This window comes from Pseudomonas sp. HMSC076A11, assembly GCF_001810205.1.
Classification (GTDB): domain Bacteria; phylum Pseudomonadota; class Gammaproteobacteria; order Pseudomonadales; family Pseudomonadaceae; genus Pseudomonas; species Pseudomonas aeruginosa.
The window spans coordinates 187002-240884 of sequence record NZ_KV800316.1; the positions used below are offsets into that span (position 1 = coordinate 187002).

The window sequence follows — 53883 nt, forward strand, 5'->3', positions numbered from 1 at the left end:
GCTTGGCCAGGTAGTCGTCGGCGCCCAGTTCCAGACCGAGGATGCGGTCCAGCGGCTCGCCGCGGGCGGACAGCATCAGCACCGGCAGGTCGGGATGGTCGCCGCGCAGTTGCTTGAGCAGTTCCAGGCCGCTGCCGTCCGGCAGCATCACGTCGAGCACCACGGCATCCGGCGTCTGCTCGGCGAGGGCGCGACGGGCCTGGGCGCCGTCGTGGCTGGCACGCACGGAGAAACCTTCCTGGACCAGCCAGGTACCGAGCAGCTCGCAGAGCTCCCGGTCATCGTCGATCAACAGCAGTTCGCTCATCGGGTGTCGCTCAATTGATCCATTCGCGTCGCTGTCGCCGGCGGCCGCGGCTCAGGGCGCCGAGGACGAACGCGAGCAGGGCGGTGGCGGCGCCGGCGACATACCAGGTCTGCTCTTCTGTGAGCAGCGGCGGTTGCCGCTGCGCCTGGGCCGCCTGCAACTGCTCGCGCAACTGGCGGTTCTCCTGGCGCATACGACTGACCAGTTCGTCGCGCTGGCGTTCCGTTTCCACCAGGCGGCGCTCCAGTTCGGCGGTAGCCTGCGTAATGGAAGGTTGCGCGGCTGGAATCGGTGCTGGCGCGGGTTCCTCGGCCAGGGCTAGGGAAGCTCCCAGGCTCAGCAGCAGGCAATGGGCAGCGGATGGACGCATCATGACTCCTTGTACCGATGAAGCGACGGATTGCACTGTCTTCCGGTTCGCCCTTCCGGCTTGGCGAAAGCGCCGGGCCGGCCTGGTTGCGCTGCGGCGGGCACCGGAAAGCGGCGTCCGGTGCGAAAACGTTTGCCGGGAGGGCGACCGGGCCGGCCGCCGGTACCCGGCGACTGCCTCAGGGCAGGACTTTCTTGAACGGCTTGACCACCACCTCGGCGTACACCCCGGCGGCCCGGTAGGGATCGGCCTCGGCCCAGCTCTGCGCCGCGGCCAGCGAATCGAATTCGGCGACGATCAGGCTGCCGGTGAAGCCGGCGGCGCCCGGGTCGTTGCTGTCGATCGCCGGGTGCGGGCCGGCGAGTACCAGGCGGCCTTCTTCCTTCAGCTGTTCGAGACGGGCCAGGTGGGCCGGGCGGCTGGCCAGGCGGCGTTCCTGGGAAGCGGGGATGTCACGGGCGATGATCGCGTAGAGCATGTCAGTCCTTGGGCTTTTCGCCGGTATCGGCGTCGTGCAGGTGGCGAGCCAGGAACAGGCCCTGGCCGATCAGGAACAGCAAGGTCATGCCGAGGCTGCCGAACACCTTGAAGTCCACCCAGAAGTTCGGATAGGTGAAGACCACGTACAGGTTGGCGAAGCCGCACACCAGGAAGAACACCACCCAGGCGATGTTCAGGCGCACCCAGAGGCCCTGCGGCAACTGGATGGCATGGCCCATGATGCGCTGGATCATCGGCTTGTCGCCGATGAAGTGACTGCCGGCGAAGGCCAGGGCGAACAGCCAGTTGACCAGCGGCGCCTTCCACTTGAGGAAGGTGTCCTCGTGGAAGGCCAGGGTTAGGCCGCCGAGGACCAGGCAGGCGCCGAGGGTGAACCACTGGCTCTTTTCCAGGTGGCGGTGCTTGAGCCAGAGGGCGCCGTAGACGATCACCGAGGCGAGGATCAGGGTCGCGGTCGCGCCGTAGATGCCACTCAGATTGAACCCGGCGAACTCGACGTTCTGAGGGTCTATCTTGTAGACGATGAAGAACAGGATCAGTGGGATGAAATCGATGAATTGCTTCATGGTGGCAGTCAGGACACGGTTGAAACGGCATAATAGCAACCTCTGGATGTTCTGAAACAGTCATCCTGTCTTTCCGAATGCGTCAGGCCTGTGCCGCAGGCGCATTCGCCAGGTGGAGCAGGCTCCCCGGACCCATGAACGGTACGTCTCGATACCGCGAGGCAGCGAATCGGCGTTGCTTCATCACCATTCTTCACTGGAATCAGGATTCAGCCATGCGTGTCGATCTGCATTGCCACAGTACCGCCTCCGATGGTGTGCTCGCGCCCGCCGCCCTGGTGCAGCGGGCCCACGAGAAAGGCGTCGGGCTGCTGGCGCTGACCGATCACGACACTCTGGAAGGCCTGCCGGAAGCCCACCAGGCGGCCGCTCGACTCGGTATCGAACTGGTCAACGGTATCGAGCTGTCCTGCACCTGGGGCGGTGCCACCATTCATGTGCTGGGCTACGGTTTCGACCTCGACGCCGCTCCCCTGCGCCAGGCGACCGAAGCCCTGCACCGGGGCCGCTGGGCGCGCGCCGAGGAAATCGACCGGCGGCTTGCGGCCAAGGGTATGCCCGGTGCGCTGGAGGGCGCGCGGGCGATCCAGCGGGCCCTGGGCGACAGCGGCAACGCGCCGGCGCGGCCGCATTTCGCCGAGTTCCTGGTCCAGGGCGGCTGGGTCAAGGATCGCGCCGACGCGTTCCGCAAGTGGCTGGGGGCCGGCAAGCTGGGAGACGTCAAGCAGCACTGGCCGACCCTGGAGGAAGTGGTCGGCTGCCTGCGCGAGGCGCGCGCCTGGATCAGCCTGGCGCACCCGTATCATTATGATTTCACCCGGACCAAGCGCCGGCGCCTGGTCGCCGACTTTCTCCAGGCCGGCGGACACGCCATCGAGGTGGTCAATGGCGTGCAGCCGGCCGAACAGGTCGGTACCCTGTCGATCCTGGCCCGCGAGTTCGGCCTGATGGTCACCGCCGGCAGCGATTTCCACGCGCCGGGCGACTGGTCCGAACTGGGCATGTACCGTGCGGTTCCAGAGGACCTTCCGGCCATGTGGCCGCGTTTCGCCAGGCATTTTCGCGATACCGAACGTCATTCCGAAGCCAAGGGGGCCGAATGAGCCAGTTCTTCCAGATCCATCCGGAAAATCCCCAGCCGCGGCTGGTCAAGCAGGCGGTGGAAATTGTCCGCCAGGGTGGGGTGATCGTCTATCCCACCGACTCGTCCTATGCCCTGGGCTGCCGCATCGGCGAAAAGACCGCGGTGGATCGCATCCGCCGCATCCGCCAACTGGACGACAAGCACAACTTCACCCTGGTCTGCCGCGACCTTTCCGAGCTGGGCGTCTATGCCAAGGTCGACACCGGCCTGTTCCGCCTGCTCAAGGCGCACACCCCCGGTCCCTACACCTTCATCCTCAGCGCCACCCGCGAGGTGCCGCGCATGCTCCTGCACCCCAAGCGCCGCACCATCGGCTTGCGCGTGCCGAACTGCCCGATCGCCCGTGCGCTGCTGGAAGAGCTGGGCGAGCCGCTGATGAGCGTGAGCCTGATCATGCCCGGCAGAGGCGAGCCACTGAACGATCCCTATGAAATGCGCCAGGTACTGGAACACCAGGTCGACCTGATCGTGGACGGGGGCTATGGCGGCGGCGAGGCCTCCACCGTGATCAGCCTGACCGACACCGATCCCGAAGTGATCCGCGTGGGTTGCGGCGATCCGGCGCCGTTCATGCAGCCGGCCTGAGCGCCGCCCGAATCCGCCCACCACGAGCCTAGCGATGCAGGACGATAACCCGGCCAACGCCGACACCCCTCCAGCCGAACCCGCCGCCGAGCGGGTGCCGCTGCAACTGGCGCTGGTCTACGGCGAGGCGGTCACCGAGCTGCCGCAGGACCTCTATATCCCGCCGGACGCGCTGGAGGTCTTCCTCGAGGCCTTCGAGGGCCCGCTCGACCTGCTGCTGTACCTGATCCGCAAGCAGAACATCGACATCCTGGATATCCCGGTGGCGGAAATCACCCGCCAGTACATGGGCTATGTCGAGCTGATGAAGGCGGTGCGCCTGGAGCTGGCCGCCGAGTACCTGGTGATGGCGGCGATGCTGGCGGAGATCAAGTCGCGCATGTTGCTGCCGCGCTCGGCGGAAGCCGAGGAGGAAGAGGAAGATCCACGGGCCGAGCTGATCCGCCGCCTGCAGGAGTACGAACGGTTCAAGAAGGCCGCCGAAGACCTCGACGAACTGCCCCGGGTCGGCCGCGACGTGCTGCTGCCGGCGGTGGCTGCTCCCGAGGCGCGGGCGCGCAAGCTGCTGCCGGAGCTGGCGCTGCAGGAGCTGATGCTGGTGATGGGCGAGATGCTGCGCCGCGCCGACCTGTTCGAGAGCCACCAGGTGACCCGCGAGGTACTGTCCACCCGCGAACGCATGAGCGAAGGGCTGGAGCGCCTGAAAGGCGGCGCCTTCGTGCCCTTCATCCAGTTGTTCACCCTGGAGGAGGGCAAGCTCGGCGTGGTGGTCACCTTCATGGCGATCCTCGAACTGGTCAAGGAGCAGATGGTGGAACTGGTGCAGAACGAGGCTTTCGGCGCCATCCATGTGCGCCTGCGGATAGCCCGCGAAGCGGAGGAAGGCGAAACCCTGGAGGAAGCCCTGGAAGACGATTTCGAGTGAGCGCGCCGCTGGCCGTTCGTCCTCCTGCGGACGGTCGCCTTTTCCGAGCTTCCGGCTTCGCTCCCTGCCGTGGCCTGTTAAGCTGCATGCCCGATTCCGCTATCTTTCCCTCTTCCTGGCTCCGGTATCCGTTGCGACGATGAACCTGTCCGATCCCCACGAACTCGCCACCCTGCTCGAAGGCATCCTCCTCGCGGCCGGCAAGCCGCTGTCGCTGGAACGCCTGGCCGAGCTGTTCGACGAGGCAGAGCGGCCGGAGCCGGGGCAGTTCCGCGACGCCCTGGCGATCCTGGCACTGTCCTGCGCGGGGCGCTCCTTCGAGCTGAAGGAAGTCGCGTCCGGGTATCGCCTGCAGATTCGCGAGCGTTTCTCGCCGTGGGTCGGCCGCCTCTGGGAGGAGCGTCCGCAGCGCTATTCGCGCGCGCTGCTGGAAACCCTGGTGCTGATCGCCTACCGCCAGCCGATCACCCGTGGCGAGATCGAGGAGATCCGCGGCGTGGCGGTGAACACCCAGATCGTCAAGACGCTGATGGAGCGGGAGTGGATCCGCATCGTTGGCTACCGCGAGGTGCCGGGGCGCCCGGCGATGCTGGCGACTACCAAGGCGTTCCTCGATTATTTCAACCTGAAGAGCCTCGACGAGCTGCCGCCGCTGTCGGCGCTGCGCGAGATGGAGCCCGAGCCGGAACCGCCGGTCGAAGTGGCGCCCGCGGCGCAGCCGCCGCGCGACGATCTCGACGAGGATGCGATTCCTGCCTCGATCCAGGCCCTGGCCGATCGCGCCATCGCCGAGGCCGGGGAAAGCCTCGAGGAGATCGAGGGGGAGGCCGGCGAGCCGGAGAAGCCGCGCGAGGAAACCAGCTTCCGCAGCCTGCTGCTGGAACTGGACGAGATGGAGCAGGGCCTGAAGACCGACTTCGACGACCTGCTCGACCCTCCGGAGCCCTCGGAGCAGGGCGACGAGTCCGCCGAGCCAGCGGCTGGGCCGATTCCCGTGGTCGCGGAGCAAGCCGTCGAGCCTGCCGTCGCGGAGGCTGTCGCGGGCGCCGATCCCGATGACGAAGAGCGCGCCCTGGCGGAGGCCATGCGCGAGGAGCGCGAGGCACTGGACGCCGACGACGACTGGCCGCGCCGCTGACCGTCGTTCCACCCTGTAGAATTCATCCGGCCGCGCCGGCGAGGCCGGCCCGCTCCGTTTCATCGACCCTGGAACTCCCCATGAAAGAGACCCTGAACGAACTGATCACCCTCATCAGCACCGGCTGCATGGGCGCCGAGGAGATCCGGCGGATCGCCGACGAGGCGGCCCAGGCCTATGCCGATCCGGCAGGGTTCCTCGCCGCCAACCCGGATATCAACTACGACGACAGCTTCCCGATCCCGCTCGGCGAGTGGGTGGTGGTCGGTAGCCTGCCGGATATCGTGCTGTTCCAGGCCGACACCTATGCCGAGCTGTTCGCCCGGATCGTCGCCTCCTTCGGCAAGGACGTGGCGTTCAACATCAAGCCGAAGCAGTTGCTCAAGACCGAGCCGCTGGTCGCCCTCAACCGTATCCAGGTGCAACTGAGCAGCATGTATCCGGAAAAGGGCGGCTACGTGCTGGTGGATTTCAGCGAGCCGCTGGACGACGAGTTGCAGGCGGTGCTGGTCTATACCCAGGACCTGCCGCGGGTCATGATGCTCTGCGTCGAGGCCGGCATCTATGCCGCGCCTGCCTACGAAAGCCTGCGCGACGCCGAGGCCGAGTGACCGCGGGCCGCTCGATCGGCCCGATAGTCATTCCCTCCTGGACGCCGGCCCGCCGCCTGTCGTGAAGTGACGGGCGAGGATCGGTTGCGGTCCGCGCCGAAAAAGGGGGAACGCTTGAAAAGTCCTTGCATCAATATCTGTGAGTTCGATGCCGACGTGTGCCGTGGCTGCGGGCGTACGCGCCAGGAAATCCGTGCCTGGAAGCGCGCGGACAAGGCCGAGCAGCGACTGATCCTCGCCGAGGCCGACCTGCGCCTGCTGGCGTTGCAGGCGCGCGGTCGGCGCAAGTTCCGCTGAGGCGCGTCAGTCGCGGGCGGCGGCCAGCGCCAGGGCGCTGTCCAGCATGCGGTTGGAGAAGCCCCACTCGTTGTCGTACCAGGCCATCGCCTTGACCAGCCGGCCGCTGACCTTGGTGTGGTTGGCGTCGAAGATCGACGAGCGCGGGTCGTGATTGAAATCCACCGACACCAGCGGCTGGGTGTTGTAGCCGAGCACCGGAGAGCCCTCGCTGGCTTCGCGCAGCAGGCGGTTGACCTCGTCTACGCTGGTATCCCGGGCCACCTGCACGGTGAGATCGACCAGCGACACGTTGATCACCGGCACCCGCACCGCCAGCCCGGTAAGCTTGCCGGCGAGTTCCGGCAGGACCAGGCCGACCGCCTCGGCGGCGCCGGTCTTGGTGGGGATCATCGACTGGGTCGCCGAACGTGCGCGGTACAGGTCCGGGTGGTACACGTCGGAGAGGTTCTGGTCGTTGGTGTAGGCATGGATGGTGGTCATCAGGCCGTGCTCGATGCCCAGCTCGCGATGCAGCACCTGGGCCACCGGTGCCAGGCAGTTGGTGGTGCAGGAGGCGTTCGAGACGATCCGATGGGAGGCGCGCAGCACCTCGTGGTTGACGCCGTAGACCACGGTGGCGTCGACGTCCTTGCCGGGCGCCGAGATCAGCACCTTGCCGGCGCCGGCCTGCAGGTGGGCAGCGGCTTTGTCGCGGCTGGTGAAGAGCCCCGTGCACTCGAGCACGATGTCCACGCCGAGGCTCTTCCAGGGCAGTTCCGCCGGGTTGCGGATGGCGCTGACGGCGATGCGGTCGCCCATCACCCGCAGGCTTTCGGCATCGTGCTCGACCTCGCCGGGAAAGCGTCCATGGACGCTGTCGTACTGGAACAGGTGGGCGTTGACCGCGGCGTCGCCGAGGTCATTGATCGCCACTACCTGCAACTGTTCGCGGTAGTGGCCGGTATACAGGGCGCGAAGAACGTTTCGGCCGATGCGACCGAAGCCGTTGATGGCCAGGCGGATAGTCATAATGAGGTCGTCTCTTTTCTATTGTTGTGGTAAAAACCATTACATTTCGTCCAGAAAGAAAAGTAAACATCCTTCAACCGATGATTATGTTGTAAAAACAACAATTGATAGTCTGTAGGAGAATCTGCCATGCACCCTCGTGTGCTCGAAGTCACCCGCCGCATCCAGGCTCGTAGCGCGGCCACTCGCCAGCGCTACCTCGAGATGGTCCGGGCTGCGGCCAGCAAGGGGCCGCACCGCGGCACCCTGCCGTGCGGCAACCTCGCCCACGGGGTCGCGGCCTGTGGCGAAAGCGACAAGCAGACCCTGCGGCTGATGAACCAGGCCAACGTGGCCATCGTTTCCGCCTACAACGACATGCTCTCGGCGCACCAGCCGTTCGAGCGCTTTCCGGGGCTGATCAAGCAGGCGCTGCACGAGATCGGTTCGGTCGGCCAGTTCGCCGGCGGCGTGCCGGCCATGTGCGACGGGGTGACCCAGGGCGAGCCGGGCATGGAACTGTCGCTGGCCAGCCGCGACGTGATCGCCATGTCCACCGCCATCGCGCTGTCTCACAACATGTTCGATGCAGCGCTGTGCCTGGGTGTTTGCGACAAGATCGTGCCGGGCCTGCTGATCGGCTCGCTGCGCTTCGGCCACCTGCCCACCGTGTTCGTCCCGGCCGGGCCGATGCCGACCGGCATCTCCAACAAGGAAAAGGCCGCGGTGCGCCAACTGTTCGCCGAAGGCAAGGCCACTCGCGAAGAGCTGCTGGCCTCGGAAATGGCCTCCTACCATGCACCCGGCACCTGCACCTTCTATGGCACCGCCAATACCAACCAGTTGCTGGTGGAGGTGATGGGCCTGCACTTGCCCGGTGCCTCCTTCGTCAACCCGAACACCCCGCTGCGCGACGAACTCACCCGCGAAGCGGCACGCCAGGCCAGCCGGCTGACCCCCGAGAACGGCAACTACGTGCCGATGGCGGAGATCGTCGACGAGAAGGCCATCGTCAACTCGGTGGTGGCGCTGCTCGCCACCGGCGGCTCGACCAACCACACCCTGCACCTGCTGGCGATCGCCCAGGCGGCGGGCATCCAGTTGACCTGGCAGGACATGTCCGAGCTGTCCCATGTGGTGCCGACCCTGGCGCGCATCTATCCGAACGGCCAGGCCGACATCAACCACTTCCAGGCGGCCGGCGGCATGTCCTTCCTGATCCGCCAACTGCTCGACGGCGGGCTGCTTCACGAGGACGTACAGACCGTCGCCGGCCCCGGCCTGCGCCGCTACACCCGCGAGCCGTTCCTCGAGGATGGCCGGCTGGTCTGGCGCGAAGGGCCGGAACGGAGTCTCGACGAAGCCATCCTGCGTCCGCTGGACAAGCCGTTCTCCGCCGAAGGCGGCTTGCGCCTGATGGAGGGCAACCTCGGTCGCGGCGTGATGAAGGTCTCGGCGGTGGCGCCGGAACACCAGGTGGTCGAGGCGCCGGTACGGATCTTCCACGACCAGGCCAGCCTGGCCGCGGCCTTCAAGGCCGGCGAGCTGGAGCGCGACCTGGTCGCCGTGGTGCGTTTCCAGGGCCCGCGGGCGAACGGCATGCCGGAGCTGCACAAGCTCACGCCGTTCCTCGGGGTCCTGCAGGATCGTGGCTTCAAGGTGGCGCTGGTCACCGACGGGCGCATGTCCGGGGCGTCGGGCAAGGTGCCCGCGGCCATCCATGTGAGTCCGGAAGCCATCGCCGGCGGTCCGCTGGCGCGCCTGCGCGACGGCGACCGGGTGCGGGTGGATGGGGTGAACGGCGAGTTGCGGGTGCTGGTCGACGACGCCGAATGGCAGGCGCGCAGCCTGGAGCCGGCGCCGCAGGACGGCAATCTCGGTTGCGGCCGCGAGCTGTTCGCCTTCATGCGCAACGCCATGAGCAGCGCGGAAGAGGGCGCCTGCAGCTTTACCGAGAGCCTCAACGGCTGGCGCTGATTCTGATAGGTCGATATCCGCCGGCGCTTGGCTGGCGGCTGTCTCTCCGGCAACATCTGCCGACCGTCCCGCCCTGGCGCGGGGCATTGCGGTTCAACGACGATGAATAACGACAACAAGAGAAGCGCCGGCGGCCTCGGCCTGGTCGGCGATATCGGCGGCACCAATGCGCGTTTCGCGCTCTGGCGCGGGCAGCGCCTGGAATCCATCGAGGTGCTCGCCTGCGCCGACTACCCGCGGCCTGAACTGGCCGTGCGCGACTACCTGGCGCGGATCGGCGAATCGGTGGCGAACATCGACTCGGTCTGCCTGGCCTGCGCCGGTCCGGTCGGGGCGGCCGATTTCCGTTTCACCAACAACCACTGGGTGATCAATCGTGCCGCGTTCCGCGAGGAGCTGGGGCTGGATCACCTGCTGCTGGTCAACGACTTCAGCACCATGGCCTGGGCCGCCTCGCGGCTAGGTGCGGACGAGCTGGTGCAGGTCCGCGCCGGCAGTGCCCAGGCGGATCGCGCCCGGCTGATCATCGGTCCCGGCACCGGCCTTGGCGTCGGCAGCCTGCTGCCGCTGGGCGGGGGACGTTGGGAAGTGCTGCCCTGCGAGGGCGGGCACGTCGACCTGCCGGTCACTTCGCCGCGCGACTTCGCGCTCTGGCAGGGCCTGCAGGCGCGCTACGGACATGTCTCCGCCGAGCGCGCACTGTCCGGCAACGGCCTGCTCGCCCTCTATGAAATCAGCTGTGCCCTGGACGGGGTCGCCGTACGCGCGAGCAGTGCGGCGGAAGTCGGTGCCCTGGCCATGGCCGGCGACGCCCAGGCGGACGCCGTGCTGGAGCACTTCTTCCTGTGGCTGGCGCGGGTCGCCGGCAACGCGGTGCTCACCGTCGGCGCGCTCGGTGGCGTCTACATTACCGGCGGCATCGTCCCGCGTTTCCTCGAGCGTTTCATCGCCAGCGGCTTCGCCGAGGCCTTCGCCAGCCGTGGCAAGACTAGCGGCGCTTACCTGCAGGACGTACCGGTGTGGGTCATGACCGCCGAACATCCGGGCCTGCTCGGCGCCGGAGTCGCCCTGCAGCAGGCCCTGGACGCCGAGGGTTGAGTCGGCGTCGAGCAACCGCATAAGGAGGAGCCTCGTGAGCGCGAACGGACGATCGATCCTGCTGGTGGACGATGACCAGGAAATCCGCGAATTGCTGGAGACCTACCTGAGCCGCGCCGGCTTCCAGGTCCGCAGCGTCTCGCGGGGCGCCGACTTCCGCCAGGCGCTGTGCGAGGAGGAGGCGAGCCTGGCGATCCTCGACGTGATGCTGCCGGACGAGGACGGCTTCAGCCTCTGTCGCTGGATTCGCTCCCACCAGCGCCTGGCCTGCATGCCGATCATCATGCTCACCGCCAGTTCCGACGAGGCCGACCGGGTGATCGGCCTGGAACTGGGTGCCGACGACTACCTGGGCAAGCCGTTCAGCCCGCGCGAGCTGCTGGCGCGGATCAAGGCCCTGCTGCGCCGCGCGCAGTTCACCCAGGTGCGCGGTGGCGACGTACTGGCTTTCGAGGACTGGCGGCTGGACACGGTCAGCCACCGACTGTTCCACGAGGACGGCGAGGAGTTCTTCCTCAGCGGCGCGGATTTCGCCCTGCTCAAGCTGTTCCTCGACCATCCGCAGCAGATCCTCGACCGCGACACCATCGCCAACGCCACCCGCGGCCGCGAGGTGCTGCCGCTGGAGCGCATCGTCGACATGGCGGTCAGCCGCCTGCGCCAGCGTCTGCGCGACACCGGCAAGGCGCCGCGGCTGATCCAGACCGTGCGCGGCAGTGGCTACCTGCTGGCGGCGCAGGTGCGGCCGCACCTGCAGCCATGAGCGAACGGCGGCGCTGGTCGCCGGTGCCGCGCTCGCTGCTCGGGCGCATGCTGCTCCTGACCCTGCTCGCGGTGCTGGTCGCGCAAGGGCTTTCCAGCCTGTTCTGGCTGTCGCACCTGCGCTCCAGCCAGCGCGAGGGCCTGCTCACCAGCTCGCGCAGCCTGGCCTACTCGATGGCGGCCAGCGTCAGCTACTTCCGTTCCCTGCCGCTCGGCTACCGTCCGCTGGTGCTCGACCAGTTGCGCAGCATGGGCGGTACGCGCTTCTTCGTCTCGCTGAACGACCGGCCGCTGGAGATGCGTGCCCTGCCGGACACGCCGAACAAGCAGGCGGTGCTGGAGATCGTCCAGGACGTGTTGCACCAACGCCTGGGCAAGGAGGTCGAGCTGCAGGTCGAATTCGTCAGTCCCGACGAGCTGCGCCTGTTCAACGGCGCGCTGAAGCTCGACGAGCTGCCGCGTTCCTGGGCGCACTACGCGCTGACCCTGGAGCCGGTGAACCCGCCGGTGCTGGTGACCCAGATCCGCATCGGCGACAGCGAGTGGCTGTACATCGCCAGCCTGATGCCGGCGCCGTACGTCAGCCTGGAACCCGAGGGACTGCAACCGCAGCAGGTGCTCTCGATCGTTTTCACCAGCCTGTTGCTGCTGCTTTTCACCGGTTTGCTGATGCATTGGCAGAGCCGTCCGCTCAAGCGCCTGGCGCGCGCCGCCCGCGACCTGGCCCTGGGCAGTCCGTCGGCAGCGCTGGAGGAGCGCGGCGCCAGCGAACTGGTGGAGGTGGCGCGCGCCTTCAACACCATGCATGAGCGCATCGACCGCTACCTGAACGAGCGCGGGCAGTTGTTCAGCGCCATCTCCCACGACCTGCGCACGCCGATCACCCGCCTGCGCCTGCGGGTAGAACTCCTCGAGGACGAGCGCTTGCAGGAGAAGTTCGGGCGCGACCTGGACGAGCTGGAACTGCTGGTGAAGGGTGCGCTGCAGTGCGTGAAGGACACCGATATCCACGAGAACGTCGAGCCGGTCGACCTCAACCTGTTGCTCCAGCACATCGCCGAGCCCTACCTGGCCGATGGCCGGGTGGAGGTCGTCGGTCGCGCCGCGGAGCCTTATCCGGGCAAGCCCCTGGCGCTCAAGCGCTGTATCGGCAACCTGCTGGACAATGCGCTGAAATACGGCGAACGCGCCCGCCTGAGCCTGGAGGACGGGCCGGAAGCGGTGGTGCTGCACGTCGATGACGACGGCCCCGGCGTGCCCGAGCAGCGCCTGGAACAGATTTTCGAACCGCGCTTCCGCCTGTCTCCGCGAGGGCAGGGCTACGGGCTGGGCCTGGGCATCGCGCGCAACATCGCGCACACCCATGGCGGCGAAGTCAGTTTGCAGAACCGTCGCGAGGGCGGCCTGCGGGTCAGCCTGCGCTTGCCGCGCCTGGGGCTGGAGTGATGGGCTGGCCTGCCGGGCCCTTGAACGAGGCGGGCAGGCACGAGGTTCTCCCGTGTTCTGCGGCAGCCGCAGACAGAGGCGGAGCGGGCGCTATGGCAGTGTTTGCGCGGGCATCGATTGCTCGGGCTGAAGTTTCGTCGGCAGAAGGTTCTCGGGCCGTACATCGTCGATTTCGTCTGCCATGAGCGGATGCTGGTGATCGAACTGGATGGCGGGCAGCATGTGGGTTCGCCGGCCGATGCCTGGCTGGAGAGCCGGGGTCCAGGGTACTGCGGTTCTGGAACGACAAGGTGCTGGCGCGCAGGGAGGTGCTGCTGGAGGTCATTCTCGTGTTGTAGGAGGTTTCTGTCGCGAAACCGCCTTGCCGAGTTCGAGTCCAGATTTTCCTGCTCTGCCTCAATCCCAATGTAACCACTCCGTGACAAACCCGGATCGCTTCGTTACCCGCGACGCGGAACGCTTGAATAGACTCGAAGCATTGCAAGCGCAGACTTGCTCCGAATAACAAGAAGAAGGTTTTCCTCATGAATGCGATCCGTCGCCTCTCTGCCGTCATCTGTCTTTCCTCCCTCTGCCTCTCCCCGCTGCTGGCCCAGGCCGGCGAAGTCGAAGTGCTGCACTGGTGGACCTCCGCCGGCGAGAAGCGCGCCGCCGAAACCCTGAAGAAGCTGGTCGAAGCCAAGGGCCACACCTGGAAGGACTTCGCCGTGGCCGGCGGTGGCGGCGAGGCGGCGATGACCGTGCTGAAGACCCGCGCGGTGTCCGGCAATCCGCCGGCCGCGGCGCAGATCAAGGGGCCGGATATCCAGGAGTGGGGCGAACTGGGCCTGCTCGCCGACCTCAACGCGGTGGCCGCCGAAGGCAAGTGGGACAGCCTGCTGCCGAAGCAGGTGGCGCAGATCATGAAGTACGACGGCGACTACGTAGCAGTGCCGATCAACGTACACCGGGTGAACTGGCTCTACATCAACCCGGAAGTGTTCAAGAAGGCCGGCGCCACCCCGCCGACCACCCTCGACGAACTGTTCGTCGCCGCCGACAAGCTCAAGGCCGCCGGTTTCACGCCGCTGGCCCATGGCAGCCAACCGTGGCAGGACGGCACCGTGTTCGAGAACCTGGTGCTGAGCAAGATGGGCCCGGAAGGCTATCGCAAGGCCTTCGTCGAACAGGACAAGGCGACCCTCACCGGAGCGCAGATGGTCGAGGTGTTCGCCGCGCTGAAGAAGCTCCGCGGCTACGTCGATGCCGACGCCGCCGGTCGCGAATGGAGCGCCGCCACGGCGATGGTGATCAACGGCAAGGCCGGGATGCAGATCATGGGCGACTGGGCGAAGAGCGAGTTCACCGCCGCCGGCAAGGTGCCGGGCAAGGACTACCAGTGCCTGCCGTTCCCCGGCACGCAGAAAGCCTTCGACTACAACATCGACTCGCTGGTGATGTTCAAGCTGAGCAACGCGGAGAACCGCAAGGCCCAGGAAGACCTGGCGCGCAGCGTGCTCGACCCGTCCTTCCAGAAGGACTTCAACCTCAACAAGGGCTCCATCCCGGTTCGCCTGGACGCCGACATGGCGCCGTTCGACAGTTGCGCCCAGCAGTCGATGAAGGACTTCAAGCAGGCTTCCCAGGACGGCAACCTGGTGCCGAGCATGGCCCACAGCATGGCCGCTTCCAGCTACGTGCAGGGGGCGATCTTCGACGTGGTGACCAACTTCTTCAACGACCCCGCCGCGGATCCGCAGAAGGCCGCCCAGCAACTGGCGGCCGCCATCGAGGCGGCGGCGCAGTAAGTCCCTGGCGCGGAGCCCGGCCTGGGCTCCGCTCGATCCTCCCGACTGGCTCCGTGCCGCCGAGCGGCACGGGTGGGTTCCTTCGCACGCGAGAAAACGCATGGCGACCAATTCCCCTGTCTATCCCACGGCTCCGGTAGCGCCTCGTCGCGTCTCGCCACTCGATCGCCTGCAAGGCTGGCTGCCGAAGCTGGTGCTGGCGCCAAGTGTGGTCGTGGTGCTGTTCTGCATGTATGGCTACATTGGCTGGACGCTGCTGCTGTCCTTCACCAACTCGCGCTTCATGCCCAGCTACAAGTGGGCCGGGCTGAGCCAGTACCAGCGCCTGTGGGACAACGACCGCTGGTGGGTGGCGAGCAAGAACCTGCTGCTCTTCGGCGGCTCGTTCATCGCCATCTGCCTGGTGCTCGGAGTGTTCCTCGCAGTGCTGCTGGACCAGCGCATCCGCCGCGAAGGCTTCATCCGCACCCTCTACCTGTATCCCATGGCGTTGTCGATGATCGTCACCGGCACCGCCTGGAAGTGGCTGCTCAATCCGGGCCTGGGCCTGGACAAGCTGCTCCGCGACTGGGGCTGGGAAGGTTTCCGCTTCGACTGGCTGGTGGACCCGGAGCGGGTCGTCTACTGCCTGGTGATCGCCGCCGTGTGGCAGGCCTCCGGCTTCGTCATGGCGCTGTTCCTCGCCGGCCTGCGCGGGGTCGACCCGGCCATCGTGCGCGCCGCCCAGGTCGACGGTGCGAGCCTGCCGACCATCTACCTGCGCATCGTCCTGCCGAGCCTGCGCCCGGTGTTCTTCAGCGCGCTGATGATCCTCGCCCATATCGCGATCAAGAGCTTCGACCTGGTGGCGGCGATGACCGCCGGCGGCCCGGGTTATTCCTCCGACCTGCCGGCGATGTTCATGTATGCGCATACCTTCACCCGTGGCCAGATGGGGCTCGGCGCGGCGAGCGCGATGCTGATGCTCGGCGCTGTACTGGCGATCGTGGTGCCTTACCTGTATTCCGAACTGCGAGGCAAGCGCCATGCGTGACGCGTCCCTGAATCCGAGCTTCAGCGTCAGCCGCCTGGCCGTGCACCTGACCCTCTGGGGCGCCTGCGCGCTTTACCTGGTGCCGCTGCTGGTGATGCTGCTGACCAGCTTCAAGACGCCGGACGACATCCGCACCGGCAACCTGCTGTCGCTGCCCGACACCTTCACCGTCATCGGCTGGCTCAAGGCCTGGGACAGCGTCGGCGCGTTCTTCTGGAACTCGGTGCTGATCACCGTGCCCGGCGTGCTGATCTCCACCTTCATCGGCGCGTTGAACGGCTACGTGCTGTCGATGTGGCGCTTCCGCGGTTCCCAGCTGTTCTTCGGCGCGCTGTTGTTCGGCTGCTTCCTGCCGTTCCAGGTGATCCTCCTGCCGATGTCCTTCACCCTCGGCAAGCTCGGCCTGGCCAATACCACCAGTGGCCTGGTGCTGGTCCACGTGATCTACGGCCTGGCCTTCACCACGCTGTTCTTCCGCAACTATTTCGTGGCGATCCCGGATGCCCTGGTCAAGGCCGCGCGCCTGGACGGCGCCGGCTTCTTCACCATCTTCCTGCGCATCCTGCTGCCGATGTCCACGCCCATCGTGATGGTCTGCCTGATCTGGCAGTTCACCCAGATCTGGAACGACTTCCTGTTCGGCGTGGTGTTCGCCAGCGGCGATTCGCAACCGATCACCGTGGCCCTGAACAACCTGGTGAACATCACCACCGGGGTCAAGGAATACAACGTCGACATGGCCGCGGCGATGATCGCCGCGCTGCCCACGCTGGTGGTCTACGTACTGGCCGGCAAGTACTTCGTGCGCGGCCTCACCGCCGGCGCCGTGAAAGGCTGAGACGGGTCGCTGACCCCGGAGACGAACGAAACATGGCAACCCTCGAACTGCGCAACCTGCACAAGAGCTACGGCAGCGGCCTGGCGGATACCCTCAGGGACATCCGGCTGAAGATCGACTCCGGCGAATTCCTGATCCTCGTCGGGCCCTCGGGTTGCGGCAAGTCGACCCTGATGAACTGCATCGCCGGGCTGGAGAGCATCACCGGCGGTGCGATCCTGGTGGACGGCCAGGATATCAGCGGCATGAGCCCCAAGGACCGCGACATCGCCATGGTCTTCCAGTCCTACGCCCTGTACCCGACCATGAGCGTGCGCGAGAACATCGCCTTCGGCCTGAAGATCCGCAAGATGCCCCAGGCCGCCATCGACGAGGAGGTGGCGCGGGTGGCCAGGCTGTTGCAGATCGAGCACCTGCTCGAACGCAAGCCCTCGCAGCTCTCCGGCGGCCAGCAGCAGCGGGTGGCCATGGGCCGGGCGCTGGCGCGGCGGCCCAAGGTCTACCTGTTCGACGAGCCGCTGTCCAACCTCGATGCCAAGCTGCGGGTGGAAATGCGCACCGAGCTGAAGCTGATGCACCAGCGGCTGAAGACCACGACCGTGTATGTCACCCACGACCAGATCGAGGCCATGACCCTCGGCGACAAGGTGGCGGTGATGAAGGACGGCGTCATCCAGCAGTTCGGCACGCCGCAGCAGATCTACAACGACCCGGCCAACCTGTTCGTCGCCAGCTTCATCGGTTCGCCGCCGATGAATTTCATTCCGTTGCGCCTGCAGCGCCGGGACGGACGCTGGACCGGCCTGCTCGATAGCGGCCAGGACCGTATCGAACTGCCGCTGAGCCTGGAGCCCGGCCTGGAGGAGGGGCGCGAGCTGATCCTCGGCGTACGACCGGAGCAGATCGCCCTGGGCGATGGCAGCGCTGCCCATGACCTGCGTACCGAGGTCGAGGTGCTCGAACCGACCGGGCCGGACACCCTGGTCTTCGTCACCGTCAACCAGGTCAAGGTCTGTTGCCGCCTGGCGCCGGACGTCGCGCCGGCCGCGGGCAGCGGCATGAGCCTGCGCTTCGATCCCGCGCGGGTCCTGCTGTTCGACGCGCAGAGCGGCGAGCGCGTGGCCGTGCGCACGGCGGGCGTGGCGGCGGAGAAGGTCACCGCCTTGAACGGCAATCGCCAGAAGAACTCCTGAATCCTTTCGTACTGCCTAGACCACAACCACGAGGACGCTGGAAATGTACAAGAACAAGAAAACCAGACCGGCCGCCAGGACCGTTGGCTGCCTGTTTGCCCTTGGAGCGCTGGGCTTGGGGAGCGCGGCGCCCGCCGCCGAGGCGTTCTCCCCGAACTCGAAATGGATGCTCGGCGACTGGGGCGGCAAGCGCACCGAGCTGCTGGAGAAGGGCTACGACTTCAAGCTGGAGTACGTCGGCGAGGCGGCGGCCAACCTCGACGGCGGCTATGACGACGACAAGACCGGACGCTACACCGACCAGTTCGCCCTGGGCGTGCACATGGACCTGGAGAAGATCCTCGGCTGGAAGGCTACCGAGTTCCAGTTCACCGTCACCGAGCGCAACGGCAAGAACCTTTCCAACGACCGCATCGGCGACCCGCGTGCCGGGCACATCAGCTCGGTGCAGGAGGTCTGGGGCCGCGGGCAGACCTGGCGGCTGACCCAGCTGTGGCTCAAGCAGCAGTACTTCGACGGCGCGCTGGACGTGAAATTCGGCCGTTTCGGCGAGGGCGAGGACTTCAACAGCTTCCCCTGCGATTTCCAGAACCTGGCCTTCTGCGGCTCGCAGGTGGGCAACTGGGCGGGGAGCATCTGGTACAACTGGCCGGTCAGCCAGTGGGCGTTGCGGGTGAAGTACAACTTCGCGCCGGACTGGTACGTGCAGGTCGGCGCCTACGAGCAGAACCCGTCGAACCTGGAGACCGGCAACGGCTTCAAGATGAGCGGCAGCGGGACCAAGGGCGCGCTGCTGCCGGTGGAGCTGATCTGGCAGCCGAAGGTCGGCGCCGAGCAACTGCCGGGCGAGTACCGGCTGGGTTACTACTACAGCACGGCGAAGGCCGATGACGTCTACGACGACGTCGACGGCCAGCCGCAGGGGCTGACCGGCAACGACTTCAAGTCGCGCGGCAGCAAGCATGGCTGGTGGATGGTGGCGCAGCAGCAGGTCACTTCGCACAACGGCGATGCCTCGCGCGGGTTGAGCCTGTTCGCCAACCTGACGGTCCACGACAAGGCGACCAACGTGGTGGACAACTACCAGCAGCTCGGGGTGGTCTACAAGGGGCCGTTCGACGCGCGGCCGAAGGACGACATCGGCCTGGGCATCGCGCGCATCCATGTCAACGACGATGTGAAGAAGCGCCAGCGCCTGGTGAACCAGGTGAACGGCATCGACGACTACGACAACCCGCTGTACCAGCCGCTGCAGGACACCGAGTACAACGCCGAGCTGTACTACGGGGTGCATGTGACCGACTGGCTGACGGTGCGGCCGAACCTGCAATACATCAAGCAGCCGGGCGGGGTCGACGAGGTCGACAACGCGCTGGTGGCGGGGATCAAGATCCAGACGGTGTTCTGACCGTCGCGTTGCCTGCTCCGGTGTTGTGCCTGGGCCCGCCCGAGCGTTTCGGGCGGGCCGTTTTTTTCCGGCGACCGCTCTTCCCGGCTGCCTGTTACAAACCGACTACGCTTTTCCTGTGCCGATCATTTGGGGCTTGCGTGCGAAATGTAGTAAAACTACACGGATGCACGCCCGGGCTTTCCGGGAAGGGGAGAGGGTAGGACAATCGGACATGCTTGAGCATCCGCTGCAGCGTTTCTTTCATTCCATGCGGGCCAAGCGACCGTTCGACTGGGTACGCTTCCAACGTCGCGATCTGCTGTTGATCGACCATCCGCTGTGCCAGGCCGTATTCAGTCGGCAAGGGGCGCAGCTCCTGCATTTCCAGCCGCAGGGCGAACGCCCGTTGCTGTGGTGCGCCAGCGAATGGCCGGCCCTCAGCAGCGCGCCGGTGCGCGGCGGCATCCCGGTCTGCTGGCCGTGGTTCGGCAGCCATCCGAACGGCAGCGAATGGCCGCAGCAGGGCTGGGCGCGGCAACGCGAATGGCGCCTGCTGGATGCCTACGCCGACGAAAGCAAGGTGGTGGTGAGCTGGCAACTGGACCTGGAGGACTGGCACGTGCGCCTCGATGCACGCCTTGGCCAGCGCCTGGAGCTGGAGCTGTGCAGCTACCATGAGGAAGACGACGATTGCCTGTTCAGCTTCGCCCTGCAGCCCTACTGGCGGGTCGGCGCGCTGAGCCGGGTGGTGGTGCACGGCATGGAGCTGGAGTCGGCTCGCGGCCAGCGCGGCGCTTCGCGGATTCCGGGAACCTGGATACCGCGCGGCGCGGTCAAGCAGGTGCTCTACCATCCCGGATCGCTGGTGCTGGAGGACGGCGGCTGGAACCGCCGCTTGCGGATCGACAAGAACGTCAGCGCCGGCAGCGTGATCTGGCACCCCGGCAGCCGCCCGGTGGAGCAGGTCGAGCCGGGCGAAGCGGAACGCTTCCTCTGTATCGGCGCCGCTGGCTACCGCCCGGGCGGGCTGATCCTGGCGCCCGGCGAACGCATGCGCCTGAGTCTCGCCGCCGGCCTGCAATAGGCGGGCGGTCAGTTGTCCTCGTCGAGGGGATAGCGGGTTGGCACCAGGCTTTCCTTGATCCGCCGCAGGTGCGGCTGGAAGTCCACGCCGCGGCGCAGGGTCACTCCGGTGGCCAGTACGTCGAGCACGGTGAGCTGGACGATCCGCGAAGTCATCGGCATGTAGATGTCGGTGTCTTCCGGCAACGGGATGTCCAGGCACAGGGTGCTGGCCCTGGCCAGCGGCGAGCCGGCGGCGGTCAGGCCGAGCACCGAGGCGCCGTTCTCCCGCGCCAGGTGCGCCACCTCCACCAGCTCGCGGGTGCGTCCGGTATAGGAAATCACCACGAACAGGTCGCCGGTATGCGCCACCGAGGCGATCATCCGTTGCATCAGCACGTCGGCCTGGGCGCTCACCGCCAGGTTGAAGCGGAAGAACTTGTGCTGCGCGTCGAGCGCTACCGAGGCCGAGGCGCCAAGACCGAAGAAGTGGATCTGCCGGGCCTGGATCAACAGGTCCACGGCGCGGTCGATGACGCGTGGGTCGAGCAGCTTGTGGGCGCTGTCGAGGGAGGCGATGGTGTTGCTGAAGATCTTCCGCGTATAGGCTTCCGGCCCGTCGTCCTCGGCTACCGCCTGGGTTACGAAGGCAGCGCCGCTGGCCAGGCTCTGGGCCAGCTGGATCTTCAGTTCCGGATAGCCGCTCATGCCGAAGGAGCGACAGAAGCGGTTCACCGTCGGTTCGCTGACCGCTGCCGCCTGGGCCAGGGCGGCGATGCTGAAACGGGTGGCCTGCTGCGGGTTCTGCAGGATGACCTCGGCGACTTTGCGCTCCGCCTTGTTCAGTTCGTCCAGGCGGCTCTGGATCTGCTCCAGCAGGTTTTTCATCCGGGTTCCTCGTGTTCTGTCGGCCCGGCGGGGAAGGGCCGGCGGCGGCGCCTATCCTAACGTCAGGCCGGCATGCGACCAACAGCGTGGCGGGCTGGGAAAAATATGTTGTTTAATTACTACATATTTGTCTTAATTGCGCAGTGGATGGCTCAATATCACTCAATATTTGGTTGGTAACAACAAATGCCTGATGTCCGCGTTCTGCCTTGCACGTTAGCGCTGTTCGGTGCGCTGGGCGATCTCGCCTTGCGCAAGCTGTTCCCGGCGCTCTACCAACTCGATCGTGAGAACCTGCTGCACCGCGATACCCGCGTCCTGGCCCTGGCCCGTGACGAAGGCGCTGCCGCCGAACACCTGGCGACGCTGGAGCAGCGCCTGCGCCTGGCAGTGCCGGCGAAGGAGTGGGACGACGCGGTCTGGCAGCGTTTCCGCGAACGCCTCGACTACCTGAGCATGGACTTCCTCGACCCGCAGGCCTATGTCGGCTTGCGCGAGGCGGTGGATGACGAACTGCCGCTGGTCGCCTACTTCGCCACGCCGGCCTCGGTGTTCGGCGGCATCTGCGAGAACCTCGCCGCCGCCGGTCTCGCCGAGCGCACCCGGGTGGTGCTGGAGAAGCCCATCGGTCATGACCTGGAGTCGTCCCGCGAGGTCAACGAGGCAGTCGCCCGGTTCTTCCCGGAAAGCCGCATCTACCGGATCGACCATTACCTGGGCAAGGAGACGGTGCAGAACCTGATCGCCCTGCGCTTCGCCAACAGCCTCTTCGAGACCCAGTGGAACCAGAACCACATCTCCCACGTGGAGATCACCGTGGCCGAGAAGGTCGGCATCGAAGGCCGCTGGGGCTACTTCGACCAGGCCGGGCAACTGCGCGACATGGTGCAGAACCACCTGCTGCAACTGCTCTGCCTGATCGCCATGGATCCGCCCAGCGACCTTTCGGCGGACAGCATTCGCGACGAGAAGGTCAAGGTCCTCCGCGCCCTCGAGCCGATTCCCGCCGAACAACTGGCTTCGCGCGTGGTGCGTGGGCAGTACACCGCCGGTTTCAGCGACGGCAAGGCAGTGCCGGGCTACCTGGAGGAGGAACATGCGAATCGCGACAGCGACGCGGAAACCTTCGTCGCCCTGCGCGTGGATATCCGCAACTGGCGCTGGTCGGGCGTGCCGTTCTACCTGCGCACCGGCAAGCGCATGCCGCAGAAGCTGTCGCAGATCGTCATCCACTTCAAGGAGCCGCCGCACTACATCTTCGCTCCCGAGCAGCGTTCGCTGATCAGCAACCGGCTGATCATCCGCCTGCAGCCGGACGAAGGTATCTCCCTGCAAGTGATGACCAAGGACCAGGGCCTGGGCAAGGGCATGCAATTGCGTACCGGCCCGCTGCAACTGAGTTTTTCCGAGACCTACCACGCGGCGCGGATTCCCGATGCCTATGAGCGTCTGCTGCTGGAGGTCACCCAGGGCAACCAGTACCTGTTCGTGCGCAAGGACGAGGTGGAGTTCGCCTGGAAGTGGTGCGACCAGCTGATCGCTGGCTGGGAACGCCTGAGCGAAGCGCCCAAGCCGTATCCGGCGGGGAGTTGGGGGCCGGTGGCCTCGGTGGCCCTGGTGGCCCGCGATGGGAGGAGTTGGTATGGCGATTTCTGAGTTGAAGCTGCCGGCCGGCGTCGGCCTGCAGGTCTGGGGCAGCGCCGCCGAGCAGGCCCGCGGCCTGGCCGCCGAGGTCGCCGGCCGGTTGCGCTCGGCGCTGGCCGAGCAGGGCCAGGCGCTGCTGGTGGTGTCCGGTGGGCGCAGTCCGGTGGCCTTCCTCGAAGCCTTGAGCGAGGAGCCGCTGGACTGGTCGCGGATCACCCTCAGCCTGGCCGACGAGCGCTGGGTGCCGGAGTCCCATGCCGATAGCAACGCCGGCCTGGTTCGCCGCCACCTGCTCCGTGGCGAGGCGGCGAAGGCGCGCTTCATCGGCCTCTACCAGCCGGCGGCGAGCCTGGAGGAAGCGGCCGAGCTGGCCGACCACCACCTGCACGAGCTGCCGTTGCCGATCGACGTGCTGGTCCTCGGCATGGGCGACGACGGCCATACCGCCTCGCTGTTCCCGAACAGCCCTGGCCTGGACCTGGCGATGGATCCCCAGGGCACGCGCCGTTGCCTGCCGATGTGGGCGCCGAGCGTGCCGCACCAGCGCCTGACCCTACCGCGCGCCGTGTTGGCGGCGGCGAAGGTGCAGCTGCTGGCGATCCAGGGCCAGTCCAAGCTGGCCACCCTGAACGCCGCGCTGGCGGTCGAGGACGAACGGCGGATGCCGGTTCGCGCCTTCCTCCGCGCGCCGCTGACGATCCATTGGTACCCCTGAGTGGCGGAGCTGTAGCCATGCACAACCTTGAACAGAAGACCGCCCGCATCGACACGCTGTGCCGGGAGGCGCGCATCCTCCCGGTGATCACCATCGACCGCGAGGCGGACATCCTGCCGATGGCCGATGCCCTCGCCGCCGGCGGCCTGACCGCCCTGGAGATCACCCTGCGCACGGCACACGGGCTGACCGCCATCCGGCGCCTCAGCGAGGAGCGCCCGCACCTGCGCATCGGCGCCGGCACCGTGCTCGACCCGCGGACCTTCGCCGCTGCGGAAAAGGCCGGGGCGAGCTTCGTGGTCACCCCGGGTTGCACCGACGAGTTGCTGCGCTTCGCCCTGGACAGCGAAGTCCCGCTGTTGCCCGGCGTGGCCAGCGCTTCCGAGATCATGCTCGCCTACCGCCATGGCTACCGCCGCTTCAAGCTGTTTCCCGCCGAAGTCAGCGGCGGCCCGGCGGCGCTGAAGGCGTTCTCGGGACCATTCCCCGATATCCGCTTCTGCCCCACCGGAGGCGTCAGCCTGAACAATCTCGCCGACTACCTGGCGGTACCCAACGTGATGTGCGTCGGCGGCACCTGGATGCTGCCCAAGGCCGTGGTCGACCGCGGCGACTGGGCCCAGGTCGAGCGCCTCAGCCGCGAAGCCCTGGAGCGCTTCGCCGAGCACCGCAGACACTGAGACTGCCCGCCTGGGCATGCCCGGCTTCGGCCGGGTTTTTTTATGCCGTCCGGATTATCCGGGGCATGGAACGGCTGACGTCATCGGCGTTATTCGCCGATGCGCCGGCGTTCCCGCAGATAGTCGCCGAGCCGGCTCTGCAGGTAGGGTACGGCCATGGCATGCGCGAGGTAGGCGTCCACCTCCATCAATCGCCAGTATTGTCCTTCGTCGCCGAAGCGGATGGCCTCGAACTCGCGGTCCTCCAGGCGCGCCACCAGGAAGTAGGCGAAGGGCGCGCTGCCGCTGGTGCTCGGATACTGTCGCTGCCATTCGATACGAGGTTCTTCCAGGCGGATGGAGAACTCTTCCTCGAGTTCGCGCAGGGCGCATTCGGCAGGCGTCTCCAGGCCCTCACGGCCGCCGCCGGGAAAGTCCCAGTAGCCGGGGAAGGGAATGCCGGGTTTTTCGTCGCGTTTGTAGACGACCAGGTGGTCGCCATAGAACAGCGCCAGCTTGGCGCCGCTGAAGGGAGGGACATCGTGCACCGGGGCCTCCGGGTGGCGGGGTGGGTGAACCCGGCCTAGTCTAGCGGGATTGTCCGGGTTTCCGCCCGGGGACGGTGCTTTGTCCTGACGAAGCGCGTATGATGCGCGCCCTTCGATTCGTTGCCAGCCACACCGGGAGGTGCCCAGATGAACGATACCCCAGAGAATCCCCACGTACCGGTCGGGGAAAAATTGCAGAAAGTCCTCGCCCGTCTCGGCGTCGGTTCCCGGCGCGACGTAGAAGTGTGGATCGCCGAAGGCCGGGTCAACGTCAATGGCAGCGTGGCCAGCCTCGGCCAGCGGGTCGACAGCCACGATGCTATCACCGTCGATGGCCACCTGATCCGTCGCGAAGAGGCCGCCGAGAGTGTCCGTCGCGTGCTGATCTACAACAAGCCGGAAGGCGAGGTCTGCACCCGCGACGATCCGGAAGGCCGCCCGACCATCTTCGACCGCCTGCCGCGCCTGCGCACCGGTCGCTGGATCAATGTCGGTCGCCTGGACATCAATACCACCGGCCTGCTGCTGTTCACCACCGATGGCGAACTGGCCAACCGCCTGATGCATCCTTCCTATGAGATGGACCGTGAATACGCGGTACGGGTGCGCGGCGAGGTCACCGAAGAGATGATCGAGCGCCTGCTCAACGGCGTGATGCTCGAGGACGGCCCGGCCAAGTTCAGCGATATCCAGCAGGCGCCGGGCGGCGAAGGCTTCAACCACTGGTACCACTGCGTAGTGATGGAGGGCCGCAACCGCGAGGTGCGCCGGTTGTGGGAATCCCAGGGGTTGGTGGTCAGCCGCCTCAAGCGGGTGCGTTTCGGCCCGGTGTTCCTGACCTCCGAGCTGACCATGGGCCGCTACCGCGAAATGGACCAGCGCGAGATCGATATCCTCAGCGAGGAAGTCGGCCTCAAGCCGGTGGCCCTGCCGGGCATGACCACCAAGGCGCGCGAGAAGGCCGAACGCCAGCAGCGCAAGCAGGCCCGTCCGCTGGCGCGCAGCGAGCGTCCGGAAGCCGGGCGCAAGCGTGCGCCGCGGCGCGAGGACGGCGAAAATGCCGCTCGTCGCGCGCCGGCTTCGCGTCCCGCGCGCGGTCCGCAGCCGAGCGCCGAGCGCAAGGGGCGCGAGCAGGGCACTCCGGTTGCCGAGCGGCCCCGCGAGAGCAACCGCAAGCCGCGCCCGAGCAAGCCGCGCGACGAGCGTCCGGCCAGCGCGCCGGGCGACAAGCCGGCGGCCCGCAAGCCGCAGGTCAAGCGGCGGCCGAAACCGGCCGGCGACGGTATGCGTCCGGGCTTCCGCCGCTGAGCGGAAAGCGCCCTGGAAAGGCCCCTTCGGGGGCCTTTTTCATGCCTGGGAATCGGTGTCTAATGGTCGCCCGCACACAAGGAGGAGGTGAAATGCACAGGATCCTGGCTATCGCGCTCTGCATGCTATGGAGCGTCGCCGGGCTGGCCGCGGATGCGGCGATGCCGGCGCAGAGCTGCGCAAGCCTTGGCGAGGCGACGGCCGGCCCCGAGGACAACTTCCGTCCGCCGCTGGAGGGCGAGGTGATCGACAAGGGGCGCGCCTATTTCCACAGCGCGCCGCGTGCCGACTGTGTCACCGGGGTCTTCGTGATTCCCGGCGACTTCATCACTGTCTACAAGCCGAGCGGCGAGTGGCTGAACGTCATGTACGTGGCTCGAGACGGCAAGGAAACCAGCGGCTGGCTGCTGGAGAAGCGCGTCCGCTTGCGCCAGGCCTATGGCGGCCCGGACGAGCCGGCGCAGCCATAAGAGGCAGGACCTTGGCGGAAACCGTGACTGCGCCGGTGAGAGCCGTTGCTACTGCCGTCGCCCGATGCGCCCGCTCCGCGCTTCGGGGTGTGCGAGCCGGCAAGCCTCAGGCGCAGCGCAGGCGGTTGCGGCCGTCGCGCTTGGCTTCGTAGAGCGCCTCGTCGACCCGTCGCAGCAGGTCGTCGCTGCCTTCGCCGGGCCGCAGGTCGGCGCAACCGAGGCTGATCGACAGCTTCAGCGGTTCGCCGGCGTGCCGGTAGTCCAGTTCCTCCACAGCCTGGCGCAGGCGTTCGCCGACCATGCAGGCAGCCTGCAGCGGCGTGCTGGACAGCAGGACGAGGAATTCCTCGCCGCCGAAGCGGAACACCATGTCGACATTGCGCAGGTGGTCCTTGATGGTTTCCGCCACGGCCTTGAGGGCTTCGTCGCCGACCGCGTGACCGTAGTGGTCGTTGACCCGCTTGAAGTGGTCGATATCGAGCATCAGCACCGAGAGCGGTTGCAGGTTGCGCCGGGCCAGTTCCAGTTCGCGGCCGAGCGCCTGGTCCATGGCGATGCGGTTGCCGGTGCCGGTCAGGGCGTCGCGCAGGGCGGTCTGGATCGCGGCGCGATAGAGCAGGGCGTTGCGCAGCGGGAACAGCAGGGTGCCGAGCAGGCTCTCCAGTTGCCGTTGTTCGTCTTCGCCGAGGCGCTGGCGGCGACGGAAGATCAGTTCGCCGAGGTAGTCGCTGTCATGGCTCAGGCGATAGCTCACCGAATGCTTGGCGCTGCTGCCGAACTCCAGGCGCAGGTCGGAGCCCGGATGGCGGTAGCCAAGGGCATCCAGCGGGATCAGTTGGCGGACTTCCTCGAAGAACAGGCCGAGAATCCGCTCTGCCTCCAGGCTGCTCTGCAACTGTAGGGTCAGTTGCTGGCGCAACTCCGTCAGGTTGCTGGCGCGCGGCCCGCTGGCGTTGCCACCGGGCTGGGGGCCGCGCTTCTGCTTGGCGGCGTCGAAATCGATGGTATTGGACTGCTTGGGAGGAGCCATGCGCGGAACCTCTGGCGCGAAAGACGGCGACAGTAGGGCTAAGGCGAGTTTCGTGCCAGCCAACTGAAGAACGGAGAAATCAGAGGCACAGACAGGTTTTCCTAGGAATGGTTTCCACATTCTGTAGGAATTTCGGAGAGATTTCGACGGAATAATGGCGTTTTGCTGGCGAGTGGCCGAGGCGCTCGTCGGAAAGCTGGCGCTCCGCTAGCGGAGCGCCGCCATGGTTCAACTGAAGGCGTTGATGAACCAGGTGATCGCCGGGATGGCGACGAGATCGATCAGTACCGCGCCGCACAGGGGCACGATGATGAAGGCCTTGTGCGAGAACACCCGATAGTGCTCGCAGACCGCGCCCATGTTGGCCACCGCGTTGGGCGTGGCGCCCAGGCCGTGGCCGAGGAAGCCGGCGCAGAGCACCGCGGCGTCGTAGTTGCGGCCGAGCAGGCGGAACAGCACGAAGATCGTCAGCAGCAACAGCACCGCGACCTGGATGAACAGTACGCCGAGCAGCGGCAGGCCGAGGTTCTCCAGCTCCCAGAACTTCAGGCTCATCATCGCCATGGTCAGGAAGATGCCCAGGCAGACGTCGCCCAGGGTGCCGACGGCGTGGTCCGGAATGCGCAGCCAGCCGAGACGGTCGTCGAGGTTGCGCAGGACGATGGCGATGAACATCGCCCCGACATAACTGGGCAGCACCAGGCCCAGGCGTTCCTCGAGCGCGTCGCCGAGCCAGAAGCCGAGCACCATCACCAGCAACACGCAGGTCAGCAGGCGCAGCAGGAGATTGCCGTCCAGCGTGGCCGCCGCATGCTGGCGTCGCTCCTGCTGGCTGAGGGCTTCCAGCCGATTGTCGCTTTCCGCCTGCACCGGCAGGCGGTTGCGTTCGATCAGCCAGCGCGCCACCGGGCTGCCGAGCAGCCCGCCAGCGACCATGCCGAAGGTGGCCGAGGCCAGCGCCACGGTGGTCGCGCCCTGGGCGCCGAGCCCTTCCGCAACCGGGCCGAAGGCCGCCGCCGCGCCGAAGCCGCCTTCCAGCGACACCGCGCCGGCCATGATCCCGAGCAACGGGTCGAGGCCGAGCAGTCCGGCGCTGCCGACGCCGATCAGGTTCTGCAGTATCGCCAGCGCCCAGCAGGCCGACAGGTAGACCAGCAGGGTCTTGCCGCCCTTGCGCAGCAGGCCGAGGCTGCCACCGAGGCCGACGGTGGTGAAGAACGCCACCATCAGGGGTGTCTGCAGGCTGGTGTCGAGGCCGATGTCGAGCCAGCCGCGATCCCTGAGCAGCCAGACCAGGAAGGCGAAGCCGAAGCCGGCGATCACCGGCGACGGTACGCACAGACGTGTCAGCCAGCGGCTGCGCTTCTTCAATTGGCTGCCGAGGGCGAGCAGGAGCAGGGCGAGGGCGGTGGTGGACAGGGCGTCCAGGTGCAATGTCGGCATGGCGTGGCTCTATTGTTGTTGTGTGGGCGAAAGGGCGATCAGTTGACCAGGCTGTCGACCAGGCGCGCGGCGATCCGGGCGGTGCGCTGGTCGCTATCGAGTTGCGGGTTGAGTTCGGCGATGTCGGCCAGGCGCAGCTTGCCGCTGGCCTTGGCGCGGCGGACCAGGTGCTCCACCACCGGCATCTCCACGCCGTGCGCCGAGGGCGCGCTGACGCCGGGCGCCTGGGCGGCCGGGAGCACGTCGAGGCAAACGGTCAGGTAGAGGTGGTCGACGGATTGCAGGAAGCTGTCGAGGAAGGCTTCGCTGCGTTCCAGGTTCCATGGCTGCAACTGACGGTCCAGCAGGTAGCGCACACCCAGGCGCTGGGCCTGGTCGAACAGGGCGGCGGTGTTGCTCAGGCGGCTGATGCCCAGGCAGCAGTAAGCGAACGGCCAGTCGCTGGCCTGGCAGAGTTCGGCGATCTGGCGGAACGGCGTGCCGGAGCTGGCCCGTTCGGCGTGGCGCAGGTCGAAATGCGCGTCGAAATTGAGGATACCGATGCGCGGCAGGCGCTCATGCCGACTCAAGTGGCGGGCGAGGCCGGCGAAGCTGGCGTAGGCGATTTCGTGGCCGCCGCCCAGGCCGACCACCCGGTGGCCGCGCGCGAGCAGGTCGGCGACGCGTTGCGCGTAGCATTCCTGGGCGGCTTCCAGATCGTCGCCGGCGACGATGTCGCCGGCATCGTAGATCGCTTGCTCGCCGTGCCAGGCCAGGTTGGCCAGCGCGCGACGCAAGGCTGGCGGTCCGTGGCGCGCGCCCTGGCGACCCTGGTTGCGGCGCACGCCTTCGTCGCTGGCGAAACCGAGCAGCACGCTGGCCGCTTCGGCGTCGTCTGCGTAGGGACGCATCCATTGGTGCCAGCGCCGCGCGTCGGCGCCTTCCTGGCTATCGATCCGGCCTTGCCAGAGGCTCATGTCGGGGGCGGGGTACATCGAAACTCCTGTTGGTCAGTCCAGCCGCGCGGAAAGTCGCGCGGCGGCGTCGAGGGTCCATTGCCGCAAGCGTTCGCTGCGCGACTGGGCGCGCAAGGCGGGGGCCATCAGGCTGAGGGCGCCGTGCAGGCGCTGGCGGCTGTCCAGCAGCGGTACGCTGATGCCCCAGACGCCTTCGTCGATCTCGCCCTGGCTGACGGCGTAGCCCTGTTCGCGGATCAGCCGGAGTTCCTGCTCCAGCTTGTCGATACGCTCGGCGGAGAGTTCCTGGGCGAGGTACAGCTCCTCGCGCCGTCCGTCCTCCAGGTGCGCCAGCAGGGCTTTGGCCGAGGCGCCATGCAACAGCGGCTGCGCCAGCCCTTTCTGGTAGCAGCAGCGCAGCGGCTGCGGACTGTCGAACAGTTCCAGGCAGATCGCCTGCTGGTTGCTGGCCACCATCAGCGCCACGCTCTCCTGGCTCAGGTCGGCCAGGCGCTTGAGTTCCGGTTTGGCGAGACCGATCAGCGAGGCCTCGCGATCGAATTTCTTCGCCAGTTGCAGGCAGGCCGGGCCGGGCAGGTAGCGGCCCTGGCCGGCCTGTTCTTCGGCCAGGCCCCAGCGCAACAGGGTCTTCAGGTGCCGGTAGGTGCTGCTCAGCGGCTGCTCCAGGGTCAGCGACAGCTCCTTGGCAGACAGGGCTTCGGGCGCCTGGCCGAGGGCAATGAGGATCTGCAGCAGGCGATCGGTGGGGGAATGCTTCGACATGGGAACTCCTTGACCCACAGGGTGAAGGCGATTTCCCGGAAAATGAAACCACTTTCCCACTCAGTGGGAAAAATATGCAAAAAAGAATGGGAAGTTCCGGACGGGAAGAGGGAAGGGAAGGACAGGGCAGCCTCGCCGGGCGGCGAGGCTGCCGGGGAATCACTGGGCGTCGAAGGCCTGGCCGTTGACGCCGGCGCTGTCCGGCCCCATGAGGTACAGGTAGACCGGCATGATCTCCTCGCCGGTGGGGTTGTTCAGCGGGTTTTCCCCAGGGTAAGCGAGGGCGCGCATGCTGGTGCGGGTGGCGCCGGGGTTGACGCTGTTGGCGCGGATCGCGCTGGTACCGTCGAGTTCGTCGGCAAGGGTCTGCATCAGGCCCTCGGTGGCGAACTTCGATACCGAATAGGCGCCCCAGTAGGCGCGGCCCTTCCGGCCCACGCTGCTCGAGGTGAAGATGATCGAGGCGTCGCTGGAGAGCTTCATCAGCGGCAGCATGGCGGTGGTCAGCATGAACATGGCATTGACGTTCACCTGCATCACGCGCATGAAGTTCTCCCCGGAAATCTGCTGCATCGGCGAGCGCGGACCGAGGATCGAAGCGTTGTGCAGCAGGCCGTCGATGCGGCCGAACTCGTTCTCCAGGGTTGCCGCCAGTTCCTCGAACTGGTGCGGCTGGGCGGTCTCCAGGTTGAACGGGATCACGGCGGCCTGCGGATGGCCGGCGGCCTCGATGGCGTCGTAGACCTCGTTCAGGTACTCCTCGGTCTTGCCCAGCAGCAGCACGGTGGCGCCGTGGGCGGCGAAGGTCTTGGCGGCGGCGGCGCCGATGCCGCGGCCGGCGCCGGTGACCAGGATCACGCGGTCTTTCAGCAGGTCGGGGCGGGCGGAGTACTGGAACATGTCGAATCCTTTGAATGCATGACCCGCCTGGCGGCGGGTCGTTGTCTGTCGGCGGCGCTGCGGATCAGCAGTCGCAGAGCGCGCGGTCGAGAACGTCGATGAGTTCGCGCGGGTGGTCGACGATCACGTCGGCGCCCCAGTGCGCGGGGTTGTCTTCGGGGTGGATGTAGCCGTAGCGCACCGCCGCGGTCTTGGTTCCGGCGTCGCGGCCGGATTCGATGTCGCGCAGGTCGTCGCCGATGAACAGCACCCTCGACGGATCGATGCCGAGCTGGCTACAGGCCAGTAGCAGCGGCTCGGGATCGGGCTTGCTGCGGGTCACGTGGTCCGGGCAGACCAGCACCCTGGAACGCTCGGCGTAGCCCAGGCGCTGCATGATCGGTTCGGCGAAGCGCACCGGCTTGTTGGTCACCACGCCCCAGATCAACCCGGCTTTCTCGATCGCCGCAAGCAGTTCGGGGATGCCGTCGTAGGGCCGGCTGAGAACCGCGCAATGCTCCTGGTAGCGGTCGAGGAACTCCTGGCGCAGGGGTTCCAGTTCCGGGCTGTCCAGCGACAGGCCGAAGGCCGCGGCAACCATCGCGCGCGCGCCGCCGGAGACCACGTCGCGCACCTGTTGCTCGTCCACCGGCGGCAGGCCGTGGGCGGCACGCATGGCCTGGGTGATGGCGATGAAGTCCGGCGCCGTGTCGAGCAGGGTGCCATCCATGTCGAACAGTACCGCTTTGAGCCGCATGCGCTTCACGCCTCCCGCTGGGTCTGGACCATGTAGTTGACGTCGACGTCGTTGGCCAGCTTGTAGTGCTTGGTCAGCGGGTTGTAGGTCAGGCCGATGATGTCCTTGACCTCGAGACCGGCCTCGCGCGACCAGGCGCCGAGTTCCGACGGACGGATGAACTTGCGGAAATCGTGGGTCCCGCGCGGCAGCAACTGGAGGATGTATTCCGCGCCGATCACCGCGAACAGGTAGGCCTTGGGATTGCGGTTGATGGTCGAGAGGAAAACCTGTCCGCCCGGCTTGACCAGGCGGTGGCAGGCGCGGATCACCGAGGCCGGGTCCGGCACGTGTTCGAGCATCTCCAGGCAGGTGACCACGTCGAACTGCCCGGGCATTTCCTCGGCCATCTGCTCGGCGGTGATCTGCCGGTAGTCGACGGCGACGCCGGATTCCAGTTGGTGCAGGCGCGCCACCGCGAGCGGCGCTTCGCCCATGTCGATGCCGGTGACGTTGGCGCCGCGCTGGGCCATGGCTTCGCTGAGGATGCCGCCGCCGCAACCGATGTCGAGCACCTTCTTGCCGGCCAGGCCGGCGCGCTCGTCGATCCAGTTGACGCGCAGCGGGTTGATGTCGTGGAGCGGCTTGAACTCGCTCTCGCGGTCCCACCAGCGATGGGCCAGTGCCTCGAATTTGGCGATCTCGGCGTGGTCGACGTTGCTCATAATCGTTCCCGTTGAAGAGTGAAGCCTTTGGGGGAAGGGCCGCGGCGGCGGAATCCAATCCTTCATGTTGCCAGCTTTGGCGGAGGGATGGGGCCGGCGGCGGTTCGCCTTCCTATGTCAGTTTGTCGCAGCGGGCCGGCCCGCCGCGGTTCAGGACCTGTCGCTGGCGGCGATCTTCGCCCCCCATTCGCGGGCCCTGGCGATCAGGCGCTGTTCGTCGTGACGGAGCAGGCGGCCGTCGTCGAGGAGTTGCCTGCCGCCGACCCAGACGTGCCGCACGCAGTCGCGGCCGCTGGCATAGATAAGTTGCGAAACCGGGTCGTAGACCGGTTGCTGGGCCAGGCCGGACAGATCGAAGGCCACCAGGTCGGCGGCCTTGCCGGCTTCCAGGGAGCCGATCAGGCGCTCCAGGCCAAGCGCGCGGGCGCCGTTCAGGGTGGCCATGCGCAGCGCGCGGTGGGCGTCGAGGGCGGTGGCCTGGCCGTACACGGCCTTGGCCAGCAGCGCCGCGGTGCGGGTCTCGCCGAGCAGGTCGAGATCGTTGTTGCTCGCCGCGCCGTCGGTGCCGATGGCCACGTTGACCCCGGCCTGCCAGAGCTTTTCCACCGGGCAGAAGCCGCTGGCCAGCTTGAGGTTGGATTCCGGGCAGTGGATCACCGAGCTGTTGGTTTCCACCAACATCGCCAGGTCGTCGTCGTCCACCTGGGTCATGTGCACCGCCTGGAAGCGCGGGCCGAGCAGGCCGAGGCGGTGCAGGCGGGCCAACGGGCGCTCGCCGTTGCGCTCCATGGCCTGCTCCACCTCGAAGGCGGTCTCGTGGACGTGCATCTGGATGCTGGCGTCGAGTTCCTCGGTGAGCACCAGGATCTGCTCCAGCTTGTCGTCGCTCACCGTATAAGGTGCGTGCGGGCCGAAGGCGATGCGGATGCGCGGGTGGTGCTTGAGGTCGTCGAACAGCGCCATGCCCTGGCGGATCGCCTCGGCGCTGTCGCGGGCGCCGGGGATCGGGAAGTCCAGTACCGGGATCGCCACCTGGGCGCGTACCCCGCTGTCATGGACCACGCCGCAGATAGCCTGTGGATAGAAGTACATGTCGGAGAAACAGGTGATGCCGCCCTTTACCTGTTCGGCGATGGCCAGCTCCGTGCCGTCGCGGATGAAATCCTCGCTGACCCATTGGCCTTCGGCCGGCCAGATGTGGTCCTGCAGCCAGGTCATCAGCGGCAGGTCGTCGGCGAGACCGCGGAACAGACTCATCGCCGAATGGCCGTGGGCGTTGACCAGACCGGGGGCGAGCAGCATGCCCGGCAATTCGCGGATTTCCGTGGCGCCATGGCGCATGGCCTGCTCGCGCGGCGCGACCAGGGCGATCTGGCCGTCGCGGATGCCCAGCGCGTGGTCGCGCAGCACCACCCCGGCGGGCTCCACGGGGACGATCCAGGTCGGCAGCAGGAGGAGGTCGAAGGGGTTACGGACGTTGGGCATGGCGGCGCATCCTGGGCGCAGAGCGGGAAGCCGGAAGTATACCCGAGCGTCCGCGGCTGGGGCTCGTTATAATCCGCAGCTTTTCCGTGATTCAGCGAGAGGTGTGTGCATGCGAGAGCGACTGCTGGCGGCCGAGCGGGTCAAGGCGATCGAGTGGCGGGACGGTACGCTGCGGTTGCTGGATCAGCGCCTGCTGCCCCAGGAGGAGGTCTGGCTCGAACACGAGTCGGCGGCCGAGGTGGCCAAGGCCATTCGCGATATGGTCGTGCGCGGCGCGCCGGCCATCGGCATCAGCGCCGCCTACGGCATTGTCCTTGGCGCCCGCGCGCGCCTGGCGCAGGGCGGCGACTGGCGCGCCGCGCTGGAGGAGGACTTCCGCCTGCTGGCCGACTCCCGACCCACGGCGGTCAACCTGTTCTGGGCGCTGAACCGCATGCGCGACCGTCTGGAGCGAATGAAAGAGGGCGACCAGCCGCTGGCGGTGCTGGAAGCCGAGGCGATCTCCATCCATGAAAGCGACCGCGAGGCCAACCTGACCATGGCCCAGTTGGGCATGGAGCTGATCCGCAAGCAGCAGGGCAGCCCGCAGAACATCCTCACCCACTGCAATACCGGCGCCCTGGCGACCGGCGGGTTCGGCACCGCGCTGGGGGTGATCCGCGCCGCGCACCTGGAAGGCCTGGTCAATCGCATCTACGCCGACGAAACCCGGCCCTGGCTCCAGGGCTCGCGACTGACCGCCTGGGAGCTGGCCAACGAAGGCATCCCGGTCAGCCTGAACGTGGATTCGGCCGCCGCGCACCTGATGAAGACCGAAAACATCACCTGGGTCATCGTCGGCGCCGACCGCATCACCGCCAATGGCGATGTCGCCAACAAGATCGGCACCTACCAGCTGGCGGTCAACGCCATGCACCACGGCGTGCGCTTCATGGTGGTGGCGCCGAGTTCGACCATCGACATGAACCTGGAGAGCGGCGAGGACATCCCGATCGAAGAGCGCGACGGTCGCGAACTGCTGGAAATCGGCGGGCGACGGGTGGCGGCCGAGGTCGATGCCTACAATCCGGTATTCGACGTGACCCCGGCGGACCTTATCGATGCCATCGTGACCGAGCGTGGCGTCGTCGAGCGTCCCGACGCCGAGCGCATGGCCGCCCTGATGAGCCGCAAGCGCCTGCATTGAACGAGGCGACTGGAGGTCGTCCCCGCCAGGGCCTTTGCCTTGGGCTGGGGCGTGGGCTGTGGTAAGCTCCGACGGTTATTCGAGCGCCCCGCGGAGGGGCCTCGAGAGTGCGCGAATCCTTGACTCAAGTCGTTGATTTGTAGTGAGTTGGCGCTGCTCGGGCATGCGCCGACCTACTTCGTTTGCCTCAGGATCGAGGCGGCGAAGTTCCACCAGAAAAAGGAACCAGGCTTCTCATGGGCGAACTGGCCAAAGAAATTCTCCCGGTCAATATCGAAGACGAGCTGAAACAGTCCTATCTCGACTACGCGATGAGCGTGATCGTCGGGCGGGCCCTGCCGGATGCACGTGACGGCCTGAAGCCGGTGCACCGCCGTGTGCTTTATGCCATGAGCGAGCTGGGCAACGACTGGAACAAGCCCTACAAGAAATCCGCCCGTGTGGTCGGCGACGTGATCGGTAAGTACCACCCGCACGGCGACACCGCGGTCTACGACACCATCGTGCGTATGGCGCAGCCGTTCTCGCTGCGCTACATGCTGGTAGACGGCCAGGGCAACTTCGGTTCGGTGGACGGCGACAACGCCGCAGCCATGCGATACACCGAAGTGCGCATGGCCAAGCTGGCCCATGAACTGCTGGCGGACCTGGAAAAGGAAACCGTCGACTGGGTGCCCAACTACGATGGCACCGAGCAGATCCCGGCGGTCATGCCGACCAAGATTCCCAACCTGCTGGTCAACGGTTCCAGCGGTATCGCCGTGGGCATGGCGACCAACATCCCGCCGCACAACCTCGGCGAAGTGATCGACGGCTGCCTGGCGCTGATGGACAACCCCGACCTGACCGTCGATGAGCTGATGCAGTACATCCCCGGTCCGGACTTCCCCACCGCCGGCATCATCAACGGCCGCGCCGGGATCATCGAGGCCTACCGCACCGGTCGCGGGCGCATCTACATCCGTGCCCGCGCCGTCGTCGAGGAGATGGAGAAGGGCGGCGGTCGCGAGCAGATCATCATCACCGAGCTGCCGTACCAGTTGAACAAGGCGCGGTTGATCGAGAAGATCGCCGAGCTGGTGAAAGAGAAGAAGATCGAGGGTATTTCCGAGCTGCGCGACGAGTCCGACAAGGACGGCATGCGCGTGGTCATCGAGCTGCGTCGCGGCGAGGTGGGCGAGGTGGTCCTCAACAACCTCTATGCCCAGACCCAGCTGCAGAGCGTGTTCGGCATCAACGTGGTGGCCCTGGTCGACGGCCAGCCGCGCACGCTGAACCTGAAGGACATGCTCGAGGTGTTCGTCCGCCACCGCCGCGAAGTGGTGACCCGGCGTACCGTCTACGAGCTGCGCAAGGCCCGCGAGCGCGGGCACATCCTGGAAGGCCAGGCGGTCGCCCTGTCGAACATCGACCCGGTGATCGAGCTGATCAAGAGTTCGCCGACCCCGGCCGAGGCCAAGGAACGCCTGATCGCCACTGCCTGGGAGTCCAGCGCGGTGGAAGCGATGGTCGAGCGTGCCGGCGCCGACGCCTGTCGCCCGGAAGACCTGGATCCGCAGTACGGCCTGCGCGACGGCAAGTACTACCTGTCGCCGGAACAGGCCCAGGCGATCCTCGAGCTGCGCCTGCATCGCCTGACCGGCCTGGAGCACGAGAAGCTGCTCTCCGAATACCAGGAAATCCTCAACCTGATCGGCGAGTTGATCCGCATCCTGACCAACCCGGCGCGCCTGATGGAGGTGATCCGTGAGGAGCTGGAAGCGGTCAAGGCCGAATTCGGCGATGCTCGCCGCACCGAGATCGTGGCTTCCCAGGTCGACCTGACCATCGCCGACCTGATCACCGAGGAAGACCGCGTGGTGACCATCTCCCACGGCGGCTACGCCAAGTCCCAGCCGCTGGCCGCCTACCAGGCGCAGCGTCGCGGCGGCAAAGGCAAGTCCGCCACCGGGATGAAGGACGAGGACTACATCGAACACCTGCTGGTGGCCAACAGCCATGCGACCCTCCTGCTGTTCTCCAGCAAGGGCAAGGTCTACTGGCTGCGTACCTTCGAGATTCCGGAAGCCTCGCGTACCGCGCGTGGCCGGCCGTTGGTGAACCTGCTGCCGCTGGACGAGGGCGAGCGGATCACCGCGATGTTGCAGATCGACCTGGAGGCGCTGCAGCAGAACGGCGGCGCCGATGACGACCTCGACGAAGCCGAAGGAGCGGTGCTCGAGGGCGAGGTGGTCGAGGCCGCCGAGGTCGAGGAAGTCGAGGGCGAGACCGCCGAGCTGGTGGCCGAGCCGACCGGCGCCTACATCTTCATGGCCACCGCTTTCGGTACCGTGAAGAAGACCCCGCTGGTGCAGTTCAGCCGTCCGCGCAGCAGCGGCCTGATCGCGCTCAAGCTGGAAGAGGGCGACACCCTGATCGCCGCCGCGATCACCGATGGCGCCAAGGAAGTCATGCTGTTCTCCAGCGCCGGCAAGGTGATCCGCTTCGCCGAGAGCGTGGTGCGCATCATGGGCCGCAACGCCCGCGGCGTACGTGGCATGCGCCTGGGCAAGGGGCAGCAGCTGATCTCCATGCTGATTCCGGAGTCCGGGGCGCAGATCCTCACCGCCTCCGAGCGCGGCTTCGGCAAGCGTACCCCGCTGAGCAAGTTCCCGCGTCGCGGCCGCGGCGGCCAGGGGGTGATCGCCATGGTCACCAACGAGCGCAACGGCGCGCTGATCGCCGCGGTACAGGTCCAGGAAGGCGAGGAGATCATGCTGATTTCCGACCAGGGCACCCTGGTGCGGACGCGTGTCGACGAAGTCTCCCTGTCCGGCCGCAATACCCAGGGCGTAACCCTGATCAAGCTCGCCAGCGACGAGGTACTGGTCGGTCTGGAGCGTGTCCAGGAGCCGTCGGGCGGAGATGACGAGGACCTGCCCGAGGGCGAGGAAGCTGCCGAATCTCTGGGCGAGTCGGCCGAGTCCGAGTCCGAGCCCGCGGCGGAAGCGGAAGGCAACGAAGAGTAAGGCTCGGGGCGGGCGCCTACGCCCGCCCGGCCGATGACCTCGGCGGATAACTCACGGCTATCCGCCCTACCTATAGCGAGAGTGGATGTGAGCAAGCGAGCCTTCAATTTCTGCGCCGGTCCCGCGGCGCTTCCCGACGCAGTTCTGCAACGTGCCCAGGCCGAGCTTCTCGACTGGCGGGGCAAGGGCCTTTCGGTCATGGAAATGAGCCACCGTAGTGATGACTACGTGGCCATCGCCAGCAAGGCCGAGCAGGACCTGCGCGACCTGCTCGACATTCCCTCGGACTACAAGGTGCTGTTCCTGCAGGGCGGCGCCAGCCAGCAGTTCGCCGAGATCCCGCTGAACCTGCTGCCCGAAGATGGCGTCGCCGACTATATCGATACCGGTATCTGGTCGAAGAAGGCCATCGAGGAGGCTCGTCGCTATGGCACCGTGAACGTCGCGGCCAGCGCCAAGGAGTACGACTACTTCGCCATTCCGGGTCAGAACGAGTGGACGCTGACCAAGGACGCGGCCTATGTGCACTACGCCTCCAACGAGACCATCGGCGGCCTCGAGTTCGACTGGATTCCCGAGACCGGCGACGTGCCGCTGGTCACCGACATGTCCTCCGACATCCTCTCGCGCCCGCTCGACGTGTCCCGCTTCGGCCTGATCTATGCCGGGGCGCAGAAGAACATCGGCCCGTCCGGCCTGGTGGTGGTGATCGTTCGCGAAGACCTGCTCGGCCGCGCCCGCAGCGTCTGTCCGACCATGCTCAACTACAAGATCGCCGCGGACAACGGTTCCATGTACAACACCCCGGCGACTTACTCCTGGTACCTGTCCGGCCTGGTCTTCGAATGGCTGAAGGAGCAGGGCGGGGTGACCGCGATGGAGCAGCGCAACCGCGCCAAGAAGGACCTGCTGTACAAGACCATCGATGCCAGCGACTTCTACACCAACCCGATCCAGCCGAGCGCCCGCTCCTGGATGAACGTGCCGTTCCGCCTGGCCGACGAGCGTCTCGACAAGCCGTTCCTGGAAGGCGCCGAGGCGCGCGGGCTGCTCAACCTGAAAGGCCACCGCTCGGTCGGCGGCATGCGCGCTTCCATCTACAACGCCCTTGGCCTGGACGCGGTCGAGGCGCTGGTCGCATACATGGCGGAGTTCGAGAAGGAGCACGGCTGATGGCGGACCAGGACCAGCTCAAGGCCTTGCGCCTGCGCATCGACAGCCTCGACGAGAAGTTGCTCGAGCTGATCAGCGAGCGTGCCCGTTGCGCCCAGGACGTGGCGCGAGTCAAGACCCAGACCCTGGGCGAGGGCGAGGCGCCGGTGTTCTACCGTCCCGAGCGCGAAGCCTGGGTGCTCAAGCACATCATGCAATTGAACAAGGGGCCGCTGGACAACGAAGAGGTCGCGCGGCTGTTCCGCGAGATCATGTCGTCCTGCCTGGCGCTCGAGCAGCCGCTGAAAGTGGCCTATCTCGGACCCGAGGGCACCTTTACCCAGGCCGCGGCACTCAAGCATTTCGGCAACGCGGTGATCAGCACGCCGATGGCGGCGATCGACGAGGTGTTCCGCGAGGTCGCCGCCGGCGCGGTGAACTTCGGCGTGGTGCCTGTGGAAAACTCCACCGAGGGGGCGGTCAACCATACCCTCGACAGCTTCCTCGAGCACGACATGGTGATCTGCGGCGAAGTCGAGTTGCGTATCCACCATCACCTGCTGGTCGGCGAAACCACCAAGACCGACAACATCACCCGGATCTATTCCCATGCCCAATCCCTCGCGCAATGTCGCAAGTGGCTGGACTCGCACTACCCGAGCGTCGAGCGGGTGGCGGTGTCGAGCAACGCCGACGCGGCCAAGCGGGTGAAGAGCGAGTGGAATTCGGCGGCGATCGCCGGCGACATGGCGGCCAGCCTGTACGACCTGAGCAAGCTGCACGAGAAGATCGAGGACCGCCCGGACAACTCCACGCGCTTCCTGATCATCGGCAACCAGGAGGTGCCGCCGACCGGCGACGACAAGACCTCGATCATCGTTTCCATGCGCAACAAGCCGGGGGCCCTGCACGAGCTGCTGGTACCGTTCCACAACAATGGTATCGACCTGACCCGCATCGAAACCCGCCCGTCGCGCAGCGGCAAATGGACCTACGTGTTCTTCATCGATTTCGTCGGCCACCATAAAGAACCGCTGATCAAGGACGTCCTGGAGAAGATCGGCCAGGAAGCCGTCGCCCTGAAGGTCCTGGGCTCCTATCCGAAAGCGGTGCTCTGAGCGCGCTGTCATTCCGAAGAGACGGGTCATCGATGAATGCCCCGTCCCGCGTCGAGGCTGAACTATCCATGTCCGATTTCCTTGCCCTGGCCCAGCCGGGGGTGCAAAAGCTGTCGCCCTACGTCCCTGGCAAGCCGGTGGACGAACTGGCCCGCGAGCTGGGCATCGACCCTGCGGCGATCGTCAAGCTCGCCAGCAACGAGAACCCGCTGGGTGCGAGCCCAAAGGCGCTGGAGGCTATCCGCGCCGAACTGGCGGAACTGACCCGTTATCCTGACGGCAACGGTTTCGAACTCAAGCGCAAGCTGGCCGAGCGTTGCGCGGTGGATGCGGCGCAGGTGACCCTGGGCAACGGCTCCAACGACATTCTCGACCTGGCCGCCCGTGCCTACCTCGCGCCTGGTCTGAACGCCGTGTTCAGCGAACATGCCTTCGCCGTCTACCCGATCGCCACCCAGGCCGTGGGCGCCGAGGGGCGGGCGGTCAAGGCGCGCGCCTGGGGGCATGACCTGGAAGCGATGCTCGCCGCCATCGATGGGCAAACTCGCGTGGTGTTCGTCGCCAACCCGAACAACCCGACCGGGACCTGGTTCGGTGCGGACGCCCTGGAGCGGTTCCTCGCCCAGGTGCCGGCGGAGGTGCTGGTGGTGCTGGACGAGGCCTATATCGAATACGCCGAGGGAGATGAGCTGCCCGATGGCCTGGACTACCTGGCGCGGCACCCCAACCTGCTGGTCTCGCGGACCTTCTCCAAGGCCTATGGCCTGGCTTCGCTGCGGGTCGGCTACGCGCTTTCGAGCAAGGCGGTGGCCGATGTGCTCAACCGCGTGCGCCAGCCGTTCAATGTCAATAGCCTGGCACTGGCGGCTGCCTGCGCGGCGCTGGACGACCATGACTACCTGGCGCAGAGTCGCCGCCTAAACGATTCCGGCATGGCGCAGCTGGAGGATGGCTTCCACGCGTTGGGCCTGTCCTGGATTCCCTCGAAGGGCAACTTCATCGCCGTGGATCTGGCTCGCGATGCCGGTCCGGTCTACCAGGCGCTGCTGCGCGAAGGTGTGATCGTGCGTCCGGTGGCTGGCTACGGGATGCCGACCTTCCTGCGCGTCTCCATCGGGCTACCGGAAGAGAACGATCGTTTCCTCCAGGCGCTGGGCAAGGTGCTGGCGCATGACTGAGGTCACGCCGCTGCAACAGTCGACCCCTAAGCTGGGCCGCCTGGTGGTGGTGGGGCTGGGCCTGATCGGCGGCTCCTTCGCCAAGGGGTTGCGGAGCAAAGGGTTGTTCCGGGAAGTGGTCGGCGTGGATCGGGATGCCGAGTCTTGCCGCCTGGCGGTGGAGCTCGGCGTGGTCGACCGTTGCGAGGAGGATCTTGGCCGCGCCTGCGTCGGCGCCGACGTGATCCAGTTGGCGGTGCCGATCCTGGCGATGGAGCGGGTGCTGGCTGACCTGGCGAAGCTCGACCTGGGCAAGGCTGTATTGACCGACGTTGGCAGCGCCAAGGGCAATATCGTGCGTGCCGCGCGTGTCGCGTTCGGCGGGATGCCGCGGTACCTGGTACCGGGGCATCCGATCGCGGGTTCCGAGCAGAGCGGAGTGACCGCGGCGAAGGCGACCCTGTTCCGCCGGCACAAGGTGATTCTCACGCCCTCCGCGGAGACCGATGCCGACGCGCTGGCGCTGGTCGACAGCCTGTGGCGCGCGCTGGGCGCGGACGTCGAGCACATGGAGGTCGAGCATCACGACGAGGTTCTGGCGGCCACCAGCCACTTGCCTCACCTGCTGGCCTTCACCCTGGTCGACTCCCTGGCCAAGCGCAGCGAGAACCTGGAGATATTCCGCTATGCCGCCGGCGGTTTCCGTGATTTCACACGGATCGCCGGCAGCGATCCGGTGATGTGGCACGACATCTTTCTCGCCAATCGCGAGGCGGTGCTGCGTACACTGGATGTTTTTCGTGACGACCTCGACGCGCTGCGCGAGGCCGTCGACACTGGGGACGGGCACCAGTTGTTGGGCGTTTTCACGCGCGCCCGGGTAGCCCGTGAGCATTTCAGCAAAATCCTGGCCCGTCGGGCCTATGTGGACGCCATGCACAACAACGACCTGATTTATCTGGCCCAGCCGGGCGGCAGCCTGTCCGGAACCATCCGGGTACCGGGCGACAAGTCGATTTCCCATCGCTCGATCATGCTCGGCTCCCTGGCCGAAGGCACCACCGAAGTGGAGGGCTTCCTCGAGGGCGAGGACGCACTGGCAACCATCCAGGCGTTCCGCGACATGGGAGTGGTGATCGAGGGGCCGCAGAACGGCCGCGTCACCGTCCATGGCGTTGGCCTGCACGGCCTCAAGGCGCCGCCTGGGCCGATCTACCTGGGTAACTCCGGTACTTCCATGCGTCTGCTCAGCGGTCTGCTGGCGGCCCAGCCGTTCGACAGCACCCTGACCGGCGACGCTTCCCTTTCCAAGCGGCCGATGAATCGCGTAGCCAAGCCGCTGCGCGAGATGGGCGCGGTAATCGAGACGGGGCCGGAAGGCCGTCCGCCGATGACCATTCGCGGCGGCCAGCGCCTCACCGGTATGCATTACGACATGCCGATGGCCAGCGCCCAGGTGAAGTCCTGCCTGTTGCTCGCCGGGCTCTACGCCGCGGGTGAGACCTCGGTCACCGAGCCGGCGCCGACCCGCGACCACACCGAGCGCATGCTGCGCGGCTTCGGCTATCCGGTGGTGGTCGAGGGCAGCACCGCCAAGGTCGAATCCGGGCACAAGTTGAGCGCCACCCATATCGAGGTCCCGGCCGACATTTCCTCGGCAGCCTTCTTCCTGGTTGCCGCCAGTATCGCCGAGGGTTCGGAACTGGTCCTGCAGCACGTCGGCATCAACCCGACGCGCGTCGGCGTCATCGAGATCCTGCGCCTGATGGGTGGTGACCTGAGCCTGGAAAACCAGCGCGAGGTCGGCGGCGAGCCGGTCGCCGACATCCGCGTGCGCTCCGCGCGGCTCAAGGGCATCGACATTCCCGAGGACCTGGTGCCACTGGCTATCGACGAGTTCCCGGTACTCTTCGTGGCTGCCGCCTGCGCCGAGGGGCGCACGGTCCTGCGTGGCGCCGAAGAGCTGCGGGTCAAGGAGTCGGACCGTATCCAGGTCATGGCTGACGGCCTGAAGGCCCTGGGCGTGAAGGCCGAGCCGACCCCGGATGGCATCGTCATCGAGGGTGGTGCGTTCGGTGGCGGCGAAGTCTGGGCGCACGGCGACCACCGTATCGCCATGTCCTTCAGCGTCGCTTCGCTGCGTGCCAGCGGGCCGATCCGCATCCACGACTGCGCCAACGTCGCCACCTCCTTCCCCAACTTCCTCGCCCTGTGTGCCCAGACCGGTATCCGGGTCGCCGTGGAGAACAATTGATGAACGGCGCTGTACCGATGCTCGCCATCGATGGCCCCAGTGGCGCCGGCAAGGGCACGGTCGCCGGGCTGCTCGCCCGGCGCCTGGGCTGGAACCTGCTGGATTCCGGGGCGCTTTATCGGCTGTTGGCGTTCGCCGCGGTCAACCATGGTGTCGACCTGACCAATGAAGAGGCGCTGAAGGTCCTGGCTGCGCACCTCGATGTGCAGTTCGTCGCCGCCGATGGCAGCCATGGGCAGCGCATCATTCTCGAAGGCGAGGAAGTGACCGATGTGATCCGTACCGAGCAGGTCGGTGCCGGCGCTTCCCAGGTCGCGGCGCTGCCGGCCGTGCGTGATGCGCTGCTGCAGCGCCAGCGGGCGTTTCGCGAGGCTCCGGGACTGGTGGCCGACGGCCGCGACATGGGCACCGTGGTATTTCCCGATGCGCCTCTGAAGATCTTCCTCACCGCCTCGGCGGAGGAGCGTGCGCGTCGACGCTACCTGCAGTTGAAGGCGAAGGGCGCGGATGTCGACCAGTCTGCCTTGCTGGAAGAAATCCGCGAGCGCGACGAGCGCGACAGCCAGCGCGCGGTCGCGCCGCTGAAACCGGCCGATGACGCGATCCTGCTGGACTCCACCGAAATGAGCATCGAGGCGGTGGTCGAGACGATCATCCGGCACTGCGAGCGGCAGGGCTGGGACGTCTGAGGTTTCGGCGCGGGAATTGACGATATAGGGCCTGGTTGCTAATATTCCAGACCTTATGTTGTGGCGTTTTGCAGGTGTGGCGAGGGTTGCCTCCCGACTTGCCTGGCGCCATCGCAGAACAACCCAACTGGGCATTCCCATTCGGGAGTGCAATCAGAAGCTAGCAGGAAACCAGCAAATTGTCCTGCGGCTTCATTTAATGACTTGACCGCATTGGCTGGTGATGCGGAATCGGGCCCTTCCGGGCCTTTGACTACAGGTATGAACATGAGCGAAAGCTTCGCAGAACTCTTTGAAGAAAGTCTGAAATCCCTCGACATGCAGCCGGGTGCCATCATCACCGGCATCGTGGTCGACATCGATGGTGACTGGGTCACCGTCCATGCCGGTCTGAAATCCGAGGGCGTCATCCCGGTCGAGCAGTTCTACAACGAACAGGGCGAGCTGACCATCAAGGTGGGTGACGAAGTCCACGTCGCACTGGACGCGGTAGAAGACGGCTTTGGCGAGACCAAGCTGTCCCGCGAGAAAGCCAAGCGCGCCGAGAGCTGGATTGTTCTGGAAGCGGCTTTCGCTGCCGACGAAGTGGTCAAGGGCGTCATCAACGGCAAGGTCAAGGGCGGTTTCACCGTCGACGTCAACGGCATCCGCGCGTTCCTGCCGGGTTCGCTGGTCGACGTTCGTCCGGTTCGCGACACCACCCACCTGGAAGGCAAAGAGCTCGAGTTCAAGGTCATCAAGCTCGACCAGAAGCGCAACAACGTTGTCGTTTCCCGCCGCAGCGTCCTGGAAGCCGAGAACAGCGCCGAGCGTGAAGCTCTGCTGGAATCGCTGCAGGAAGGCCAGCAGGTCAAAGGTATCGTCAAGAACCTCACCGACTACGGCGCATTCGTGGACCTGGGCGGCGTAGACGGCCTGCTACACATCACCGACATGGCCTGGAAGCGCATCAAGCATCCGTCCGAGATCGTCAACGTTGGCGACGAGATCGACGTCAAGGTCCTGAAGTTCGACCGCGAGCGCAACCGTGTATCCCTGGGCCTGAAGCAACTGGGCGAAGACCCGTGGGTTGCCATCAAGGCGCGTTACCCGGAAGGTACCCGCGTCATGGCCCGCGTCACCAACCTCACCGACTACGGCTGCTTCGCCGAGCTGGAAGAGGGCGTGGAAGGCCTGGTACACGTCTCCGAAATGGACTGGACCAACAAGAACATCCATCCGTCGAAAGTCGTCCAGGTTGGCGATGAAGTGGAAGTTCAGGTTCTGGACATCGACGAAGAGCGTCGTCGTATCTCCCTGGGTATCAAGCAGTGCAAATCCAACCCGTGGGAAGACTTCTCCAGCCAGTTCAACAAGGGTGACCGTATCTCCGGTACCATCAAGTCGATCACCGACTTCGGTATCTTCATCGGTCTGGACGGCGGCATCGACGGCCTGGTCCACCTGTCCGACATCTCCTGGAACGAAGTCGGCGAAGAAGCCGTACGTCGCTTCAAGAAGGGCGACGAGCTGGAAACCGTCATCCTGTCGGTCGATCCGGAGCGCGAGCGCATCTCCCTGGGCATCAAGCAGCTGGAAGACGATCCGTTCTCCAACTACGCGTCCCTGCACGAGAAAGGCAGCATCGTCCGCGGTACCGTGAAGGAAGTCGACGCCAAGGGCGCTGTCATCAGCCTGGGCGACGACATCGAAGGTATCCTGAAGGCTTCCGAAATCAGCCGTGACCGCGTCGAAGACGCGCGCAACGTCCTGAAGGAAGGCGAGGAAGTCGAAGCCAAGATCATCAGCATCGACCGCAAGAGCCGCGTCATCAGCCTCTCCGTCAAGTCCAAGGACGTCGACGACGAGAAGGACGCAATGAAAGAACTGCGTAAGCAGGAAGTAGAAAGCGCTGGTCCGACCACCATCGGTGATCTGATCCGTGCTCAGATGGAGAATCAGGGCTAAGTCTCTGATCCATCATGAAAAAGGGCGGCCTAGGCCGCCCTTTTTCGTTTTCCCCTTCTTGGACCTGTTCAAAGACTGATCAGCATGCTAAAAGAGACCTGAGCTGATCTAGCCGCTTGAAAAAGAAGGGAAAACCATGACCAAGTCGGAGTTGATCGAACGGATCGTTACCCATCAGGGGCAACTGTCCGCGAAGGATGTCGAGTTGGCAATCAAGACCATGCTGGAGCAAATGTCCCAGGCCTTGGCGACCGGGGACCGGATCGAGATCCGTGGTTTCGGCAGCTTTTCCTTGCACTACCGCGCCCCGCGCGTCGGTCGCAACCCCAAGACCGGGGAGTCGGTACGACTCGACGGCAAGTTCGTGCCGCACTTCAAGCCGGGCAAGGAGTTGCGGGATCGGGTCAACGAGCCGGAGTGACTCTGGCAGATACGAGGTTTTTTCAATGCAATGGCTCGGGCGGATTTTGACTGCTGTGTTTGTGTTGGTGGTTGCGCTGGTGGTCCTGGTTTTCGTATTGGAAAATCAGAATAGCGTCAGCCTTGCCTTCCTTGGGTGGCACACTCCTGACGGTCCGCTTTCTCTCTTCGTGTCTCTGGCTTTCATCCTCGGTGGGCTCGGTGGGTTGTTGAGTGGGGCATTGCTTCGTTTGAGGGGGCGTCGACAAAAATCTCTTCGCTCTGAATCAACCTCTCTATAAGTTCGTCCCTTCCGAACTAATTGCGTGCCAGCTCCGCAGTGGGTCTCTTCTTGCTGAAAAGGGTTGCTGCCGGCGGGTCGTAACCTCTCGTGGAAGGTATCCTCTGGCCTGCTTGACCCCATTTTTCTGCTGTGGGCACTAATCTCTGACTGTCTTGTCTAACATACGTCCGTGCATCCTGAATCGCGAGCTAGGCTCTGTTATCAGCGATTGGTGCGCTGAAGGTGTTTGCGTCGTATCCCTATCTCCTGGAGTCGATGGTCGCGACCGTGCGGCTTGTAATCTCGTAGCATGCTGTCAAAATGCAGCAGCTTCCTGATGCATCTCCACGTCAGGAGGGGGGCTGCCGCATGATGACTCCTTAACCCAAGAATTGGATCCGTTGTGACAGAAAAAAATTTTCCCTCCTATAAAGCCAAGAGCGGCGAGTTCGATCTGATAGAGATTATGAGTGGGTTGTGGTCCCTGAGATGGCTGATTGCTTTGCTGGCAGTGTTGCCCGTGTTGTTGGCTATTGTTTATCTATTCATCACCAAGCCCGTCTATGAGGCTCGTGTCTCGACGCTGCCTCCTTCACTCAGCGATATAGCTGGTTTCAACTTGGGAAGATCGGAAAACGGGCTTCCCGCGTTTTCGGCAAATGGTGTCTATTCAATCTTCGTGCGAAATCTCCAGTCCGAAGAGACTCGCCGTCAGTTCTTTCGAGATGTATATATTCCTTCCTTGGAGGAGGGGGCTTCTGTTGGTTCGCGGGATCAGCTTTATGCGCTTCTCATGAATTCGGTAACTATTCAGAAGCCTAGCAAAGAGGATAGCGAGCGCTACACTGTCGTCATCGAGCGGCATGATCCTTCGCAGGCGGCGGAGTGGGGCGAAAAATATATAGGAATTGCAGTCAAGCGTTCCATGCAGGAAATGCAAGAAGGAGTACGCCGCGAGTTTCAAGTGAAGAATCGCAATATACAGCAACAGATCGACATCTTGCGTGAAACTGCGAAGGCTCGCCGTGAAGATCGTATCTCTCGACTGAAAGAGGCGTTGCGCGTTGCGGAGGCCTTGAAGCTGGAAAATCCTCCGTTGATAGAAGGGCAGGTTGATCAACAGCTTTCCTCCATCATGGAAGGCGGACTGATGTACATGCGTGGTGCCAAGGCTATTCGGGCAGAAATAAAAACGCTGCAAGATCGTGTCTCCGATGATCCTTTCATTCCCGCATTACGAGGCTTGCAGGAGAAGTATGCTCTTCTGGAGGGGCTGACGCTGAATCTCGATAAAGTCGCTGTTTTTCGTCAGGATGGTACGATAGAGGTGCCAGATGATCCCGTCCGTCCAAGAAAAGGCATAGTGCTTATCCTAAGCATGCTTGCCGGTGGTTTTTTGGGGGTTGCGGTGGCTCTAGCCATCCTTATGGTGAGAGGTGGGTTTAGGCGCACGGTCGATGCTGCATGAGTTTTTTGCTTGTAGGGTCGGCAGAAGTTTATAGTCAATGGGATTTTCAGTTTTCAATCCATCGGATTTTGGTTGAGAACTGTTTTACATGAAGTGAGGTGCGCGTTAAATGAAGGATCTGAAGGTTGCAGTTGTTGGGCTAGGCTATGTTGGTCTTCCGCTTGCTGTTGAATTTGGTAAAAAACGGACCGTTGTCGGTTTCGATATCAATCAGGGGCGAATCGCTGAACTGCGGCAAGGCATTGACTCTACTCTTGAAGTAGATGCGGCTGAGTTGAAAGAAGCGTCCGAACTGAGCTTTACTTTCAATCTTCAGGACTTGCAAAAGTGCAATGTTTTCATTGTGACGGTTCCTACACCTATTGATGAACATAAGCAACCCGACCTCACCCCTCTTGTAAAGGCCTCGGAGAGCATCGGAAAGGTTCTGAAGAAGGGCGATATTGTAATTTATGAGTCTACCGTTTACCCGGGAGCGACGGAAGAAGACTGCGTACCTGTTCTGGAAAAATTTTCCGGGCTGAGGTTTAACGAGGACTTCTTCGCCGGTTATAGCCCCGAGCGCATCAATCCCGGCGATAAGGAACATCGGGTCTCTTCGATCAAGAAGGTCACTTCCGGCTCTACGCCGGAGATCGCGGAGTTGGTTGACTCCCTGTATAGAGAAATCATCACTGCCGGTACTCACAAGGCGAGCAGCATTAAAGTCGCTGAGGCTGCCAAGGTGATCGAAAATACGCAGCGAGATCTCAATATTGCTCTGATCAACGAACTCGCCATCATTTTCAATCGAATGGGTATCGATACCGAGGCGGTCCTCAAGGCTGCCGGCACGAAATGGAATTTCATGCCGTTCCGCCCGGGCCTAGTCGGCGGTCATTGCATCGGAGTCGATCCATATTATCTGACTCATAAAGCCCAGAGTATTGGCTATCATCCAGAGATCATCCTGGCTGGCCGCCGTTTGAATGACGGTATGGGTGCCTACGTCGTTTCGCAACTGGTCAAGGCTATGCTCAAGCGTCGTATCCACGTGGACGGTGCTCGCGTTCTGCTTATGGGGCTTACATTCAAGGAAAATTGTCCAGACCTCCGCAATACCAAAGTCGTCGATATTGTCCGTGAGTTGGCGGAATACAACATACAGGTTGATGTTTTTGATCCTTGGGTGAGCGCCGAAGATGCCATGCATGAGTATGGGATTACTCCAGTCGGTACGCCATCCCATGGCGCTTATGATGGAATTATCCTTGCGGTCGCGCACAGTGAATTCAAAAATATGGGCGCAGAAAATATACGAAAGTTAGGGAAGGCTGAGCATGTTCTCTATGATCTGAAATATCTACTCGATGAAGATCAGTCTGATCTACGCCTGTAAGATCAGTTGTAAGCTTTGTGAGTAGACGAGAGGGAATATGATGAGTCGTTATGAAGAGCTAAGAAAGGAATTGCCGGCGCAGCCGAAAGTCTGGCTGATTACAGGTGTGGCGGGCTTTATTGGCTCTAATCTTCTTGAAACTTTGCTAAAACTTGATCAGAAGGTTGTCGGCCTGGATAATTTTGCTACTGGTCATCAGCGGAACCTGGACGAAGTGCGGTCCTTGGTTAGCGAGAAGCAATGGTCAAATTTTAAACTTATTCAAGGTGATATTCGCAATCTGGATGATTGCAATAACGCCTGTGCAGGTGTTGATTACGTTTTACATCAAGCTGCCTTGGGTTCGGTGCCGCGTTCTATTAACGATCCGATCACCTCCAATGCAACGAACATCGATGGTTTCTTGAATATGCTGATTGCAGCCAGAGATGCCAAGGTGCAGAGTTTCACTTATGCGGCAAGTAGCTCTACCTATGGAGATCATCCCGGTTTACCGAAGGTGGAGGATACTATAGGTAAGCCTCTTTCCCCTTATGCGGTTACCAAATATGTGAATGAGCTTTATGCCGATGTGTTTTCGCGCTGCTACGGCTTTTCGACCATTGGGCTTCGTTATTTCAATGTGTTCGGTCGTCGACAGGATCCCAATGGTGCCTATGCGGCAGTCATACCAAAATGGACCTCTTCGATGATCCAGGGTGATGACGTCTATATTAACGGTGATGGCGAGACCAGTCGGGATTTTTGTTATATTGAAAACACCGTTCAGGCCAATCTGCTTGCTGCAACCGCGGGGCTTGATGCTCGTAATCAAGTTTACAATATTGCTGTTGGCGGGCGGACGAGTTTGAATCAGTTGTTCTTTGCGCTTCGCGACGGCCTTGCCGAAAACGGTGTGTCCTATCACCGGGAACCTGTTTATCGTGATTTTAGGGAGGGGGATGTACGTCACTCTCTCGCTGATATCAGCAAGGCTGCCAAACTGCTGGGGTATGCGCCGAAATATGATGTGTCTGCAGGTGTGGCGTTGGCCATGCCTTGGTACATCATGTTTTTGAAATGATATTCACTCTGGTGCGTTTGGATGAAAGTAGCGTCGTTTCCAAGAGCGGCGCTATTTTTGCTTTTGAGAGTCGCCTGGTGCTCCAAGTGCTCAATATTAGGGGCGTGTGATTCTCTATTTTCATCGCGGAGCACTTTTTCTATGATTGTTTTTTTATTTTTTACTCATTGTTTTCTCTTTTTTATGGTTTAGAAAAGTATGCTGGGAAAACATAGTCTGGTTTATTTTTTGTTCAAGTCTTTTCCGGCAATATTGACTCTTGTCGGTCTTTCCGTTTTTACTCGTCTGTTGAGTCCGGGTGAGTATGGAGTCTATTCGCTGACAATTATAGTTGTTGGCTTCCTCAATACGGTTTTCTTGCAATGGGTGGCGCTGGGGGTTGGTCGTTATCTGCCTGAGTGTAGTGATGACCAAGCTCGGGCGAGGCTTCTTGGCACGGCTAGGGCCATTAGCTTCCTTGTTTCACTCGTTATCATATTCGTCACGTTCCTGCTTTGGGAGTGGCGTGAAGAGATAGGTTTCTCTATTCTTTATTATATGGTCGGTTTTCTTTGCCTGGCACAGGCTTGGCATGATTTGAATCTGAAGATTCAAAATGCGATCTTGCAGCCGCTGACCTACGGGAAAATGTTGTTGATCAAAGGGGCTGGAAGCTTCTTTATCGGTGTTCTCCTTGTTTATTTCGGGTTTGGCGTTGATGGTTTGCTGCTGGGTACGCTTGTGTCTCTGGTACTGGCGACCATTTTCTTCCAAGATGCGTGGCGGGGAGTCAGTTGGGCGTTGGTAGACAAGGAGCAGTTAACCAGGTTGTTTGCCTATGGTGCACCACTGACGCTTACTTTCCTTTTTGCATTCATAGTCAATGCGTCTGATCGCTTCTTTATTGGGGCATTTCTGGGGGATGCCGCGGTAGGTGTCTACTCGGTGTCATATGACCTAGCGCAATATAGTGTTGGTACAGTGGCTTCTGTCGTTCACCTGGCGGCTTTTCCGCTGGTAATGGAGAAACTTTCCAAGAGCGGCTTGCCACAGACACAGGACCAACTGCGGAAGACCTTTATTTTTATCTTTGCAGTAGTCTCGCCTGCTGCCTGTGGTCTGGCCATGGTGGCTCCGGAAATTTCAGGATCTATTATGGGCGAAGAGTTTCGTGAGGGTGCCCTAAAGATAATTCCGTTGATATCCCTTTCGGCTTTTCTGGGGGCCTTGAAATCTTTTTACTTTGACTACTCTTTCCAATTGGCTAGTGCTACACGAGTGCAGGTTGTGACAGTGGCGGTGTCGGCAGTGGTTGATGTTGTGTTTAATTTAATCCTTATTCCGGAGTTTGGGATAGTTGGCGCGGCGGTATCTTCTGTTATGGCGTTTTCCTCTGCAATACTAATTAGTATCTTCTTGGGGCGACGTGTTTTCCCAATGCCCGCCCTTCCGGGGAAAGATGCTATGAAAATTGCGTTGTCTGTGCTGTTGATGGCGGTGTCAGTTGCATCCTTCAGTTTGGAGAGTGCTTTTTTTGGCCTGGTTGTGAAAGTTGTCTTGGGGGGAGGGGTCTATTTGGCGGCAATGATTGCTCTTGATGTATCTGGCATGCGTACTTTCCTGAAGAGCAAGCTAATTCGATGATAAGCAGTATGCCGACTTGCTTTCTGTTTGGAGGGGATGGGTCCCGGTTTGGTGGGGAGTGCCCAGAGCACTGCGATCTCCCGTTGGACAGGCGTGTCCAGGAATCAAGGAGGGGTAAATCATGATAGCGGAGCTCCCAGCAGTGCGGGTTCGGGCTTTTACCCAAGGTAGATCCGTTCCCAGTTCGAGATTTCGCGTGAAGGCTCTGCTCGAAGGGCTTGGCACGCGAGGTATCGACATGCATATGTCGGAAGCGCTGGTCTCTGCCTATCCTCCGCCTCGTCGACTGGATCGCCCGCTTTGGTTGCTGAGAGAACTGCTTCACCGCCTTCCTCAGGTAATCGGCTCTTACGGAAGTGACGTTGTGATCCTTCAACGAGAGCTTCTCTCGACAATTCCAACTCTTGAGTTTCTTACCAAGGCGCCCAGAATTCTGGATGTCGATGATGCAATATGGCTGCATCGTAGGGGGATCGCCGCGAATTCGATTGCTCGTCGTGTCGACCATATCGTGTGTGGCAATCAATACCTGGCCGATTACTTCGGTCAGTTCGGTAGGCCGACTACGATCATTCCGACGGGCGTCGATACTCTTCGTTTTTCACCCAGAAGGGAACGCAGGGAGAATAGAGTGATCGGCTGGTCCGGCACGTCGGGTGGCTACCGCTTTCTTTATGACATAGAAATCCCGCTGTCCCACCTGTTCAGAGATCACCCCGAATGGAAATTGAGGATCGTTTCGGACCGTCCTCCCGAGTTCAAGGTCATTCCAGCCGAAAAGGTTGAGTTCATTCGCTGGACAGAGACCAATGAGGTCGAAACGATTGCCGGAATGGATATCGGTATAATGCCTCTTTGTAGTGGTCAACCCATCCCGGACAGTGGGTTGA

General features: G+C 64.3%; 52 protein-coding genes. 37 read left to right on the forward strand and 15 right to left on the reverse strand.

Annotation, left to right across the window (positions count from 1 at the left end; translation table 11 throughout):
- The 4 genes from HMPREF2716_RS23075 to HMPREF2716_RS23090 form a co-directional block, all read right to left on the reverse strand.
- A partial coding sequence (locus HMPREF2716_RS23075; protein ID WP_049263345.1) for a response regulator occupies positions 1-307 on the reverse strand: 307 nt, incomplete at its 3' end.
- Between the two features lie 10 nt (positions 308-317).
- On the reverse strand, positions 318-680 hold the full coding sequence (locus tag HMPREF2716_RS23080) for a hypothetical protein (RefSeq protein WP_003114832.1): 363 nt from the start codon (positions 678-680) through the stop codon (positions 318-320).
- Between the two features lie 175 nt (positions 681-855).
- Positions 856-1155, reverse strand: coding sequence for a YciI family protein (locus HMPREF2716_RS23085; protein ID WP_003091489.1), 300 nt, complete (start codon positions 1153-1155; stop codon positions 856-858).
- Position 1156: 1 nt separating this feature from the next.
- Positions 1157-1744 (reverse strand): septation protein A, encoded by a 588-nt coding sequence (locus HMPREF2716_RS23090; protein ID WP_003091488.1) that lies wholly within the window; start codon positions 1742-1744, stop codon positions 1157-1159.
- 215 nt (positions 1745-1959) lie between these two features.
- Between HMPREF2716_RS23090 and HMPREF2716_RS23095 the strand changes: the two genes are divergently transcribed.
- From HMPREF2716_RS23095 to HMPREF2716_RS23120, 6 genes are all read left to right on the forward strand, one after another.
- Complete coding sequence (locus HMPREF2716_RS23095) at positions 1960-2847, forward strand: PHP domain-containing protein (protein WP_003116406.1); 888 nt, start codon at positions 1960-1962, stop codon at positions 2845-2847.
- Positions 2844-3473, forward strand: a complete 630-nt coding sequence (locus tag HMPREF2716_RS23100; RefSeq protein WP_003116407.1) for an L-threonylcarbamoyladenylate synthase — start codon at positions 2844-2846, stop codon at positions 3471-3473. Before HMPREF2716_RS23095 ends, HMPREF2716_RS23100 begins: the two co-directional genes overlap by 4 nt.
- Positions 3474-3645: 172 nt before the next feature.
- Positions 3646-4398 carry a segregation and condensation protein A gene (locus HMPREF2716_RS23105; protein WP_083318196.1) on the forward strand — a complete coding sequence of 251 codons (753 nt, stop codon included), beginning with the start codon at positions 3646-3648 and terminating at the stop codon, positions 4396-4398.
- A 139-nt stretch (positions 4399-4537) separates the two neighbouring features.
- Positions 4538-5536 (forward strand): SMC-Scp complex subunit ScpB, encoded by a 999-nt coding sequence (scpB, locus tag HMPREF2716_RS23110; RefSeq protein WP_003114835.1) that lies wholly within the window; start codon positions 4538-4540, stop codon positions 5534-5536.
- Positions 5537-5616: 80 nt separating this feature from the next.
- Complete coding sequence (locus tag HMPREF2716_RS23115) at positions 5617-6147, forward strand: hypothetical protein (protein WP_023517835.1); 531 nt, start codon at positions 5617-5619, stop codon at positions 6145-6147.
- A gap of 114 nt (positions 6148-6261) precedes the next feature.
- Positions 6262-6444 (forward strand): DUF1289 domain-containing protein, encoded by a 183-nt coding sequence (locus tag HMPREF2716_RS23120; RefSeq protein ID WP_003091481.1) that lies wholly within the window; start codon positions 6262-6264, stop codon positions 6442-6444.
- A gap of 6 nt (positions 6445-6450) precedes the next feature.
- Here HMPREF2716_RS23120 and gap read toward each other — a convergent pair whose 3' ends face one another.
- Positions 6451-7455 carry a type I glyceraldehyde-3-phosphate dehydrogenase gene (gene gap, locus HMPREF2716_RS23125; protein WP_003091480.1) on the reverse strand — a complete coding sequence of 335 codons (1005 nt, stop codon included), beginning with the start codon at positions 7453-7455 and terminating at the stop codon, positions 6451-6453.
- 129 nt (positions 7456-7584) lie between these two features.
- On the opposite strand from gap, the gene edd reads away from it, so the two are divergent.
- The 11 genes from edd (at position 7585) to HMPREF2716_RS23175 (ending at position 20042) form a co-directional block, all read left to right on the forward strand.
- Positions 7585-9411, forward strand: a complete 1827-nt coding sequence (edd, locus tag HMPREF2716_RS23130) for a phosphogluconate dehydratase (RefSeq protein ID WP_003091478.1) — start codon at positions 7585-7587, stop codon at positions 9409-9411.
- 102 nt (positions 9412-9513) lie between these two features.
- A complete protein-coding gene (locus HMPREF2716_RS23135) occupies positions 9514-10509 on the forward strand; it encodes a glucokinase (protein ID WP_003114838.1) in 996 nt (331 codons plus the stop codon).
- Positions 10510-10543: 34 nt separating this feature from the next.
- Positions 10544-11272 (forward strand): two-component system response regulator GltR, encoded by a 729-nt coding sequence (gene gltR / locus HMPREF2716_RS23140; protein WP_003091475.1) that lies wholly within the window; start codon positions 10544-10546, stop codon positions 11270-11272.
- A 23-nt stretch (positions 11273-11295) separates the two neighbouring features.
- Positions 11296-12717, forward strand: coding sequence for a two-component system sensor histidine kinase GtrS (gene gtrS, locus HMPREF2716_RS23145; protein ID WP_003130488.1), 1422 nt, complete (start codon positions 11296-11298; stop codon positions 12715-12717).
- A 57-nt stretch (positions 12718-12774) separates the two neighbouring features.
- Positions 12775-13128, forward strand: a complete 354-nt coding sequence (locus tag HMPREF2716_RS29100) for an endonuclease domain-containing protein (RefSeq protein ID WP_305954541.1) — start codon at positions 12775-12777, stop codon at positions 13126-13128.
- Positions 13129-13241: 113 nt separating this feature from the next.
- Positions 13242-14504, forward strand: a complete 1263-nt coding sequence (locus tag HMPREF2716_RS23150) for an ABC transporter substrate-binding protein (protein WP_003091472.1) — start codon at positions 13242-13244, stop codon at positions 14502-14504.
- 100 nt (positions 14505-14604) lie between these two features.
- On the forward strand, positions 14605-15537 hold the full coding sequence (locus HMPREF2716_RS23155; RefSeq protein ID WP_003091471.1) for a carbohydrate ABC transporter permease: 933 nt from the start codon (positions 14605-14607) through the stop codon (positions 15535-15537).
- The gene (locus HMPREF2716_RS23160; RefSeq protein WP_003091470.1) at positions 15530-16375 is read left to right on the forward strand and encodes a carbohydrate ABC transporter permease; all 846 of its coding nucleotides are present in this window, start codon (positions 15530-15532) and stop codon (positions 16373-16375) included. Before HMPREF2716_RS23155 ends, HMPREF2716_RS23160 begins: the two co-directional genes overlap by 8 nt.
- Positions 16376-16407: 32 nt before the next feature.
- Positions 16408-17568: an ABC transporter ATP-binding protein gene (locus tag HMPREF2716_RS23165; protein ID WP_003114840.1), complete on the forward strand. Its 1161-nt coding sequence runs from the start codon at positions 16408-16410 to the stop codon at positions 17566-17568.
- Between the two features lie 43 nt (positions 17569-17611).
- Complete coding sequence (gene oprB / locus HMPREF2716_RS23170) at positions 17612-18976, forward strand: carbohydrate porin OprB (RefSeq protein WP_070622022.1); 1365 nt, start codon at positions 17612-17614, stop codon at positions 18974-18976.
- Between the two features lie 214 nt (positions 18977-19190).
- A complete protein-coding gene (locus HMPREF2716_RS23175) occupies positions 19191-20042 on the forward strand; it encodes a D-hexose-6-phosphate mutarotase (RefSeq protein ID WP_003112064.1) in 852 nt (283 codons plus the stop codon).
- A gap of 8 nt (positions 20043-20050) precedes the next feature.
- Here the strand turns inward: HMPREF2716_RS23175 and HMPREF2716_RS23180 are convergent, their stop codons facing one another.
- The gene (locus HMPREF2716_RS23180) at positions 20051-20908 is read right to left on the reverse strand and encodes a MurR/RpiR family transcriptional regulator (RefSeq protein WP_003091466.1); all 858 of its coding nucleotides are present in this window, start codon (positions 20906-20908) and stop codon (positions 20051-20053) included.
- A 186-nt stretch (positions 20909-21094) separates the two neighbouring features.
- On the opposite strand from HMPREF2716_RS23180, the gene zwf reads away from it, so the two are divergent.
- From zwf to HMPREF2716_RS23195, 3 genes are read left to right on the forward strand one after another with little or no spacing between them, the layout of a single operon-like run.
- Positions 21095-22564 (forward strand): glucose-6-phosphate dehydrogenase, encoded by a 1470-nt coding sequence (gene zwf, locus HMPREF2716_RS23185; protein WP_003116414.1) that lies wholly within the window; start codon positions 21095-21097, stop codon positions 22562-22564.
- On the forward strand, positions 22551-23267 hold the full coding sequence (pgl, locus tag HMPREF2716_RS23190) for a 6-phosphogluconolactonase (protein ID WP_003107678.1): 717 nt from the start codon (positions 22551-22553) through the stop codon (positions 23265-23267). Before zwf ends, pgl begins: the two co-directional genes overlap by 14 nt.
- A gap of 17 nt (positions 23268-23284) precedes the next feature.
- Positions 23285-23947, forward strand: a complete 663-nt coding sequence (locus HMPREF2716_RS23195; protein ID WP_003113440.1) for a bifunctional 4-hydroxy-2-oxoglutarate aldolase/2-dehydro-3-deoxy-phosphogluconate aldolase — start codon at positions 23285-23287, stop codon at positions 23945-23947.
- A gap of 89 nt (positions 23948-24036) precedes the next feature.
- On the opposite strand, the gene HMPREF2716_RS23200 is transcribed toward HMPREF2716_RS23195, so the two are convergent.
- Entirely contained in the window at positions 24037-24474 is a 438-nt protein-coding gene (locus HMPREF2716_RS23200; RefSeq protein ID WP_003107683.1) for an NUDIX hydrolase, read from the reverse strand.
- Positions 24475-24621: 147 nt separating this feature from the next.
- On the opposite strand from HMPREF2716_RS23200, the gene rluB reads away from it, so the two are divergent.
- Both rluB and HMPREF2716_RS23210 read left to right on the forward strand, forming a co-directional pair.
- Entirely contained in the window at positions 24622-25782 is a 1161-nt protein-coding gene (rluB, locus tag HMPREF2716_RS23205; protein WP_003113439.1) for a 23S rRNA pseudouridine(2605) synthase RluB, read from the forward strand.
- Between the two features lie 92 nt (positions 25783-25874).
- Positions 25875-26252, forward strand: a complete 378-nt coding sequence (locus tag HMPREF2716_RS23210) for a hypothetical protein (protein WP_003116415.1) — start codon at positions 25875-25877, stop codon at positions 26250-26252.
- Between the two features lie 106 nt (positions 26253-26358).
- Here HMPREF2716_RS23210 and HMPREF2716_RS23215 read toward each other — a convergent pair whose 3' ends face one another.
- From HMPREF2716_RS23215 to HMPREF2716_RS23250, 8 genes are all read right to left on the reverse strand, one after another.
- The gene (locus HMPREF2716_RS23215; protein ID WP_003105929.1) at positions 26359-27282 is read right to left on the reverse strand and encodes a GGDEF domain-containing protein; all 924 of its coding nucleotides are present in this window, start codon (positions 27280-27282) and stop codon (positions 26359-26361) included.
- 228 nt (positions 27283-27510) lie between these two features.
- Complete coding sequence (gene gltS / locus HMPREF2716_RS23220; protein ID WP_023086034.1) at positions 27511-28725, reverse strand: sodium/glutamate symporter; 1215 nt, start codon at positions 28723-28725, stop codon at positions 27511-27513.
- A 38-nt stretch (positions 28726-28763) separates the two neighbouring features.
- On the reverse strand, positions 28764-29699 hold the full coding sequence (gene hutG, locus HMPREF2716_RS23225; protein WP_003105932.1) for a formimidoylglutamase: 936 nt from the start codon (positions 29697-29699) through the stop codon (positions 28764-28766).
- 15 nt (positions 29700-29714) lie between these two features.
- Positions 29715-30443, reverse strand: a complete 729-nt coding sequence (locus HMPREF2716_RS23230; protein ID WP_003160714.1) for an IclR family transcriptional regulator — start codon at positions 30441-30443, stop codon at positions 29715-29717.
- A gap of 159 nt (positions 30444-30602) precedes the next feature.
- Positions 30603-31343, reverse strand: coding sequence for a YciK family oxidoreductase (locus HMPREF2716_RS23235; protein WP_003091453.1), 741 nt, complete (start codon positions 31341-31343; stop codon positions 30603-30605).
- 64 nt (positions 31344-31407) lie between these two features.
- On the reverse strand, positions 31408-32088 hold the full coding sequence (mupP, locus tag HMPREF2716_RS23240; protein WP_019371598.1) for an N-acetylmuramic acid 6-phosphate phosphatase MupP: 681 nt from the start codon (positions 32086-32088) through the stop codon (positions 31408-31410).
- Entirely contained in the window at positions 32085-32783 is a 699-nt protein-coding gene (ubiG, locus tag HMPREF2716_RS23245) for a bifunctional 2-polyprenyl-6-hydroxyphenol methylase/3-demethylubiquinol 3-O-methyltransferase UbiG (protein ID WP_003091451.1), read from the reverse strand. The genes mupP and ubiG overlap by 4 nt, the downstream gene beginning before the upstream one ends.
- Before the next feature lie 150 nt (positions 32784-32933).
- Positions 32934-34268 (reverse strand): TRZ/ATZ family hydrolase, encoded by a 1335-nt coding sequence (locus HMPREF2716_RS23250; protein WP_003091450.1) that lies wholly within the window; start codon positions 34266-34268, stop codon positions 32934-32936.
- Between the two features lie 109 nt (positions 34269-34377).
- Between HMPREF2716_RS23250 and mtnA the strand changes: the two genes are divergently transcribed.
- From mtnA to HMPREF2716_RS29120, 15 genes are all read left to right on the forward strand, one after another.
- Positions 34378-35454 carry an S-methyl-5-thioribose-1-phosphate isomerase gene (gene mtnA, locus HMPREF2716_RS23255; RefSeq protein ID WP_003091449.1) on the forward strand — a complete coding sequence of 359 codons (1077 nt, stop codon included), beginning with the start codon at positions 34378-34380 and terminating at the stop codon, positions 35452-35454.
- Positions 35455-35690: 236 nt separating this feature from the next.
- The gene (gene gyrA, locus HMPREF2716_RS23260; protein WP_003091448.1) at positions 35691-38462 is read left to right on the forward strand and encodes a DNA gyrase subunit A; all 2772 of its coding nucleotides are present in this window, start codon (positions 35691-35693) and stop codon (positions 38460-38462) included.
- 87 nt (positions 38463-38549) lie between these two features.
- Positions 38550-39635 carry a 3-phosphoserine/phosphohydroxythreonine transaminase gene (gene serC, locus HMPREF2716_RS23265; RefSeq protein ID WP_003111764.1) on the forward strand — a complete coding sequence of 362 codons (1086 nt, stop codon included), beginning with the start codon at positions 38550-38552 and terminating at the stop codon, positions 39633-39635.
- Complete coding sequence (pheA, locus tag HMPREF2716_RS23270) at positions 39635-40732, forward strand: prephenate dehydratase (RefSeq protein WP_003091446.1); 1098 nt, start codon at positions 39635-39637, stop codon at positions 40730-40732. The genes serC and pheA overlap by 1 nt, the downstream gene beginning before the upstream one ends.
- A gap of 68 nt (positions 40733-40800) precedes the next feature.
- Positions 40801-41910 carry a histidinol-phosphate transaminase gene (gene hisC, locus HMPREF2716_RS23275; RefSeq protein ID WP_031801537.1) on the forward strand — a complete coding sequence of 370 codons (1110 nt, stop codon included), beginning with the start codon at positions 40801-40803 and terminating at the stop codon, positions 41908-41910.
- The gene (locus tag HMPREF2716_RS23280; RefSeq protein ID WP_003106705.1) at positions 41903-44143 is read left to right on the forward strand and encodes a bifunctional prephenate dehydrogenase/3-phosphoshikimate 1-carboxyvinyltransferase; all 2241 of its coding nucleotides are present in this window, start codon (positions 41903-41905) and stop codon (positions 44141-44143) included. Before hisC ends, HMPREF2716_RS23280 begins: the two co-directional genes overlap by 8 nt.
- Positions 44143-44832, forward strand: coding sequence for a (d)CMP kinase (gene cmk, locus HMPREF2716_RS23285; RefSeq protein ID WP_003106707.1), 690 nt, complete (start codon positions 44143-44145; stop codon positions 44830-44832). Before HMPREF2716_RS23280 ends, cmk begins: the two co-directional genes overlap by 1 nt.
- A gap of 267 nt (positions 44833-45099) precedes the next feature.
- Positions 45100-46779, forward strand: coding sequence for a 30S ribosomal protein S1 (gene rpsA / locus HMPREF2716_RS23290; protein WP_003091442.1), 1680 nt, complete (start codon positions 45100-45102; stop codon positions 46777-46779).
- Between the two features lie 136 nt (positions 46780-46915).
- Positions 46916-47200, forward strand: coding sequence for an integration host factor subunit beta (ihfB, locus tag HMPREF2716_RS23295; RefSeq protein ID WP_003091441.1), 285 nt, complete (start codon positions 46916-46918; stop codon positions 47198-47200).
- A 25-nt stretch (positions 47201-47225) separates the two neighbouring features.
- Entirely contained in the window at positions 47226-47480 is a 255-nt protein-coding gene (locus HMPREF2716_RS30085; protein WP_003452745.1) for a lipopolysaccharide assembly protein LapA domain-containing protein, read from the forward strand.
- Positions 47481-47864: 384 nt separating this feature from the next.
- Positions 47865-48929 carry an LPS O-antigen chain length determinant protein WzzB gene (locus HMPREF2716_RS23300; protein WP_014602695.1) on the forward strand — a complete coding sequence of 355 codons (1065 nt, stop codon included), beginning with the start codon at positions 47865-47867 and terminating at the stop codon, positions 48927-48929.
- A 109-nt stretch (positions 48930-49038) separates the two neighbouring features.
- On the forward strand, positions 49039-50307 hold the full coding sequence (tviB, locus tag HMPREF2716_RS29115) for a Vi polysaccharide biosynthesis UDP-N-acetylglucosamine C-6 dehydrogenase TviB (protein WP_003122248.1): 1269 nt from the start codon (positions 49039-49041) through the stop codon (positions 50305-50307).
- A 40-nt stretch (positions 50308-50347) separates the two neighbouring features.
- The gene (locus tag HMPREF2716_RS23315) at positions 50348-51370 is read left to right on the forward strand and encodes an NAD-dependent epimerase/dehydratase family protein (protein WP_003122249.1); all 1023 of its coding nucleotides are present in this window, start codon (positions 50348-50350) and stop codon (positions 51368-51370) included.
- A 198-nt stretch (positions 51371-51568) separates the two neighbouring features.
- Positions 51569-52993: an oligosaccharide flippase family protein gene (locus tag HMPREF2716_RS23320; RefSeq protein WP_003122250.1), complete on the forward strand. Its 1425-nt coding sequence runs from the start codon at positions 51569-51571 to the stop codon at positions 52991-52993.
- A gap of 196 nt (positions 52994-53189) precedes the next feature.
- Positions 53190-53883: glycosyltransferase family protein (locus HMPREF2716_RS29120; protein ID WP_218189022.1), on the forward strand; the 694-nt coding region annotated here is incomplete at its 3' end.

Excerpts from the sequence above, each read along its gene's own strand:
- rluB (WP_003113439.1), top strand. The coding sequence starts at position 24,622 with ATGAACGATACCCCAGAGAATCCCCACGTACCGGTCGGGGAAAAATTG.
- gltS (WP_023086034.1), bottom strand. The coding sequence starts at position 28,725 with ATGCCGACATTGCACCTGGACGCCCTGTCCACCACCGCCCTCGCCCTG.
- HMPREF2716_RS23095 (WP_003116406.1), top strand. The coding sequence starts at position 1,960 with ATGCGTGTCGATCTGCATTGCCACAGTACCGCCTCCGATGGTGTGCTC.
- HMPREF2716_RS23115 (WP_023517835.1), top strand. The coding sequence starts at position 5,617 with ATGAAAGAGACCCTGAACGAACTGATCACCCTCATCAGCACCGGCTGC.
- HMPREF2716_RS23160 (WP_003091470.1), top strand. The coding sequence starts at position 15,530 with ATGCGTGACGCGTCCCTGAATCCGAGCTTCAGCGTCAGCCGCCTGGCC.
- HMPREF2716_RS23090 (WP_003091488.1), bottom strand. The coding sequence starts at position 1,744 with ATGAAGCAATTCATCGATTTCATCCCACTGATCCTGTTCTTCATCGTC.
- HMPREF2716_RS23080 (WP_003114832.1), bottom strand. The coding sequence starts at position 680 with ATGATGCGTCCATCCGCTGCCCATTGCCTGCTGCTGAGCCTGGGAGCT.
- HMPREF2716_RS23280 (WP_003106705.1), top strand. The coding sequence starts at position 41,903 with ATGACTGAGGTCACGCCGCTGCAACAGTCGACCCCTAAGCTGGGCCGC.
- HMPREF2716_RS23235 (WP_003091453.1), bottom strand. The coding sequence starts at position 31,343 with ATGTTCCAGTACTCCGCCCGCCCCGACCTGCTGAAAGACCGCGTGATC.
- HMPREF2716_RS23135 (WP_003114838.1), top strand. The coding sequence starts at position 9,514 with ATGAATAACGACAACAAGAGAAGCGCCGGCGGCCTCGGCCTGGTCGGC.
- pgl (WP_003107678.1), top strand. The coding sequence starts at position 22,551 with ATGGCGATTTCTGAGTTGAAGCTGCCGGCCGGCGTCGGCCTGCAGGTC.
- scpB (WP_003114835.1), top strand. The coding sequence starts at position 4,538 with ATGAACCTGTCCGATCCCCACGAACTCGCCACCCTGCTCGAAGGCATC.
- edd (WP_003091478.1), top strand. The coding sequence starts at position 7,585 with ATGCACCCTCGTGTGCTCGAAGTCACCCGCCGCATCCAGGCTCGTAGC.
- HMPREF2716_RS23195 (WP_003113440.1), top strand. The coding sequence starts at position 23,285 with ATGCACAACCTTGAACAGAAGACCGCCCGCATCGACACGCTGTGCCGG.
- zwf (WP_003116414.1), top strand. The coding sequence starts at position 21,095 with ATGCCTGATGTCCGCGTTCTGCCTTGCACGTTAGCGCTGTTCGGTGCG.
- gap (WP_003091480.1), bottom strand. The coding sequence starts at position 7,455 with ATGACTATCCGCCTGGCCATCAACGGCTTCGGTCGCATCGGCCGAAAC.
- oprB (WP_070622022.1), top strand. The coding sequence starts at position 17,612 with ATGTACAAGAACAAGAAAACCAGACCGGCCGCCAGGACCGTTGGCTGC.
- HMPREF2716_RS30085 (WP_003452745.1), top strand. The coding sequence starts at position 47,226 with ATGCAATGGCTCGGGCGGATTTTGACTGCTGTGTTTGTGTTGGTGGTT.
- HMPREF2716_RS23175 (WP_003112064.1), top strand. The coding sequence starts at position 19,191 with ATGCTTGAGCATCCGCTGCAGCGTTTCTTTCATTCCATGCGGGCCAAG.
- HMPREF2716_RS23315 (WP_003122249.1), top strand. The coding sequence starts at position 50,348 with ATGAGTCGTTATGAAGAGCTAAGAAAGGAATTGCCGGCGCAGCCGAAA.
- ihfB (WP_003091441.1), top strand. The coding sequence starts at position 46,916 with ATGACCAAGTCGGAGTTGATCGAACGGATCGTTACCCATCAGGGGCAA.
- gyrA (WP_003091448.1), top strand. The coding sequence starts at position 35,691 with ATGGGCGAACTGGCCAAAGAAATTCTCCCGGTCAATATCGAAGACGAG.
- cmk (WP_003106707.1), top strand. The coding sequence starts at position 44,143 with ATGAACGGCGCTGTACCGATGCTCGCCATCGATGGCCCCAGTGGCGCC.
- HMPREF2716_RS23155 (WP_003091471.1), top strand. The coding sequence starts at position 14,605 with ATGGCGACCAATTCCCCTGTCTATCCCACGGCTCCGGTAGCGCCTCGT.
- hutG (WP_003105932.1), bottom strand. The coding sequence starts at position 29,699 with ATGTACCCCGCCCCCGACATGAGCCTCTGGCAAGGCCGGATCGATAGC.
- tviB (WP_003122248.1), top strand. The coding sequence starts at position 49,039 with ATGAAGGATCTGAAGGTTGCAGTTGTTGGGCTAGGCTATGTTGGTCTT.
- rpsA (WP_003091442.1), top strand. The coding sequence starts at position 45,100 with ATGAGCGAAAGCTTCGCAGAACTCTTTGAAGAAAGTCTGAAATCCCTC.
- HMPREF2716_RS23250 (WP_003091450.1), bottom strand. The coding sequence starts at position 34,268 with ATGCCCAACGTCCGTAACCCCTTCGACCTCCTCCTGCTGCCGACCTGG.
- ubiG (WP_003091451.1), bottom strand. The coding sequence starts at position 32,783 with ATGAGCAACGTCGACCACGCCGAGATCGCCAAATTCGAGGCACTGGCC.
- HMPREF2716_RS23150 (WP_003091472.1), top strand. The coding sequence starts at position 13,242 with ATGAATGCGATCCGTCGCCTCTCTGCCGTCATCTGTCTTTCCTCCCTC.
- hisC (WP_031801537.1), top strand. The coding sequence starts at position 40,801 with ATGTCCGATTTCCTTGCCCTGGCCCAGCCGGGGGTGCAAAAGCTGTCG.
- HMPREF2716_RS23165 (WP_003114840.1), top strand. The coding sequence starts at position 16,408 with ATGGCAACCCTCGAACTGCGCAACCTGCACAAGAGCTACGGCAGCGGC.
- HMPREF2716_RS23180 (WP_003091466.1), bottom strand. The coding sequence starts at position 20,908 with ATGAAAAACCTGCTGGAGCAGATCCAGAGCCGCCTGGACGAACTGAAC.
- HMPREF2716_RS23085 (WP_003091489.1), bottom strand. The coding sequence starts at position 1,155 with ATGCTCTACGCGATCATCGCCCGTGACATCCCCGCTTCCCAGGAACGC.
- HMPREF2716_RS23210 (WP_003116415.1), top strand. The coding sequence starts at position 25,875 with ATGCACAGGATCCTGGCTATCGCGCTCTGCATGCTATGGAGCGTCGCC.
- HMPREF2716_RS23230 (WP_003160714.1), bottom strand. The coding sequence starts at position 30,443 with ATGTCGAAGCATTCCCCCACCGATCGCCTGCTGCAGATCCTCATTGCC.
- mtnA (WP_003091449.1), top strand. The coding sequence starts at position 34,378 with ATGCGAGAGCGACTGCTGGCGGCCGAGCGGGTCAAGGCGATCGAGTGG.
- HMPREF2716_RS23320 (WP_003122250.1), top strand. The coding sequence starts at position 51,569 with ATGCTGGGAAAACATAGTCTGGTTTATTTTTTGTTCAAGTCTTTTCCG.
- pheA (WP_003091446.1), top strand. The coding sequence starts at position 39,635 with ATGGCGGACCAGGACCAGCTCAAGGCCTTGCGCCTGCGCATCGACAGC.
- HMPREF2716_RS23215 (WP_003105929.1), bottom strand. The coding sequence starts at position 27,282 with ATGGCTCCTCCCAAGCAGTCCAATACCATCGATTTCGACGCCGCCAAG.
- HMPREF2716_RS23100 (WP_003116407.1), top strand. The coding sequence starts at position 2,844 with ATGAGCCAGTTCTTCCAGATCCATCCGGAAAATCCCCAGCCGCGGCTG.